The 57,312-nt window shown below is 66.5% G+C and carries 48 protein-coding genes and 1 other RNA gene (2 of these 49 only partly in view); 19 read left to right on the top strand and 30 right to left on the bottom strand.

Features of this window, described 5'->3' with window-relative positions; all coding sequences use genetic code 11:
* Window positions 1–426 carry the final stretch of an MFS transporter gene (locus tag E5673_RS19255; RefSeq protein ID WP_247599483.1) on the top strand. It extends 816 nt beyond the left edge of the window, so 426 of the gene's 1,242 nt are visible here — the last part of the coding sequence; its start codon lies beyond the left edge, outside the window; the stop codon is at window positions 424–426.
* Window positions 423–2,039: a glycoside hydrolase family 43 protein gene (locus E5673_RS19250; protein WP_136191232.1), complete on the top strand. Its 1,617-nt coding sequence runs from the start codon at window positions 423–425 to the stop codon at window positions 2,037–2,039. The genes E5673_RS19255 and E5673_RS19250 overlap by 4 nt, the downstream gene beginning before the upstream one ends.
* Before the next feature lie 53 nt (window positions 2,040–2,092).
* Here the strand turns inward: E5673_RS19250 and E5673_RS19245 are convergent, their stop codons facing one another.
* Window positions 2,093–3,091, bottom strand: coding sequence for an LLM class flavin-dependent oxidoreductase (locus tag E5673_RS19245; RefSeq protein WP_136191231.1), 999 nt, complete (start codon window positions 3,089–3,091; stop codon window positions 2,093–2,095).
* Between the two features lie 184 nt (window positions 3,092–3,275).
* Complete coding sequence (locus E5673_RS19240) at window positions 3,276–5,603, bottom strand: S8 family peptidase (protein WP_136191230.1); 2,328 nt, start codon at window positions 5,601–5,603, stop codon at window positions 3,276–3,278.
* A gap of 136 nt (window positions 5,604–5,739) precedes the next feature.
* Here E5673_RS19240 and E5673_RS19235 point away from each other — a divergent pair, with 136 nt between their 5' ends.
* The 5 genes from E5673_RS19235 (at window position 5,740) to E5673_RS19215 (ending at window position 11,164) form a co-directional block, all read left to right on the top strand.
* On the top strand, window positions 5,740–6,417 hold the full coding sequence (locus E5673_RS19235) for a pyrimidine 5'-nucleotidase (protein ID WP_136191229.1): 678 nt from the start codon (window positions 5,740–5,742) through the stop codon (window positions 6,415–6,417).
* On the top strand, window positions 6,414–7,232 hold the full coding sequence (gene dapD, locus E5673_RS19230) for a 2,3,4,5-tetrahydropyridine-2,6-dicarboxylate N-succinyltransferase (protein ID WP_136191228.1): 819 nt from the start codon (window positions 6,414–6,416) through the stop codon (window positions 7,230–7,232). Before E5673_RS19235 ends, dapD begins: the two co-directional genes overlap by 4 nt.
* A 61-nt stretch (window positions 7,233–7,293) precedes the next feature.
* Entirely contained in the window at window positions 7,294–8,265 is a 972-nt protein-coding gene (gene glpX, locus E5673_RS19225) for a class II fructose-bisphosphatase (protein WP_136191227.1), read from the top strand.
* A gap of 263 nt (window positions 8,266–8,528) precedes the next feature.
* Complete coding sequence (locus E5673_RS19220) at window positions 8,529–9,260, top strand: CPBP family intramembrane glutamic endopeptidase (RefSeq protein WP_136191226.1); 732 nt, start codon at window positions 8,529–8,531, stop codon at window positions 9,258–9,260.
* Between the two features lie 53 nt (window positions 9,261–9,313).
* A complete protein-coding gene (locus E5673_RS19215) occupies window positions 9,314–11,164 on the top strand; it encodes a CocE/NonD family hydrolase (protein WP_136191225.1) in 1,851 nt (616 codons plus the stop codon).
* Window positions 11,165–11,304: 140 nt separating this feature from the next.
* Here the strand turns inward: E5673_RS19215 and E5673_RS19210 are convergent, their stop codons facing one another.
* The 5 genes from E5673_RS19210 to E5673_RS19190 all read right to left on the bottom strand — a co-directional run bounded on the left by E5673_RS19210 (window position 11,305) and on the right by E5673_RS19190 (window position 18,777).
* Entirely contained in the window at window positions 11,305–12,066 is a 762-nt protein-coding gene (locus tag E5673_RS19210) for an ABC transporter permease (RefSeq protein WP_060526780.1), read from the bottom strand.
* Entirely contained in the window at window positions 12,063–12,992 is a 930-nt protein-coding gene (locus tag E5673_RS19205; protein ID WP_136191224.1) for an ABC transporter ATP-binding protein, read from the bottom strand. Before E5673_RS19205 ends, E5673_RS19210 begins: the two co-directional genes overlap by 4 nt.
* A gap of 137 nt (window positions 12,993–13,129) precedes the next feature.
* Window positions 13,130–13,840, bottom strand: a complete 711-nt coding sequence (locus E5673_RS19200) for a DsbA family protein (RefSeq protein ID WP_136191223.1) — start codon at window positions 13,838–13,840, stop codon at window positions 13,130–13,132.
* Complete coding sequence (locus E5673_RS19195) at window positions 13,837–15,192, bottom strand: M48 family metalloprotease (RefSeq protein WP_136191222.1); 1,356 nt, start codon at window positions 15,190–15,192, stop codon at window positions 13,837–13,839. The genes E5673_RS19200 and E5673_RS19195 overlap by 4 nt, the downstream gene beginning before the upstream one ends.
* A gap of 615 nt (window positions 15,193–15,807) precedes the next feature.
* Window positions 15,808–18,777, bottom strand: a complete 2,970-nt coding sequence (locus E5673_RS19190) for a ribonuclease E/G (protein ID WP_136191640.1) — start codon at window positions 18,775–18,777, stop codon at window positions 15,808–15,810.
* A gap of 552 nt (window positions 18,778–19,329) precedes the next feature.
* On the opposite strand from E5673_RS19190, the gene E5673_RS19185 reads away from it, so the two are divergent.
* Window positions 19,330–20,571 (top strand): N-acetylmuramoyl-L-alanine amidase, encoded by a 1,242-nt coding sequence (locus E5673_RS19185; protein ID WP_136191221.1) that lies wholly within the window; start codon window positions 19,330–19,332, stop codon window positions 20,569–20,571.
* A gap of 161 nt (window positions 20,572–20,732) precedes the next feature.
* Window positions 20,733–22,706 carry an oligopeptide transporter, OPT family gene (locus E5673_RS19180; RefSeq protein WP_247599482.1) on the top strand — a complete coding sequence of 658 codons (1,974 nt, stop codon included), beginning with the start codon at window positions 20,733–20,735 and terminating at the stop codon, window positions 22,704–22,706.
* A gap of 308 nt (window positions 22,707–23,014) precedes the next feature.
* Here E5673_RS19180 and E5673_RS19175 read toward each other — a convergent pair whose 3' ends face one another.
* The 3 genes from E5673_RS19175 to queF all read right to left on the bottom strand — a co-directional run bounded on the left by E5673_RS19175 (window position 23,015) and on the right by queF (window position 27,238).
* Complete coding sequence (locus E5673_RS19175) at window positions 23,015–24,298, bottom strand: glycoside hydrolase family 130 protein (protein WP_136191220.1); 1,284 nt, start codon at window positions 24,296–24,298, stop codon at window positions 23,015–23,017.
* 64 nt (window positions 24,299–24,362) lie between these two features.
* On the bottom strand, window positions 24,363–26,633 hold the full coding sequence (locus E5673_RS19170; RefSeq protein WP_136191219.1) for a glycosyltransferase family 4 protein: 2,271 nt from the start codon (window positions 26,631–26,633) through the stop codon (window positions 24,363–24,365).
* A 146-nt stretch (window positions 26,634–26,779) separates the two neighbouring features.
* Window positions 26,780–27,238: a preQ(1) synthase gene (gene queF, locus E5673_RS19165; protein WP_136191218.1), complete on the bottom strand. Its 459-nt coding sequence runs from the start codon at window positions 27,236–27,238 to the stop codon at window positions 26,780–26,782.
* Window positions 27,239–27,258: 20 nt separating this feature from the next.
* Here queF and E5673_RS19160 point away from each other — a divergent pair, with 20 nt between their 5' ends.
* From E5673_RS19160 to E5673_RS19140, 5 genes are all read left to right on the top strand, one after another.
* Entirely contained in the window at window positions 27,259–28,815 is a 1,557-nt protein-coding gene (locus E5673_RS19160) for a cryptochrome/photolyase family protein (protein WP_136191217.1), read from the top strand.
* Between the two features lie 24 nt (window positions 28,816–28,839).
* Window positions 28,840–29,682, top strand: a complete 843-nt coding sequence (locus E5673_RS19155) for a sulfurtransferase (protein ID WP_136191216.1) — start codon at window positions 28,840–28,842, stop codon at window positions 29,680–29,682.
* Entirely contained in the window at window positions 29,679–30,875 is a 1,197-nt protein-coding gene (metC, locus tag E5673_RS19150) for a cystathionine beta-lyase (RefSeq protein WP_136191215.1), read from the top strand. Before E5673_RS19155 ends, metC begins: the two co-directional genes overlap by 4 nt.
* A gap of 3 nt (window positions 30,876–30,878) precedes the next feature.
* Complete coding sequence (gene bluB / locus E5673_RS19145; RefSeq protein WP_136191214.1) at window positions 30,879–31,544, top strand: 5,6-dimethylbenzimidazole synthase; 666 nt, start codon at window positions 30,879–30,881, stop codon at window positions 31,542–31,544.
* Between the two features lie 220 nt (window positions 31,545–31,764).
* Complete coding sequence (locus E5673_RS19140; protein ID WP_136191213.1) at window positions 31,765–32,622, top strand: TorF family putative porin; 858 nt, start codon at window positions 31,765–31,767, stop codon at window positions 32,620–32,622.
* 201 nt (window positions 32,623–32,823) lie between these two features.
* Here the strand turns inward: E5673_RS19140 and E5673_RS19135 are convergent, their stop codons facing one another.
* From E5673_RS19135 to E5673_RS19105, 7 genes are all read right to left on the bottom strand, one after another.
* On the bottom strand, window positions 32,824–33,237 hold the full coding sequence (locus tag E5673_RS19135) for a DUF3035 domain-containing protein (protein ID WP_136191212.1): 414 nt from the start codon (window positions 33,235–33,237) through the stop codon (window positions 32,824–32,826).
* Complete coding sequence (gene lspA / locus E5673_RS19130) at window positions 33,230–33,733, bottom strand: signal peptidase II (RefSeq protein ID WP_056489618.1); 504 nt, start codon at window positions 33,731–33,733, stop codon at window positions 33,230–33,232. Before lspA ends, E5673_RS19135 begins: the two co-directional genes overlap by 8 nt.
* Window positions 33,726–36,668: an isoleucine--tRNA ligase gene (gene ileS / locus E5673_RS19125; RefSeq protein ID WP_136191211.1), complete on the bottom strand. Its 2,943-nt coding sequence runs from the start codon at window positions 36,666–36,668 to the stop codon at window positions 33,726–33,728. The genes lspA and ileS overlap by 8 nt, the downstream gene beginning before the upstream one ends.
* A 196-nt stretch (window positions 36,669–36,864) precedes the next feature.
* Window positions 36,865–37,800 carry a bifunctional riboflavin kinase/FAD synthetase gene (locus E5673_RS19120; RefSeq protein WP_136191210.1) on the bottom strand — a complete coding sequence of 312 codons (936 nt, stop codon included), beginning with the start codon at window positions 37,798–37,800 and terminating at the stop codon, window positions 36,865–36,867.
* Between the two features lie 120 nt (window positions 37,801–37,920).
* A complete protein-coding gene (locus tag E5673_RS19115; protein WP_136191209.1) occupies window positions 37,921–38,385 on the bottom strand; it encodes a dihydrofolate reductase in 465 nt (154 codons plus the stop codon).
* A 194-nt stretch (window positions 38,386–38,579) separates the two neighbouring features.
* Window positions 38,580–39,098: a hemerythrin domain-containing protein gene (locus tag E5673_RS19110; protein WP_136191208.1), complete on the bottom strand. Its 519-nt coding sequence runs from the start codon at window positions 39,096–39,098 to the stop codon at window positions 38,580–38,582.
* A 79-nt stretch (window positions 39,099–39,177) separates the two neighbouring features.
* Window positions 39,178–39,972, bottom strand: coding sequence for a thymidylate synthase (locus E5673_RS19105; protein ID WP_136191207.1), 795 nt, complete (start codon window positions 39,970–39,972; stop codon window positions 39,178–39,180).
* 85 nt (window positions 39,973–40,057) lie between these two features.
* Here E5673_RS19105 and E5673_RS19100 point away from each other — a divergent pair, with 85 nt between their 5' ends.
* Window positions 40,058–40,450, top strand: a complete 393-nt coding sequence (locus E5673_RS19100) for a JAB domain-containing protein (protein WP_136191206.1) — start codon at window positions 40,058–40,060, stop codon at window positions 40,448–40,450.
* Window positions 40,451–40,611: 161 nt separating this feature from the next.
* Here E5673_RS19100 and E5673_RS19095 read toward each other — a convergent pair whose 3' ends face one another.
* The 3 genes from E5673_RS19095 to E5673_RS19085 all read right to left on the bottom strand — a co-directional run bounded on the left by E5673_RS19095 (window position 40,612) and on the right by E5673_RS19085 (window position 45,111).
* Entirely contained in the window at window positions 40,612–41,307 is a 696-nt protein-coding gene (locus E5673_RS19095; protein WP_136191205.1) for a class I SAM-dependent methyltransferase, read from the bottom strand.
* 23 nt (window positions 41,308–41,330) lie between these two features.
* Window positions 41,331–42,458, bottom strand: a complete 1,128-nt coding sequence (gene prfB, locus E5673_RS19090) for a peptide chain release factor 2 (RefSeq protein ID WP_056051599.1) — start codon at window positions 42,456–42,458, stop codon at window positions 41,331–41,333.
* 133 nt (window positions 42,459–42,591) lie between these two features.
* Window positions 42,592–45,111: a transglycosylase domain-containing protein gene (locus tag E5673_RS19085; protein ID WP_136191204.1), complete on the bottom strand. Its 2,520-nt coding sequence runs from the start codon at window positions 45,109–45,111 to the stop codon at window positions 42,592–42,594.
* Window positions 45,112–45,618: 507 nt separating this feature from the next.
* Between E5673_RS19085 and hrpB the strand changes: the two genes are divergently transcribed.
* Both hrpB and E5673_RS19075 read left to right on the top strand, forming a co-directional pair.
* Window positions 45,619–48,141: an ATP-dependent helicase HrpB gene (gene hrpB, locus E5673_RS19080; protein ID WP_136191203.1), complete on the top strand. Its 2,523-nt coding sequence runs from the start codon at window positions 45,619–45,621 to the stop codon at window positions 48,139–48,141.
* 8 nt (window positions 48,142–48,149) lie between these two features.
* Complete coding sequence (locus E5673_RS19075) at window positions 48,150–48,431, top strand: ETC complex I subunit (protein ID WP_056051595.1); 282 nt, start codon at window positions 48,150–48,152, stop codon at window positions 48,429–48,431.
* Window positions 48,432–48,530: 99 nt separating this feature from the next.
* Here E5673_RS19075 and E5673_RS19070 read toward each other — a convergent pair whose 3' ends face one another.
* The 4 genes from E5673_RS19070 to E5673_RS19055 are packed head-to-tail and all read right to left on the bottom strand — an operon-like array spanning window position 48,531 to window position 51,165.
* Entirely contained in the window at window positions 48,531–49,037 is a 507-nt protein-coding gene (locus E5673_RS19070) for an NUDIX hydrolase (protein WP_136191638.1), read from the bottom strand.
* Complete coding sequence (locus E5673_RS19065; RefSeq protein ID WP_136191202.1) at window positions 49,031–49,696, bottom strand: hypothetical protein; 666 nt, start codon at window positions 49,694–49,696, stop codon at window positions 49,031–49,033. The genes E5673_RS19070 and E5673_RS19065 overlap by 7 nt, the downstream gene beginning before the upstream one ends.
* Before the next feature lies 1 nt (window position 49,697).
* Complete coding sequence (locus E5673_RS19060; protein ID WP_136191201.1) at window positions 49,698–50,555, bottom strand: TPM domain-containing protein; 858 nt, start codon at window positions 50,553–50,555, stop codon at window positions 49,698–49,700.
* Window positions 50,556–50,565: 10 nt separating this feature from the next.
* Entirely contained in the window at window positions 50,566–51,165 is a 600-nt protein-coding gene (locus E5673_RS19055; protein WP_136191200.1) for a LemA family protein, read from the bottom strand.
* Window positions 51,166–51,267: 102 nt separating this feature from the next.
* Between E5673_RS19055 and mscL the strand changes: the two genes are divergently transcribed.
* On the top strand, window positions 51,268–51,738 hold the full coding sequence (gene mscL, locus E5673_RS19050; protein ID WP_136191199.1) for a large conductance mechanosensitive channel protein MscL: 471 nt from the start codon (window positions 51,268–51,270) through the stop codon (window positions 51,736–51,738).
* Window positions 51,739–51,885: 147 nt separating this feature from the next.
* On the opposite strand, the gene E5673_RS19045 is transcribed toward mscL, so the two are convergent.
* Window positions 51,886–52,317: an Rrf2 family transcriptional regulator gene (locus E5673_RS19045; RefSeq protein WP_056065892.1), complete on the bottom strand. Its 432-nt coding sequence runs from the start codon at window positions 52,315–52,317 to the stop codon at window positions 51,886–51,888.
* A 121-nt stretch (window positions 52,318–52,438) separates the two neighbouring features.
* Between E5673_RS19045 and ssrA the strand changes: the two genes are divergently transcribed.
* Window positions 52,439–52,794: a transfer-messenger RNA gene (gene ssrA / locus E5673_RS19040) on the top strand.
* Window positions 52,795–52,865: 71 nt separating this feature from the next.
* Here the strand turns inward: ssrA and E5673_RS19035 are convergent.
* The 5 genes from E5673_RS19035 to truB form a co-directional block, all read right to left on the bottom strand.
* A complete protein-coding gene (locus E5673_RS19035) occupies window positions 52,866–53,597 on the bottom strand; it encodes a hypothetical protein (RefSeq protein ID WP_136191198.1) in 732 nt (243 codons plus the stop codon).
* A gap of 137 nt (window positions 53,598–53,734) precedes the next feature.
* Window positions 53,735–54,115, bottom strand: coding sequence for a response regulator (locus E5673_RS19030; protein WP_210731778.1), 381 nt, complete (start codon window positions 54,113–54,115; stop codon window positions 53,735–53,737).
* Window positions 54,116–54,234: 119 nt separating this feature from the next.
* Window positions 54,235–56,652, bottom strand: a complete 2,418-nt coding sequence (pnp, locus tag E5673_RS19025; RefSeq protein WP_136191197.1) for a polyribonucleotide nucleotidyltransferase — start codon at window positions 56,650–56,652, stop codon at window positions 54,235–54,237.
* 192 nt (window positions 56,653–56,844) lie between these two features.
* Window positions 56,845–57,114 (bottom strand): 30S ribosomal protein S15, encoded by a 270-nt coding sequence (rpsO, locus tag E5673_RS19020; protein ID WP_055881152.1) that lies wholly within the window; start codon window positions 57,112–57,114, stop codon window positions 56,845–56,847.
* A gap of 18 nt (window positions 57,115–57,132) precedes the next feature.
* Window positions 57,133–57,312, bottom strand: partial view of a tRNA pseudouridine(55) synthase TruB gene (gene truB, locus E5673_RS19015; protein ID WP_136191196.1) — the 3' end only. It continues 846 nt past the right edge of the window; only the last 180 of its 1,026 coding nucleotides appear in the window; its start codon lies off the right edge, out of view — the gene reads right to left on this strand; it ends in the stop codon at window positions 57,133–57,135.

Here is a 57,312-nt window from a genome sequence, read left to right as displayed (position 1 = left end):
GCGGCGGACCTCGGATGCCTGTTCGGGCCGATCGTGGTGGCGTGGCTGCAACGGCGCGGCGTCGACCTGATCGATGCGCGGCGTGGCGCCTTCACGGTGGGTGCGGTGCTGATGACGGGGATGATGTTCGTCGGCACGGTGACCAGCCCGATCGCGGCGATCGCACTGCTGTGCCTCGGCGGTTTCGCGCACCAGACGCTGTCGGTGACGGTCATCACGCTGTCGTCGGATTTGTTCCCGCAGGACCAGGTCGCGACCGCGACGGGGATGTCGGGCACCGCCGCCAATCTCGGCGTGCTGATCTTCACGCTGGTGCTCGGCTCGATGGTCGCGGAGGTCGGCTACCAGCCGTTCTTCATCCTGCTCGGACTGCTCGACCTGGTCGGCGCCGCACTCCTCTGGGTCCTGATACGAAAGCCCACATGACTATTCGAAATCCGATCCTTCCCGGCTTCAATCCGGACCCGTCGATCGTCCGCGTCGGCGACGATTACTACGTCGCGACCTCGACCTTCGAATGGTACCCGGGCGTCCAGATCCACCAATCGCGCGACCTCGCGAACTGGCGGCTGGCAGCGCGGCCGCTCAACCGCGCGAGCCAGCTGGACATGCGCGGGAACCCGGACTCGTGCGGAGTATGGGCGCCGGACCTGAGCCATGCGAACGGCCGGTTCCACCTGATCTACACCGACGTGAAGCGCTACGGTCAGACCACGATCGACGGTGCGCGGGGCGCGTCGCTGCGCGATTTCCATAATTACTGGGTCACGGCGGAGCATGTCGACGGGCCGTGGTCCGATCCCGTCCACCTCAACAGCAGCGGGTTCGATCCGGCGCTGTTCCACGAAGATGACGGGCGGAGCTGGCTGCTCAACATGCTGTGGGACCATCGGCCGGGCGGGCGGCGCTTTGCCGGGATCGTCGTGCAGGAAATCGACCTCGCGACGGGCGACATGCTCGGCGACCGTCGCATGATCTTCGAGGGCACGTCGCTCGGCTTCACCGAGGGCCCGCACCTCTACAAGCGCGACGGCTGGTATCACCTGCTGGTCGCGGAAGGCGGCACCGAGCGCAACCATGCCGTCGTGATGGCGCGGTCACGGTCGCTGTTCGGTCCGTACGAGGTGCATCCGGATGGCCCGGTACTGACCGCGGCGGGCAAGCACGGCGTGCAGTTGCAGCGAACCGGGCACGGCGACCTGGTCGAGACACCGACCGGCGAAACCTGGATGGTGTATCTGTGCGGGCGGCCGCTGCCCGTCAGTGATCGGTGCGTGCTGGGCCGCGAGACCGCGATCCAGCCGATGCGATGGGGCGAGGATGGCTGGCTGCGGACGATGGATGGCGATGCGAGTCCGGCGCTGATCGTGGAGGATGGCACGGCGTCGGCCGCGCCCGAACCGCGGCGCGAGCGTAGTGTGTTCGATACCGCGACGCTGCCCGAGGCTTTCCAGTGGCTGCGTACCCCGGACGCCGGCCGGTTGTTCAGCCTGACCGCGCGTCCCGGTTATCTGCGCCTCTACGGCCGCGAGACGATCGGCAGCCACTTCACGCAATCGCTGGTCGCGCGCCGGCAGCAGGCGTTCGCCTACGTCGCCGAGACGCTCGTCACGTTCGAACCGCGTCACCTCCAGCAGGCGGCGGGGCTGGTCTGCTACTATAATTCGACCAAGTTCCATTATCTGCACGTCACCGCCGACGACGATGGCCGGCGCGTGCTGCAGGTGCTGTCGGCCATACCGACCCCGCTCGGCAGCAGCATGATCACCCAGCCGATCGCGATCGACGCGGGACCGATCGGACTGCGGGTCGAGGTGGATCACGAAAGCCTTCGCTTCGGCTACCGGTGTGCGGGGTCGAGCGCGTGGACATGGCTCGCGGACCGGTTCGACGCGAGCGTGCTGTCCGACGAGGCGACGCTGCCGGGCCTGCCGAACTTCACCGGCGCCTTTGTCGGGATGGCGTGCCAGGATATGTCGGGAGCAGGCGAACCGGCCGATTTCAGCTATTTCGAGTATGTCGAAGCCGGCGGCGGCTGAGCGGACTGAACGCGGCGTCGATCCGCGTTCAGTCCGTGATCACAGGCCCAGCCTTATGCGGCGATCTTCAAGTCCTGCATGACGTCGGCGGTGATCGAGAGGCTCCGCTTGCGGGCTTCGTGGTCGTAGATCGCGCTGGTCACCATGACCTCGTCGACGCCGGTCCGCTCGACGAACGCCGCGATGCCGCGGGCGACCTTGGCCGGGCTGCCGACCGCCGAGCATTGCAGGACGTGGTCGAGAATCTGGTTGCCCTGCGCGCCGAGCGACTCGCGGTACCCGGCGAGGGGCGGCTTCATCTTGCCAGGGTTGCCGGTGCGGAGCGCGACGAACGACTGTTGCTGCGAGGTGGCGAGCAGTTCTGCCTCCGCGTCGGTCTCGGCTGCGAACACGTTGAAGCCGGCCATGACGTGTGGCTTCGACAGGCGCGCCGACGGGCGGAAATCGCGGCGGTAGATTGCCAGTGCGGCATCGAGCGCATCGGGCGCGAAATGCGAGGCGAACGCGTAGGGCAGGCCGAGTGCTGCCGCCAACTGCGCGCCGAACGTGCTGGAGCCGAGGATCCACATCTCAACGTCCGCGCCGGCGCCCGGCGTCGCGACGATGCCGGTCTGACCGTCGTTGGCAAAGTAGCTTTGCAACTCCATCACATCCTGCGGGAAGGCGTTGGCGTCGGTCTCGAGCGTGCGGCGCATTGCGCGGGCGACGCGCTGGTCGGAACCGGGTGCGCGGCCGAGGCCAAGATCGATGCGGCCGGGGAACAGCGCGTCGAGCGTGCCGAACTGCTCGGCGATCGTCAGCGGTGCGTGGTTGGGGAGCATGATGCCGCCCGAGCCCACGCGGATCGTCTTCGTGGCGGCGGCGATGTGCGCGATCACGACCGCAGTCGCGGCCGACGCGATGCCGGTCATGCCGTGATGCTCGGCGACCCAATAGCGCTGGAACCCGATGCTCTCGGCGTGCCGCGCGAGGTCGGCCGCGTTGGCGAGCGATTGGGAGACGGTGCCGCCTTCGATGACGGGGACCAGATCGAGCAGGGAATAGCGTGTCATGCGGCAGAGATAGGTACCGACCGGTAGCTTATCCAGTGTTTGGGTCGAATGGTTTGTTCGGCTTCGGCTCCCCTCCCTGGAAGGGAGGGGTTGGGGGTGGGTTGGGTTCCGCATGTTCGCAGGGTTGTGGCTCGATCGGGCCGACCCACCCCCAGCCCCTCCCTTTCAGGGAGGGGGGAAGGGATCAGAAGCCCAGGCTGTACCGCATCGCCATGCCGTACTCGTTCGGGAGCGCCGCGAAGTTGCCGGGGTCGCGGCGGAAGAACAGGTTGGTGTCCAGGCCGCCGCCAAATGCGGGCACGCCGTAGCGCATCTCGACATCGAGTTCGCGGCCTTGGGGGGCGAGGTTTAGGCGTTGGGTGGTCCAGTCGGTGACGGTACCGGACGTGTAGTCGAAATAGGTTGGCAGCCCCAGGTCGATGCCACCGCGGGCTACGCGCAGCGGTTGCGCGATGCGGAGGCCGATGCTGTCGTGGGCGAATACACCGTCCTTGCCGATGTCGGCCGCGAACGCGTTGGTGCGGACGAGGCCGTCGCCGCTTAGCCCTCCGCGGACGGCTGCGCGGGTCCAGCCCTGGCGCATCGATCCGCCGATGCTCCAGCCGCTCCCCGCATCGAACCGCGCCTTGGTGTCCACGAACCACGTTGCCGCGCGGGTCGCGCCGAGCGCCGCGTCGAAGCGCGCGCCGAGGACGGTGTCGCGCTCGTCCATCCGCGTCGCGGCGACCATCGTCGACAGCGCGCCGAAGCGTCGATCGACTGCCAGCGAGACCCGGTTGTAGCCGGAGCGCTGCCATCGGTCGCGCAGGCGGAGGTCGCTGTCGCGTTGCGTCAGGACGTCGCCATTCTCGATTCCGACGGTGAAGCCGAAGCCACCGAAGCTCTGCCGCATCGCGCTCGACGCTCGCGTGTTGCTGTCGAAGCCCATGCCGCCGGTGTTGGCGATCAGGAAGGCGGGTTCGGACTGGCCCGAGAGCTGTGCGCTGAGCGCGCCCGAACCTTGTGCGAAGCCGAAGCCGAACGACAAAGTGCTGCCGAGCTTCTGCGTCACCATTCCAGCGATCGCGCGCGCGCTGGTCGCGTCGGCGGTGGAGAGCGCGGTGCGGTCGAGCGCGACGTCGCCGTTGGCGCGCGGCGCTAGCGTCATCGATACGGTCCTGCCGCCCTGCGCCAGCGCGACCGTGCGAAACCGGGACTGGAGCGCGCCGCCGAGCAAGCGTTCCGGGCTGCGGCGGGCGATCGTCTTGGCGAGGTCGATCGCGAACGCGCGGCTGTAGCCGTCGAGGATTACCGCGCCGAGTTCGCCTTGGGCGGCGTCGCCCATCGGCGCGGACAGGCTGGCATTGCCGGTCGTAGAGACGACCGCTTTCGATCCCGCGATCGAGGTCGTGCCGAGCGGCTGGAACGCGCGCGTCAGGTCGAGCACGCCATTGCCGTAGACCGCGTCGACTCCGGGCGCGCCGACATCGCGTGCGCTTCGAAACAGGATGTCGACGATCTGCGCGCCGGTCAGGTTGGGGAAGGCCTGCGCGAGCAACGCCACCGCGCCGGAAATCTGTGGCGCGGCGAACGACGTGCCCGACCAGAGATAGGCGGTGTCGGTCGCGTCGGGCGCACGGACGCTTTCGCCGACCGCGGTGAGGAAGTGCGCGGCGCCGGTGCCCGCGCGGTCGCTGAAGGTGGAGATCCCGTCGCTCGCGCCGACCGAACCGGCGATGATCACTTGGTTGCGGCCCTGCGCTTCGCCTGCAACGTTGGTGAACGGATCGGGATTGACCGAACCGTCATTGCCCGCCGCGATCACGACGACCAGCCCGGCGGCAGTCGCGCGGCCGATCGCGTCCTTCAGGCTTTGCGGCATCTCGGAGCCGCCGAGCGAGATGTTGACGACCTTCGCGCCTGCCGTGCGTGCCGCATCGAGCCCGCGGGTGATCGCGTCGGTGCCGAACTTGCAGCCTGAATCCTCGTCGTCCTTGCTCGCGGTGGCGCAAGTACCGGGACGGTCGGCGCGCAGGACGATCAGCGTCGCGTCGAATGCCACGCCGTGCGAGCCTGCGCCATTACTCCGGCCCGCCAGCGTGAAGGCGACCGCGGTGCCGTGGCCGCCCTCGTCGTCGATCGAGCTATTGCCGGCGACGTCCTGCGAGGAGGACGAGACGCGGCTGCCGAACTCCTGGCTTTGCAGGTCGATACCGCTGTCGATCACGCCGACGCCGATCCCCCTGCCGGTCGCGCCGACATTGTACGCGGCCAGCGCGTTCATCGAGACCGCGCCAACGGTCGCGCGATATTCGCCGGTGTCGTTGCTGGACGGTGTCGGTGTCGGGGTCGGGGTCGGCGCGGGAGTCGGGGCAGGGGTGGGCGCTGGTGTCGGAAGCGGTGTCGGCGTGGAAACCGTGGGAGGGGCGGGCGTGCTGTTGACGCCACCACCGCCGCCGCCTCCACAGGCGGCGAGCAGCAGGCCGCTTGCCACCGCCGCCGTTCTCAGCAGCCCCGCCTTCGTGCCGCGCATCCAGTCCGCCCTTTTGTAATTTTCCGTAACATACTGGAATGCAAAGCCTTACGCGATCGTAAACATCGGCCCTGAAGGTCGGCAGTGTCGCACCCCGCTTGTCGCCGCGCGCGGCGGTCCGTAGAGGTTCCGGCCGATGCTTGCCCGCCTTGACCCCCGCCTCGACCATGTCCGCAACTGGATCTTCGATCTCGACAACACGCTGTACCCGGCGAGCGCGGACCTGTTCGCGCAGGTCGATGCGCGGATGACCGGGTTTATCCAGGACCTGCTCGGGTTGGAGCATGACGAGGCGCGGCGCGTGCAAAAGGGGTATTTCCACAATCACGGCACGACGCTGTCGGGGCTGATGGCCGAGCATCAGGTCGATCCGCATGCGTTCCTGGCGCATGTCCACGACATCGAGATGGACGTGATCGAGCATGACGCACCGCTGGTCGCCGCGATCGCCAAGCTGCCGGGGCGCAAGCTCGTCTTCACCAATGGCGACAAGCCCTATGCGCTCAAGATCCTCGACCGGCTCGGGCTCGGCGAGAGCTTCGAGGCGATCCACGACATCCACGCGATGAACCTGATGCCGAAGCCGCATGCATCCGCCTATGCAGGGTTCTGCGCGGCGTTCGACATCGATCCGCGGGAGTCGTTGTTCGCCGACGACATGGCGCGCAACCTGACGCCGGCCAAGGCGATCGGGATGACGACCGTCTGGATCGACAACGGCTCCGAGCAGTCGCCCGACGCGGCGCGCGATCACATCGATTTTACCGTGCCGGTGCTTGCGCCATGGCTCGAAACCATCCTGGAGACATCATGACCTTGCAGACCATCATCGACGCCGCCTGGGACGACCGCGCGAACCTTGGCCTGGATACCAAGGGCGAGGTTCGCGACGCTGTCGAGTCCGCGCTGGCGATGCTGGATGCCGGCACCGCGCGTGTTGCCGAGCCGATCGCTGATGGCTGGCAGGTCAACCAGTGGCTGAAGAAGGCAGTTCTGCTCTCGTTCCGGCTCAACGACAACGTCGTGATCGACGGCGGTTCGGCGGGGTCCCCGGGGTTCGACAAGGTGCCGTCGAAGTTCTCGAGCTGGGGTGAAGCCGAGTTCCGCTCGGCGGGTATCCGCGTCGTTCCTGGCGCGGTCGCTCGCCGCGGCAGCTTCATCGCCAAGGGCGCGATCCTGATGCCGAGTTTCGTTAACATCGGCGCGTATGTCGGTGAGGGGACGATGGTCGACGCGTGGGCGACGGTCGGGTCGTGCGCGCAGATCGGCAAGAACGTACACCTGTCGGGCGGCGCCGGCATCGGTGGCGTGCTCGAGCCGTTGCAGGCGGACCCCGTCATCATCGGCGACGGCGCGTTCATCGGCGCGCGCGCGGAAGTGGCGGAGGGCGTCCGCGTCGGCGAGGGCGCGGTGCTGTCGATGGGCGTGTATCTGGGCGCCTCGACCAAGATCATCGACCGCGCGACCGGCGAAGTGTTCAAGGGCGAAGTGCCGCCCTATTCCGTCGTCGTGCCGGGCTCGATCGGTGGCGGGGACGGCAAGCCGGCCTTGTACTGCGCGGTGATCGTCAAGCGTGTCGATGCGCAAACTCGTTCCAAAACCTCGATCAACGACCTGCTGAGGGACTGATCGGGTCGACAACCCGGCGGGGGCTGCCTATCCGGGTCGAAACATACCGAGGAGATAGACTTTGACCGCTGCCGCCAGCCAGGTTCTCGACCGCGTACTCGTCCTCGAAATGGTCCGCGTGACCGAAGCGGCGGCGATCGCCGCCTCCACGCTCGTCGGGCGCGGCGACGAGAAGGCAGCGGATGCAGCGGCGGTCGAGGCGATGCGCGAGGCGCTCAACTCGCTGTACATGGACGGCACGGTCGTAATCGGCGAGGGCGAGCGCGACGAGGCGCCGATGCTGTTCATCGGCGAGAAGGTCGGCTCGGCGATCGGCAACGGCCCGAAGATCGACATCGCGCTCGATCCGCTCGAAGGCACGACGATCTGCGCGACCGCGGGGCCGAACAGCCTCGCCGTGCTGGCGATCGCCGAAGAGGGCGGGCTGCTCAACGCGCCCGACGTCTACATGGACAAGATCGCGGTCGGCCCGGGCTATCCCGGGGGCATCATCGATCTCGACAAGACGCCGACCGAGAACATCAACGCCGTCGCCGCCGCGAAGGGCGTGCCGGCGCGCGACCTGATCGTGTGCGTGCTCGACCGGCCGCGTCACGAGGCGCTGATCGCCGAGCTGCGCCAGGTCGGTTGCGGGATCATGCTGATCGGTGACGGCGACGTCGCCGGCGTGATCGCGACGTCCGATCCCGAGACGACCGTCGACGTGTACATGGGTTCGGGTGGTGCTCCCGAGGGCGTGCTGGCGTGTGCGGCGCTGCGCTGCGTCGGTGGGCAGTTCAAGGGACGGTTGTTGTTCCGCAACGACGACGAGCGCGGGCGTGCGGCGAAGTGGGGGATCACTGATCTCGACAAGCAGTATGACCTTTCCGAGCTGGCGAAGGGCGACTGCATCTTTGCGGCGACTGGGGTTACCGATGGGTCGCTGCTGGCTGGCGTGAAGCGGAAGAAGGGCAAGATGACTACCGAGAGCGTGGTGATGCGCGCGTCTTCGGGGACGGTGCGTTGGGTCAAGGGTGAGCATCGGACTGACTGATCTGGTGACCATCCCAGTTGCAAAGTAAGCTCCACCCCGGCGACGGCCGGGGCCCATTGGGAAACGCCGCTAACGTAGCGCCGCGCTTAGTTACGCCGGACGTTCCAATTGGGCCCCGGCCTTCGCCGGGGTGGAGCGCTGGGTGAGGGTGGTGAACCAACCACCATGTGTTCCCGCGAAGGCGGGGACCCAGACTGGGCTCCCGCCTTCGCGGGAGAACATAAAGGCCGAGCGGTGGAACGCATGAGGGGCGAAGTGTCGGCATGATCCTTCCCAACGTCCTTCTGCTCGTCACGAGCATGAGCCTCGTCTGGTTCCTCAAGGGCGACCTGCTCGGCTACCGCCGGATCAAGCGCCTCTCCGACACAGCCTCGCGCCAGCAGACCTACCGCCTGTGGATCGCCAAGGCGGCGATCGCCTTCGTCCTGCCGGCGGTGATCGGACTAGCCTTGCTCGGACGCCTCGATGCGCTCGTCACCGTGCCGCCCGAGTTCGACGCCCTCCGCATGCTCCTCCCCAGCTTTGAAGGCTACAGCCGCGCGGAACTGCTCGGCATGATCGGCGGCAGCGCGCTCGGTGGCCTGATCATCGGCGCGGTGCTCGCGACGCGGCGCAATTGGCGTATCCTCAAGACTGTCGGCAATGTCGGCTCGCTGCTCCCGCGCAACCGGCCGGAGATCGCGCATGCCGCGGCCATGTCGATCGTGGCGGGCATCTCCGAGGAGCTCGCCTTCCGCCTGCTCCTGCCGCTGCTGGTCGCGCTCGTCTCCGGCAGCCCGTTCGTCGCGTTCGGTGTCGCGGTCGCGGCGTTCGGCGCGATGCATCTGTATCAGGGGCGGGCGGGCGTGATCGCGACCACGCTGGTCGGCGCGCTGATGGCGGCGGTGTATCTGATGACCGGCGAACTGTGGCTGGCGATGCTGCTGCACGCGCTGATCGATCTCAACTCGCTGGTATTGCGCCCGATACTGAGCGGAGCATGGCGCGCGGCTTGACTTCGCAGGCGCGGGTTCGTCCAATCGTGGCACGGTCCACGAAGGGAAATTCCATGTCGCGTCACGCCTTCCTGCTCGCGCTTGCAGTCGCCGCAGCCGTCCCGGTCGCCACGGTCGCGCAGACCGCGCCGCAAAGTGCGACCCAATCCCCCTTTACCTTCGAAGAGGTGATGGTGCCGATGCGCGATGGTGCGAAGTTGCAGACGGTCATCATGCGGCCGCGCGGCATGACCGGGCCGCTGCCGATCCTGCTCCAGCGGACTCCCTACGGCGTGCCCGATGCGCCATTCGCCACCGCCGATCGCTTCGGACCGTTGATGAAGGACGGCTATGTCTTCGTGTTCCAGTCGATGCGCGGGCGGTTCAAGTCGGACGGTGTCTTCACGCTGTCGACCGCAGTCCATCCGAACGATCCGAAGGCGGTCGACGAGGCGACGGATGCGTACGATACCGTCGGCTGGCTGGTGAAGAACGTCCCGGCCAACAACGGCAAGGTCGGCATGTGGGGCGTGTCCTACCCCGGTTTCGCCGCCGCCGTTGCGCTGGCACACCCACATCCGGCGCTGAAGGCGGTGTCTCCGCAGGCAGCGTGGATCGATTACTGGCAGTCGGACGACCTGCACCGCAACGGCGCGCTACGGCTGAGCTATGCGACCGACTGGGTGTCGTCGCTGCAACTCGACAAGACGAAGAATTCCGACTTCGCGTATCCGAGCGATACCTACGACTATTTCCTGAAGGCGGGGTCGGCCGAGGCGATCGACCGGACCGTGTTGAAGGGCCGCGTGCCGATGTTCACGTCGCTGCTCGATCACCCCAATCACGACGCGTTCTATACGGCGCAACGCTGGACCGATTCGCTGGGCAAGACGACCGTGCCGACGCTGAACGTCGCGGGGTTCTGGGATCAGGAGGATCCGTGGGGCTCGTGGCAGATCTACGCGCGCCAGAAGCGGAACGACCCGAACCATCTGGCGCAGATGGTGGCGGGGCCGTGGCGGCATGGTGGGTGGCAGGGCGTGGCGGATCATCTCGGGCCGATCCCGCTTGGCACGGCGAGTGGCACGCAGTTCCAGGAACAGATCCAGGCGCCGTTCTTCGCATACTGGCTGCACGGTAAAGGACCGCGGCCGGACTTTGCGGCGAAGATGTTCCAGTCGGGGTTTAACGTCTGGAAGACCTATGCTGCCTGGCCTCCGACGGGCGCGAAGGCGACCGAGCTGTATCTGCATGCGGACGGCAGCCTGTCGTTCACCGCGCCGGCCGCTGGCGAGGGATGTCGCGACTACGTGTCCGATCCGGCGAACCCGGTGCCATTCCGTCGGCGACCGATGTCGGCGACGTATGCCAGCCCGGATTGGGCGTGGTGGGAGGCGGACGACCAGCGCTTCGTCGATCACCGGCCCGATGTGCTGGGGTATGTGTCGGAGCCACTGGCCGCGGACTTGACCGTGACGGGCGCGCTGTCGGCGACGTTGCAGGCGTCGACGAGCGGGACGGACAGCGATTTCGTGGTGAAGCTTATCGATGTGCTGCCCGACGATACCGAGGCGTTCGACAAGTCTCAGGCCCGGCCGGGCGATTACGCGAAGACGTTGAACGGGTATCAGCTGCCGATCGCGATGGAGGTGCGGCGCGGGCGCTTCCTGGCGAGCGATACGGCGCCGCAGCCGCTGGTGCCGGGGAAGGTAGTCGCGTGGGACGTGCCACTGCGCGACCATGACCATGTGTTCAAGGCGGGGCACCGGATCATGGTGCAGATCCAGTCGAGCTGGTTCCCGATGATCGACCGCAACCCGCAGTCGTTCGTGCCGAATATCGTGCGGGCGAAGGCGGCGGATTACGTGAAGGCGACGCAAAGGGTTTGCGCGGGCTCGCGGATCACGTTGCCGGTTATGCGCTAGGGTCTGCGGACAGTTGCCCACCCCGGCGGAGGCCGGGGCCCAGTTGGGAAGGTCGAGGTAACGGAGTGCGGTCCTTCGTTATTACCGTCCTCCCAACTGGGCCCCGGCCTCCGCCGGGGTGGTGGTCTCTGACGTTCAACTCAGTTCTTCATCCGCCAGCCGGTCTTGAAGATCCAGGCGATCGCGATCAGGCATGCCGCGAGGAAGCCGGCCGTCACCGCGAGGCTGACCCCGACCGCGACGTCGCCGACCCCGAAGAAGCTCCAGCGGAAGCCGCTGACCAGGTAGACGACCGGGTTGAACAGGCTGAACGTCCGCCAGGGCTGGGGCAGCATGTCGATCGAGTAGAACGCGCCGCCGAGGAACGTCAGCGGCGTGATCAGCAGCGCGGGGACGAAGTTCAGCTGCTCGAAGCCGTTGGCCCAGACGCCGATGATGAACCCGAACAGGCTGAACGCGACCGCGGTGAGGATCAGGAACGCGATCATCGCGAACGGGTGTTCGATGCGGAGCGGCACGAAGAACGACGCCGTCGCGAGGATGATCAGCCCGAGGATCACCGACTTGGTGGTCGCCGCGCCGACATAGCCGATCACCATCTCCATCGCCGAGACGGGCGCCGACAACAGCTCGTAGATCGTGCCCGTGAATTTGGGGAAGTAGATGCCGATAGACGCGTTCGAGATGCTCTGCGTGAGCAGCGACAGCATGATCAGGCCGGGGACGATGAAGCTACCGTAGCCGACGCCGCCGACCTGCTGCATGCGGCTGCCGATCGCGCCACCGAAGACGATGAAATACAGCGAGGTGGTCAGAACGGGCGTGACGAGGCTCTGCCACAAGGTGCGCAGCGCTCGTGCCATCTCGAAGCGGTAGATCGCCCAGATACCGTGAGTGTTCATGCGCGTTCTCCGACGAGATCGACGAAGATGTCTTCGAGGCTCGATTTGCTGGTTTCGAGGTCCTTGAAGCCGATGCCGAGTTCGCTGAGTTTGCGCAGCAGCGACGGGATGCCGGTGTGGTCGGCCTGCGCATCGAACACGTAGCGCAGGCGCTTGCCGTCGTCTTCCAGTGACACATCCCAGTCGGCAAGGTCTGCGGGGATCGTCGTCATCGGGTCCTGGAGCGCGATGTCGAGTTCGCGCTTGCCGAGCTTCTTCATCAGCGACGCCTTGTCGTCGACGAGCAGCAGCTTGCCCTTGTTGATGACGCCGACGCGGTCGGCCATTTCCTCGGCTTCCTCGATGTAATGCGTCGTCAGGATGATCGTCGTGCCGCCTTCGCGCAGGCGGTGGACGAGCTTCCACATGTCGCGGCGCAACGCCACGTCGACGCCCGCGGTGGGCTCGTCGAGGAACAGGATTTCGGGTTCGTGTGCGAGCGCCTTCGCGATCAGCACGCGGCGCTTCATCCCGCCCGAAAGTTCGCGGATCTTCGCGTCGCGCTTGTCCCAGAGCGAGAGGTCGCGGAGCACCTGTTCGATGTACGCGCTGTGGCCCGAGCGGCCGAACAGGCGGCGGCTGAAGGTGACGGTGGCGAGCACCGTCTCGAACATGTCGACGTTGAGTTCCTGCGGCACGAGGCCGATGCGGCTGCGGGCCTGCTTATAGTCGCGGATCGCGTCGTAGCCCGCGACCTTGATCGTGCCGGCGGACGGCGTGACGATGCCGCAGATGATGCTGATCAGCGTCGTCTTGCCCGCGCCGTTGGGGCCGAGGAGGGCGAAGATCTCGCCCTTCTGGATGTCGAGGTCGACGGGGTGGAGGGCGGTGGTGCCGCTCTTGTAGGTCTTGGTGACGCCCGCGATGGACAGGATCGGTTCGGTCATTGGCACCCCTTTTTCGTGGGTGTCAGATGGGGGTGGTGGCACGTGAATGATAGGCCTTCCCGCGCCTTCTTGTTCTCCCGCGAAGGCGGGAGCCCAGACTGGGTCCCCGCCTTCGCGGGGAAACAAGGAGAGGAGCGTCAACCGGCCCGAGCGGCTGCTACGGCTTTCTGGAGGTCTTCGAGCGGCAGCGCGCCCGACAACACGCGGTCGCCGACCACCCAGCTGGGGGTGCCGGTCATGCCGAGTTTGGCGGCGGTTTCCATGTTTTTGGCGATCTCGGCGTCGGCCGTCTTGGTGAAACTCGCCTGCGTCGTGTCGACTCCGGCCTTGCTCGCAGCCGCGGCGATCGAGGCGTCGCTGACCGGGCCGCCGGCGTAGAGCGCGTCGTGGAAGGTGGCGAACTTGCCCTGTTGCGCGGCGGCGAGGCTGGCGCGGGCGGCGATGCGGCTTTCGGCGCTGAGGATCGGGAGTTCGCGGAAGACGACGCGGACCTTGGGGTCGGCCGCAATCAGCTTGGCGATCATCGGCAGGCTCGCGCGGCAATACCCGCAATTGTAATCGAAATACTCGACGAGCGTGACGTCACCGTTGGGGTTGCCGGCCCAGGCGCTGCCGAACGGCGTGACGATCGCGTCGCGGTTGGCGGTGACGGTCTTGCCCGACTCGCGGTCGCGCAGTTTCTCCATCGCCTCGGGGAGGATCTCGGGATGTGCGAGCACATAGTCGTGGACGATCGATTCGACCTGTGCGCGCTCGACGCCGCCGCCCTGGCGGTCATAGCCCCAGACCGCGAGGCCTCCGATGACGGCGCCCGCGACTGCGATCGCGGGGAATGTAAATTTGCTCATTTGCGGCGCTTATACTGCTTGGGATTGTCGTCCATCTCGTTCTGCGCGGCCATCGCGATATCCTGTGCGCGGATCCAGTCGGTGGTGTTCGCCGGGATGTTCGCGAGGGCATATTGCGCGCTCGCCGACGCGGTCCGCATGTCGCCGCCCATGCTGGCGCGCTCGGCGGTGGCGAGCGCGGCGCGCGCGGTATCGCCGGTCAGTTCGTAGACGGTGCCGAGCTGCATCCAGGCGAACGGGTTCTGGTCGTCGCGACCTACCGCGGTGCGCAGGACCCTGGTCGCCTCGGGGTAGTTCGCCTTGTTCTCGGTCGCGATCAGCGCGTGTCCGAAGGTCGTGGCGATCAGCGGATTGTTGCGCGACCCTTCGGTTGCTTCGCGTAACGGGGCGAGCGATTCGACGGGCTTGCCGGCTTCGAGCAGGATCTGTCCCTTGATCTCTAGGAAATACGGGTCGGTCGGCTCGGCCTTTACCAGTGCGTTGGCTTCGGCGTCGGCCTTCTCGGGGTAGCCGGCTTTGTGATAGGCGTAGGCGCGGGCGTAGTGCGCGTAGATCGACTGGTTGCTGGGCGGGTAGGCTTGCAGCGTCTGGTCGGCGGGCATGACGTAGCCGGCGAGCTTGGCCTTCACGCGGCGGAAGCGTTCCTCCAGCGCGGCGTCGGGCTTGTTGGCCCAGGCGGGCGAGGCTTGGAGGTCGGCAGTCAGCGTCGCGACGCGCTCGCCGGAGAGCGGATGCGACTGCATGAACGGATCGATGTTCGCAGTGCCGAAGCGGTATTCCTGCTGCTGCAATTTCTTGAAGAAGCTGAGCATGCCGCGGCCCGAGACGTTCGCCTCGCGGAGGAATTTCGCGCCGGTCGCGTCTGCGGTCGATTCCTGGACGCGGCTGAACGAGAGGTAGCTGCCCATCGCCGCCTGCTGCCCCGCCGCCATGATGCCGGCGCCTGCCTCGCCGGAACCGGCCGCCATCGCGGCTAGGCCGAGCACCATCGAGAGCAGGTACATGCCCATTGCGGGCTTGGTGCCGCGATCGGCGAGGACGACATGGCCGTCGGCGATGTGGCCGAGTTCGTGTGCGATGACGCCCTGGACTTCGTTGGCGTTGTCGGCCGCCTGGATGAGCCCTGAGTGGACGTAGACGGTCTGGCCGCCGGCGACGAACGCGTTGATCGAGTCGTCGTTGATCAGGACGACCTTCACGTCGCGCGTCGAGAGCCCGGCCGCCCTGATCAGCGGGTTGGACATCTCCGCGAACATGGTTTCGGTTTCGGCGTCGCGGAGGATCGACTGGGCCTGGAGGGGCGTCGTCCAGAGGAGGAGGGCGGTGGCTGCGGCGGCTACTAGACGCTTCATATTACGGGGTATCGTCGATTGGGGGCGGGGGGGCAATGGTCGTGCGGTCGGGCGTGCGGTGGAGTGAAGTATAGGAAGTGCAGACGCTGGGAGCTGTTTTGCGGTTGGTGGGAGTGCGGGTGGCATTGGGGGAGGGGAGCAGGGTTTGGTGTGTAGGACAGGGGTTTGAGGGGGGGGGCTTAAGAGGTTGCTGCGCCGGCTGTCGGCCATTTACCCGGCTATTGGTTTCCTCCCTGGCTATCAGACCACCGCCCCGGCGGAGGCCGGGGTCCAATTGGGGGACCGGGCTAACTGAGGGCAGCGCGTCGTTATTGCCACCTTTCCAATTGGGCCCCGGCCTTCGCCGGGGTGGTGGTGGGTGGAGTTCGGCATGCGTCACTACGGCGCTGGAACCCAAACCTCGCGTCGCTCTCGTGTCTTGTTCACCCGCGAAGGCGGGTGCCCAGTCTGGGTCCCCGCCTTCGCGGGGATACAAGCTTTTTGCCGTTCGCCGTTACCACGGGAAGCTTTGGATGGTGACGGATAGCGTGCGGTCTCACGCCCCTCCCGCCCCCTACAAACGAAAACGGGCGCGGCCTTCCGGTCGCGCCCGTTCTTTGGTCGCAGCGTCCGGGGTTAGCCGAAGGTGCGCTGCCACCAGCCGCGACGGGGGGCGCCGTCGGGGTCGTCGTTGGCGCCGTCATCGGTACGGGGGGTCGCGACGTCCTGGGGCTGGACTTCGGCCTTGGGCGGGGTGGTTGCGATCGGCTCGGCGAGGGGCTCGCTGGTCGGCGCAGCGTCGCCGGCTTCGACGATCGGCGTCTTCCGTGGGCGACCGCGGGGCTTGGCGACCTTGACGGGGGCTTCCTCGACGACCGCCTCTTCAACCGCTGGGGCTTCGACCACCGCGTCCGACGCCTTGCGACGTGCACGCTTGGGCTTGGGCGCCGACGCCTCGATGGTCTCGGCGGGCGTTGCGCTCACCTCGTCCATCGTCGCCTCTGCGACCGCTTCGCGGCGGCGACGACCGGGCTTCGGTGCAGCCGGCTCGGCCGCGACGGGCTCCGGAACGATCGGCTCCGGAACCACTGGCTCCGGCGCAACCGTCTCGGCGTCCGCTTCGACCGCGCGTGGCTTGCGACCACGGCGTGCCTTGGGGGCTGCATCGGCGACCGCCTCGGCAATGTTCGCCGCTGCGGCTGCCGCACGGGCACGCGGACGACGGCGCATCTTCGGGCCCTCGGCGACTTCCACCACCGGGGCTTCCTCGACGACCGGCTCGAACGCCGGTTCGTACGGCGGCTCGGCATAGGTCGACTCGACCGGCTCATACGCTTCCGGCTCGGGAGCCTCGGCGATCAGCTGGGCATCGTCGATGCTGCTGACGGAGACCGACTGGCCGTTCTCCGAACCCTGCTCGTTGCGGCGACCGCCACGACGTCCCCGACGACCGCGACGACGGCGGCCTTCGCCCTCTGCGCCGTTAGCCTGCTCGGATGGCGCACCAGCCGAGACCATTTCGCCACCGCCGACTTCGACGATGTCGCCCTCGACCTCGTCGATCTCCTCGACGTTGGTGTCGGCATCCTCGAACGTACCGTCCTCGTTGACGCCCTCTGCTGCACCTTCCTCACCCGGACGTGCACGACCGCGACGACCGCGACGACGACGACGCTTCTTGCCGCCTTCACCGTCCGCATCGCGACCGTTCTCACGCGGCGCACGCTGCTCGCCATTGCCTTCGCGGGGCTCACGACCCCCCTCACGACGACGCGGCTGCTCGGCCTCGGTCTCCTCGACCTCTTCCTCCTCGATCTCGTCCTCGATCTCCTCGGGGAGGTCGTCTTCGTCTTCCTCGATGATCTGGACGAACTTCGGGGCGTGCGCGGGCGGCGGGCCGCTGGCCTCGACCGTCATGTGCGCGCCTTCCTCGTCCTGGCCGGGGATGATCTCGACGATCACGCCGTAGCGATCCTCGATCTCGGCGATGTCGGCGCGCTTGCGGTTGAGGATGTACACGGCCGCTTCCTGGCTCGCGCGCAGGGTGAGCAGCGAGCCGCGACCACGGGCGGCCTCGTCCTCGATGAGGCGAAGCGCGGAGATGCCCGACGACGACGCGGTGCGAACGAGGCCAGTGCCCTCGCAATGCGGGCAGGCACGCGTGGATGCTTCGAGCACGCCGGTGCGCAGGCGCTGGCGGCTCATTTCCATGAGGCCGAACGACGAGATGCGGCCGATCTGGATGCGCGCGCGATCGTTCTTGAGCGCCTCCTTCATCGCCTTCTCGACCTTACGGACGTTGGAATTGTTATCCATGTCGATGAAGTCGATGACGACGAGCCCGGCCATGTCGCGCAGGCGGAGCTGGCGGCCGATTTCCTGAGCCGCCTCGAGGTTGGTCGCGGTCGCGGTCTGTTCGATGCTGTGCTCGCGCGTCGACCGGCCGGAGTTGATGTCGATCGAGACGAGCGCCTCGGTCGGGTTGATGACGAGGTAGCCGCCCGACTTCAGCTGGACGACGGGGTGGTACATCGCGGCAAGCTGATCCTCGACGCCGGCGCGCTGGAACAGCGGCACGGGATCGGCGTAATGCTTGATGCGCCGCGCGTGCGTCGGCATCAGCAGGCGCATGAACTCGCGCGCCTGGCGATAGCCGTCCTCGCCCTCGACGATGACCTCTTCGATTTCCTTGTTGTAGATGTCGCGGATCGCACGCTTGATCAGGTCGCTGTCGCCGTAGACGAGCGCGGGGGCCGACGCTTTCAGCGTGGCTTCGCGGATGCCGTCCCAGAGGCGGGCGAGATAATCGAAGTCGCGCTTGATCTCGACCTTCGAGCGCTGGAGGCCCGCGGTGCGGACGATGCAGCCCATCGAGGGTGGCAACTGCATGTCGGCCATGATCGTCTTGAGGCGCTTGCGATCGCCCGCGTTCGAGATCTTCCGTGAAATGCCGCCGCCGTGCGACGTGTTCGGCATCAGCACGCAGTAGCGACCGGCGAGGCTCAGGTACGTGGTCAGCGCCGCGCCCTTGTTGCCGCGCTCCTCCTTGACGACCTGGACGAGCAGCACCTGGCGGCGATGGATCACGTCCTGGATCTTGTAGCGACGGCGGAGGTTCATGCGACGCTCGCGCAGGTCCTCGACCGCGGCATCGTCGGCGCTCGGCTTGCGCTTGCGACGGGGGGCTTCGCCGGATTCGCCGCCCTCGAGTTCTTCGGCGACGTCGGGATCTACCCCGCCATCGTCCTCGAAGCGCTCGATGTCGTCCTCGTCGTCACCCTCGTCGTCGTCCGAGTCGTAGTCGGCGCGAAGGGCTGCTTCCTCGGCGGCGTGCTCGGCTTCTTCACGGAGCAGCGCGTCGCGATCTTCCTTGGGGATCTGGTAGTAATCGGGGTGGATCTCGCTGAATGCGAGGAAGCCGTGGCGATTGCCGCCGTAATCGATGAACGCCGCCTGGAGCGACGGCTCGACCCGCGTGACCTTGGCGAGGTAGATATTGCCCTTGAGCTGCTTGCGTTCGGCACTCTCGAAATCGAATTCCTCGATCCGGTTACCCTTGACGACTGCGATCCGGGTCTCTTCCCGGTGGCGTGCGTCGATCAGCATGCGCGTTGTCATTATAGATTCTCCGCGCGCGCGCCGGGCCTGTCGGCAGCCGTCGCGCGCTTGATGGTGGTGCGGTCGGGCACGGACGCCCGGACTCGCGGATGGTATGCGAAACTGCCTCTGCGCGAAGTGCATGCCGCGGGAACTCTCCCTGCGGCGCCCGCACGACCGCGAGTCCGTCGGCGAAGGCCGGTCGGAGTGCGGGGCGGGGGGAATGCGTCATTCGAGCGTCAACCTGAATTGCCGCGCCGGCGAGAATCCGCTGGCGGGCGTCGAGACCGGCGCGTCGCTGGTAAAATCCAGGCGACACACGGCTGTACGACAGGACTAGCACTGCATACCCGATCTCGCAACTGGCCCCGGAACCGACGCTTTCGCGGGCGTTTCGGCTCGAATTAGGGGCAGCGAGGCGCAGACTTGCCGGGGCGGCAGAGCCTTGCCGGCCAATACGTGGCAAACGGCAAATTAACCGCACTGCGCAACCGCGTCTTGTGATGCGAGGCGCTATCGCTCGCTCACAGAGATCGGATGTATCGATCAAAGGGGTGTAGCATGGGTTTTCGCTGGACCGGCGGCAGGGCCGCACGGCAAGGACGCGGGGTGTTGACGGTCATCGCCCTCATCGCCGGCTGGCTGGCGAGCGTCCCCGCCTGGGCGGCAACCGTGCAGAGCGTCGCGATCAGGGACGGGCGGATCGTCATCCGCTTTGACGAGGCAGTCGGCGATGCCGCCAGCCGCGTGCTGACCGGCCCGCGCCAGATCGCGGTCGACGTGTCGGGCGCTACGCCGGGTCGGGAGGTGTTGGGGCGCGGTCTGGTGACTGGTGTCACGCAGATGCGCAGCGGGCGATCGGGGATGCGGATGGTGTTCGATCTGGCCGAGCCGGCGATCGTCACCGACGGCGGGTTCGATTCCGACGGGCGCGAGCTGACGCTGGCGTTGCGCACGGTCGATTACGACCAGTTCGCGGAAGCCGGGATCGCCGGGCCGCTGAACTTCTTCCCATTCAATTTCGGCGCGGCGTCGCGGCCGAAGTACAAGGTGTCGGTACCGGTGCCGCCCAAGGCGCGGGGCATGAAACTGCCACGCGTGCAGGGCGACGATACGCGACCGCTCGTGGTGATCGACGCGGGGCATGGCGGTGTCGATCCGGGCGCGATCGGGCCGAATGGGCTGCGCGAGAAGGACGTGACGCTGAAGGTCGCCAAGGCGATCCGCGACGAGTTGCTCGCGTCTGGGCGCGTCCGCGTGGCGCTGACGCGGAACGACGACCGCTATCTGATTTTGCGCGAGCGGTATGGCGTCGCGCGGCGGCTGAAGGGCGATCTGTTCATCTCGATCCATTGCGACAGCACGGGTTCCGAGAACGCTACCGGGGCGACGGCGTACACGTTGTCTGAGGTTGCGTCGGACAAGGAAGCGGCAAGGCTGGCGGCGCGCGAGAACAAGGCGGACGTGATCTCGGGGGTGAACCTCGGCGAGGCGCCCGCGGACGTGTCGTCGATCCTGATCGACCTGACGCAGCGCGAGACGATGAACGCGTCGGCGACATTCGCGCGGCTGCTGGGGCGTGAGGCGAAACCGTTGATGCCGTTGAAGGCGAACTTCCACCGGATGGCGTCGTTGATGGTCTTGAAGGCGCCGGACATGCCGTCGATCCTGTTCGAGACTGGGTATATCTCGAACCCGCAGGACGCGGCGTTCCTGGACAGTGAAGAGGGGCGGCACCGGATCGCGGAGAGCGTCACGCGGGCGGTCGAGGTGCATTTCGCGCGGCGGATGGCGGCGCGGTAGATTTGGGGAGGGGGCGCTCCCTCCTCCTTGTTCTCCCGCGAAGGCGGGAGTCCAGTCTAGACTCCCGCCTTCGCGGGAGAACAAGCTAGTGACGGTCGATACTGTTTCCTCTGATCGCACATCATGCCACAAGTCGCCCAAATTGTTTTGAGGCTGACGACATGACCGACGCGACGCGGGGCGTAACCGACACGGGCCCCGAGACCAGCATGCGCGAACTGACGTTTCGCGGGATCGTGCTCGGCGGGATCATCACGCTGCTGTTCACCGCGGCCAACGTGTATCTCGGGCTCAAGATCGGGCTGACATTCGCGACGTCGATCCCGGCCGCGGTGATCTCGATGGCGGTGCTGCGGCTGTTCAAGGATTCGACGATCCTCGAGAACAACATCGTCCAGACGATCGCGTCCGCCGCAGGCACGCTCGCGGCGATCATCTTCGTGCTGCCGGGCCTTGTGATGATTGGCTGGTGGCAGGGCTTTCCGTTCTTCACCACCGCGGCAATCACGATGTTCGGCGGCGTGCTCGGCGTGCTGTTCTCGGTGCCGCTGCGCCGTGCGCTCGTCGTCGACACGGTGCTGCCGTATCCGGAAGGCCGCGCGGCCGCCGAGGTGCTGAAGGTCGGCGCGGGCAGTCGCGAGGGCGGCGAGGAGAGCGCGCGCGGGCTCGGCATCATCGTCGCCAATGCGGTCGTCTCGGCCGGGTTCGCGATCCTGACGCAGACCAAGCTCGCCGCTGCCGAAGCCGCGACGTGGTTCCGCGTCGGCGCGGGCGCGACCGGGATCTCGGGCGGGCTGTCGTTCGCGTTGCTCGGCGCGGGGCATCTAGTCGGGATTTCGGTCGGCATGGCGATGTTCGCGGGCGTGGTGATCGGCTGGTGGATATTGCTGCCGATCCTGACCTCGGGCGGCAGCGTCACCGGGACCGCGGAAGTGATCGCCAACACCGTGTTCCGCTCGGACGTGCGCTTCTTCGGCGCAGGCGTGATCGGCGTCGCGGCGATCTGGACATTGTTGAAGATCGCCGGGCCGGTGGTCGGCGGCGTCCGCTCGGCGCTGGCGGCGTCGGCGGCCAAGCGCGGCGGGGAAGTGCTGGCGCTGGAGGAGCGCGACATTCCGATCGGGATCGTCGGGATCGGTTCGCTGGCGATGCTGGTGCCGATCGGCATCCTGCTCTGGACCGTATTGCAGGGCGGGCCGCTGGAGGCGTCGGCGATCGGGTTGATCGCGGGCAGCCTGGTGTTCATCCTCGTCATCGGTCTCGTGATCGCGGCGGTGTGCGGGTACATGGCGGGGCTGATCGGCGCGTCGAATTCGCCGGTGTCGGGAATCGGCATCCTCGCCATCCTGGCTGCGTCGATCCTGCTGGTGTCTTGGTTCGGCCGTGCGGTCGAGCCGGGAACGACGCAGGCGCTGGTCGCGTACGGGCTGATCGTGACGGGCATCGTGTTCGGGATCGCGACGATCTCGAACGACAATCTTCAGGATCTGAAGACGGGCCAACTGGTCGGCGCGACGCCGTGGAAGCAGCAGGTCGCGTTGCTGATCGGCGTGGTGTTCGGCTCGATCGTCGTGCCGCCTGTGCTGAACTTGCTCGGGAGTACGCTCGGGTTTGCGGGGGCGCCGGGGGCAGGGCCGAATGCGCTGGCGGCGCCTCAGGCGGCGTTGATCTCGGCGCTGGCGAAGGGTGTGCTGGGGGGCAATCTCAACTGGGCGATGATCGGATATGGGGCGCTTACCGGCGTTTTGGTGATCGCGGTCGATGAGTTGCTCGGCAAGGCGGGGAAGCTGCGGTTGCCGCCTCTGGGGGTCGGGCTCGGTGTGTATTTGCCGATGTCGGTGACGTTGCCGGTCACGATCGGGGCGGTCGTGGGGTTTGCTTACGATCGTTGGGCGGATCGGGCTCGGGATCCCGAACTGGCGAAGCGGATGGGTGTGCTGACCGCGACCGGGATGATCGTCGGGGAGTCGCTGTGGGGCGTCGGCTTTGCGGGGATCGTGTATCTGACCAACAAGGAGACGCCGTTGGCGCTCGTTGGGGACGGGTTTGCGAGCGTGGCGCTGCTTGGCGGGACGCTGCTGTTCGCGGTGCTGACGTGGGTGATGTACCGGCGGACTATTGCGGCTTCGCGCTAGGCGCGTGCCCTCACCTTTCCCACCCGGCAAGAGCCGGGCGGGCCCCTTCCCTCTCCCCCGAGGGGAGAGGGGGGTAGGTGAGCGTGTTTCCCCGCGGAGGCGGGGATCCAGACTGGGCTCCCGCCTTCGCGGGAGAACAAGAAGTTAGAGGGCATTTGGTCGTTTGCACCACCCCGGCGAAGGCCGGGGCCCAATTGGAAAGGTGGGAGTAACGGAGCGCTATCCGCCGTTATCTGCGTCCCTCAATTGGGCCCCGGCCTTCGCCGGGGTGGTGCTTTGGTGTGGGCAAGGGGGCTAACCCACTAGCCTCACATCATCGCAGCAAGCATGTCCTTGATCGGCACGAACGCGAAGCCCACCGAGCTGTCCGCGATCCCGTACGGCATGAAGATCGTATCGCCATGCTTCAGCGCACCGCAGCTATAGACGACGTTGGGCACATACCCCTCGCGGTCCTGGTCCTTCGCGGCGAGGATCGGCTGGCTCGTCCGGCCGATCACCTTCGACGGGTCGTCCTTGTCGAGCAGCACCGCGCCGATCGAATACTTCCGCATCGCGCCGACGCCGTGCGTCAGCAGCAGCCAGCCCTCGTCGAGTTCGATCGGCGGACCGCAATTGCCGATCTGCACCAGCTCCCACGGATATTCGGGCGTCAGGATCTTCTCGCCGTCGTCCCAGTCGGTCAGCGTGTCCGACTTGAGCAGGAACAAATTCTCGCCGTCCTGCCGGCCGATCATCATGTACTGGCCGTTCACCTTCCGCGGAAACAGCGCCATGCCTTTGTTGCGCGCGGCGGGGCCGGTCATCGGCACGAGGTCGAACGCGCGGAAATCGCGCGTGCGCATCAGCTCGGACTGGATCACCGAGCCGTTGTAGGCGGTGTAGGTGCCGATCCACTCGTAGTCGCCGTCCTCGTGCTGGAAGCGGACGATGCGGAGATCCTCGAGGCCCTTCGACTGCGCCTGCGTGATCGGGAAGATCACCGTGCCGCTCAGCGTGCTGTCGCGGTGGCGATAGACGGTGACGGGGCCGATCGGCATCTCGTCCTCGCCGCTGCCGACCGCATCGGTCGCGGTCGCGAACGGGGGTTCGGGCGCGAGCTTCATCTGGTTTTCGCAGGTGATGATGCCCTCGCGGAACGCTACGGAGGAGATGTGACCCTCGCCGACCGCGCGCAGGCTCATCAGAATCCGCATCGAGCCCGGCGGCATGCCCGACTGGTCGAAATGCGGCACCGCGCTGGGGTTCATCAGCGCGGCGGCGGCATAGCTGTATTCGTGGCAGAAATACGCGCCGATCAACTGGCGCTTCTCGTCACCGATCTCTGCGCCGTTCAGCCCGAGCATATCCTCGATCTGGTCGTAGCGCGTCATGAACACGCGCCGCGTCTGCCAGTGGCGTGCCTCGAAATCCTTCAGCACGACCTCGAGCTGCGCGCGCGCCTGTGCTGGCGACATTTCCAGCACTTCGCCGACGAGCCGTTCGGTGCGGCTCGGTGCGCCGCCATGACCGCCCCAGGCGATATGGAACGGCCGCACGACGACACGCGAAGGGTCCGCGTGCAGCCGCAGCTGGTGGTTGAACAGATCCATCGTAGCAGTGCCCCGCGTCGTTCCACTCAGCGCACCGTCGCCTGTCAGGCTGTCTCTAGCGTGGCTAGGCGACGACGCGCGCCGCTCCTGCCACGCTTTGCGCTGCCTTTGATACCCCTGAAATGGCACAACTTGCGAGTTGGAGCGCCAAAATCGACTCGGCGCCTTGGTTTCGGTTAAGCCCGGTCGGCATCAAACCGTCATAGCAACCGCCATCCGCGACACTGGCCAACGGCAGGTCGAGGTCGTTAACGCCGAGGAACCAGCCGTACGCGCGTAACGCCTCGTCACGCCAGCGCACATCGCCGGTCGCGTCGTACGCTGCGGCGCATGCGTCGACCGTGGCTTGCGCCTCCAGCGGCTGCTGGTCGAACTGCAACGGTTCCGCATAAGGCCGGTTGAAGCTCTCCGACCCGACCGCGCGGAAACGACCCTCCGGCGAGGTTTGCTTGGCGACGATCCAGTCGAGCGTGGCGAGGCCACAATCGATCAGGTCCTGACGCCCCAGCGCCTGGCCTGCGCGGATCAGCGCCTGCGGGAGGCGCGTATTGTCGTAGGCGAGGACGATCTCGAACCACTGCCATTCCGGACGGCGCGCTTTCGCAAGCAGGTCGAGATGGACCTTGGGGAAGGCTTCGAGGATCGACAGCGACAGCTGGTGACCGGGCTTGGCCTCCAGCATTGCCGCCGCGCCGAGCATCGCGAACGCCTGCGCACGCAAGGAGCCGAGTTCGAGCGCCATCGATGCGGTCGAATCGAACATCGCCGTCGCCCAGTCGCGGTGCTTGGCGGCCTGCGCATCGCGTGCGGTAACGCCGAGCGACCAGAGCGTGCGGCCGTTCGAATCTTCCGACCCCGAATCCTCGCACCAGGTGCGGTCGAAGTTCATGAAGTTGCGGAAGCGGCGCGTGTCCGGGTTCCAGGCATACTGCACGAACGACGCGTAGATCGTCATCCACTTGTCGCGCGTCACGTCGTCGAGACCCGGCATCGCGCTCATCAGCATCAGCGCGCGGCAATTGTCGTCGATGCAGTAGCCGTGGCGACGATCAGGGATCGAGTAGATCGAATGCTGGAGCATCCCGGTCGAATCGCTCATCCGCTCGACCGCGGCGAAATCAGGCGTCAGCTGCTTCAGCGGGGCTGGCACCTTGGCGAGGCGAAAAGGGCGCGCCGCCACGATCGCACGGATCTCCGTCATCATCGCCTCGGCAAGCTTCGGCCAGATCATCGTGCGGCCGCGCGCATAGGCACGCTCGGCCAGACGATTGCGATCGCGGTCGTTCGACATCAGCGCGTCGATCTCGCGCGCGAACGCATCGACGTCGCCGAACGGGACGAGCACGCCGTGGCCATCCGCGAGGATCTCGGTCGCGTGCACGTACGGCGTCGAGATGACGGGCTTGCCGACCCCGATCGCGTAGCTGAGCGTGCCCGACGTGATCTGCGCGGGGTTGGTATAGGGCGTCACATAGACGTCCGACGCCTGCAGATAATCGAGCAGTTCGCCATGCTCGAGGAAGGCATCGACGAACGAGACGTTGTCGGCAACGCCCTTCTCGGCGGCGAGCGCCTTCAGCTTGTCGCGGTACTTCTCGCCCTCGTACGCGACGAGGTTCGGGTGGGTCGCGCCGAGCACGACGTACAGCAGGTCGGGATGCTTCGCGATCACCGCGGGGAGCGCGTTGATGACCGTCTCGATCCCCTTGTTGGGAGCGAGCAGGCCGAACGTCAGCATGACTTTCCGCCCTTCCCAGCCGAACTTGTCCTTCAGCACGGCGGGATCGAGCAGGTCGCGATCGGGCACGCCGTGCGGGATCATGACGATCTGGCGCGAGTTGGCACCGTAGACGCGCTGGAGGATGTCGCGGCCACGCTCGGCCATGACAACCACGCGGGCAGCACGACGCAGCAGCCCTTCGAGCACGCGGCGCTCGTCGCCATTGGGCTTTTCAAGGATCGTGTGCAGCGTGACGATGACCGGCAGCGTCGTGCGATCGAGCAGTGCGAGGATGTGCTCGCCGGCGGGGCCGCCGAAGATGCCGTATTCGTGCTGGAGCCAGATCGCCTGCGCGCCGCTCGCCTCGATCTTCCGCGCGGTGTCGATATAGGCCGACAGATCGGGCTCGGGGATCGTGCCGGTGACTTCGGCCGGGTAGTCGTATTTGCCGGGGTGATCGTCCATCGCATAGACGTCGACGGCGATCTCGGGGAAGCGCGCGCGCATGGCCGTGAAAACGTCGGTCGTGAAGGTGGCGATGCCACACTGTCTCGGCAGGAAATTACCGATCAGCGCCAGTCGCGCGATATTCTCACCGTCCGCCGGTTTCACCATACCCTGTCCCTCGTTTGAGCGCGCACTTCTGGGAGAACCCGGTCGCGCATCCATTTGAACGGTTCAGGTAGCATAAAGTTTCATCACATGATGCAGTGCAGCACGGGAATACTAACAACCCAGATCAAACCGGTTTTACGCGTGCCTCATCCGCGACCGCGATAGGAGGCGACTCCCTGGTCCGGCAGCCACAGATCTTGCGGCGGTGCACTCGATTGCCAGAACACGTCGATCGGGATTCCGCCGCGCGGATACCAGTAGCCGCCGATGCGCAGCCACACCGGTTTCATCTCCTCGAACAGGCGCTCGCCGATGCCGACGGTGCAATCCTCGTGGAACCCGGCATGGTTGCGGAAGCTGCTCAGGAAGAGTTTCAGCGACTTGGATTCAACGATCGCCTCGCCGGGGACGTAGTCGATCACGATGTGCGCGAAGTCGGGCTGGCCGGTGACGGGGCACAGCGACGTGAACTCGGGCGCCGCGAACCGCACGAGATACGTGCGACCCGGTCGCGGGTTCGGAACATAATCGAGCACGGCCTCTTCTGGAGAGGCGGGGAGGGCGCTGTTCTGGCCGAGATGCAATGGGTTCTGGGGAGCGGTCATGTGCCGCCATGTAGGATGCGATGACGCGCAAGAAAACCACACTCGTACCGATCCTCGGCGACCAGCTCACGATCGACCTCGCCTCGCTGCGCGACTGCGACCCGGCGGCGACGATCGTGCTGATGATGGAGGTCGACGAGGAGACGACCTACGTCCGCCACCACAAGCGCAAGATCGCGTATATCCTGTCGGCGATGCGGCATCATGCCGAGGCGCTGCGCGAGGCGGGGTGGACTGTCGAATACACTAGGCTCGACGACCCCGACAATGCGGGCAGCTTCACCGGCGAGATCGCGCGCGCGGTCGAGCGGCATGATCCGGAGCGGATCATCGTCACCGAGGGTGGCGAATGGCGCGTGATGGCGATGCTCGAAAGCTGGGAGACGCTGTTCGGCATCCCCGTCGAGATCCGCAGCGACGACCGCTTTATCGCCAGCCATGCCGATTTCGAGAATTGGGCGGCCGAGCGGAAGACGCTCACGATGGAGTGGTTCTATCGCCAGATGCGGACGCGCACCGGACTGTTGATGACCGCCGGCAAGCCCGAGGGCGATCGCTGGAATTTCGACAAGGAGAACCGCAAGCCCGCCAAGAACGACCTGCTGATGCCGCGCCCGCTAGTGTTCGCGCCGGATGCGATCACGCGCGACGTGCTGGCGCTGGTGGCGGAAAGGTTCGCGGATCATCCGGGGAGTCTCGACGGGTTCGAATACGCCGTGACCGCAAAGGATGCGGAGCGGCAGGCGGCGAATTTCTTCAAGCACGCGCTAGCGCAGTTCGGCGACTACGAGGATGCGATGCTCACCGGCGAGCGGCATCTGTGGCACTCGATCCTGTCGCCCTATATCAATTCGGGGCTGCTCGATCCGCTCGATTTGTGCCGTCGCGCGGAGGCGGAATATCGCGCCGGTCGTGCGCCGCTGAACGCGGTCGAGGGGTATATCCGCCAGATCATCGGCTGGCGCGAATATATGCGCGGGATCTACTGGCGCGAGGGACCGGAGTACGTCGAGCGCAACTTCCTCGATCATCACCGCGAACTCCCCGGCTGGTACTGGACCGGCGAGACCGACATGCACTGCCTGCGCGAGGCGATCGGCCAGACGCTGGAGACTGCGCACGCGCACCATATCCAGCGGCTGATGGTGACGGGCAATTTCGCGCTGCTGATCGGCGCGGACCCGGCCAAGGTGCACCTCTGGTATCTGGAGGTGTATGTCGACGCGTATGAATGGGTCGAGCTGCCCAACACGCTGGGGATGAGCCAGTTCGGGGATGGCGGCTTGTTGGGGTCTAAGCCGTATATCTCGTCGGGCGCGTATATCGACCGGATGTCCGATTATTGCGGGACATGCCGGTACAACGTGAAGCAGCGGATCGGGCCCGATGCGTGTCCGTTCAACGCGCTGTACTGGGATTTTCTCGCGCGGCACGAGGACAAGCTGGGGCGCAACAACCGGCTGGCGATGCCATATCGCAACTGGGCGAAACAGTCCGAGGCGGACCGTGAGGCGACGCGTGCGCAGGCGGCGGGGTTCCTCGCCTCCCTCGACGCGAGCGGCCCGGCTGGCTACTGACCGATCGAGCACAAGGAGCCGCATATGGACGCGTTGGTAAGCACCGAATGGCTGGCGAACGAACTGGGCGCGGCATCAGGCTTGGGCGATCTGCGGATCGTCGACGCGACCTACGCGGAAGGGCGCGATGCGGCGGTGGAGTATGAGGCGGCGCACATCCCCGGCGCGGTGTTCATGAACCTCAGCGAGTTGCGCGATACCGACAGCGACCTGCCCAACACGCTGCCCTCGGCGGAGAAGTTCGCGAGCCGGATGCAGACGCTGGGGCTCGGCGATGGCAGCCGGATCGTGCTGTACGACAGCTCGCCCTGGCACACGGCCGCGCGGGCGTGGTGGATGCTGCGGCTGTTCGGCGCGCACAACGTTGCGATCCTCGATGGTGGGCTCGCCAAATGGCAGGCCGAGGGGCGCGAGACCGCGACGGGGAAAGAAACGCCGCGGCATCGCCACTTCACGACCTGGGCGGACCTCCAGGGCGTGCGCGATCTCGACCAGATGAAGGCGAACGTCGAAAGCGGTGCGGAGCAGGTGCTCGACGCGCGGTCCGCGGCGCGCTTCACCGGCGCGGAGGAAGACCCGCGGCCGGGCACGGCACCGGGGCATATTCCGGGTTCGAAGAACCTGCCACAGGGCGCGGTGTTCAACGGCGACGGGACGTGGAAGACCGGCGATGCGCTGAAGGCCGAGTTCGACAAGGCCGGCGTCGACCTCTCGAAACCGCTCGTGATGACCTGCGGCTCGGGCATCACTGCATCGGTGCTCGCATTCGGCGCGCATCTGCTCGGTAGCGAGGCTGCGCTTTACGATGGCAGCTGGTCCGAATGGGGTGGCGATCCCTCGACACCCAAGGCGACAGGCACGGCATGAGCGACACGAACAAGCCGGTCGGCGACGCGACCAAGATCGTCCTCGCCGGTCGCCGCCCGGAATGGACTCAAGGCATCGTCAGCCCGCCGGTCTGGCGTGCCTCGACGATTCTGTACGACTCGGTCGGTCATCTCCGCGAGAGCGCCACGCGCGATACGCATCACCGGCTGTTCTACGGGCGCAAGGGCACGCCGACGCAGTGGAGCCTCGCCGATGCGCTGACCTCGCTCGAGCCCGGCGCGGAGGGGACGTTCCTCTATTGCTCGGGTGTCGCGGCGATCGCAGCGGCTCTGCTGTCGGTGCTGTCGCCCGGCGACGAACTGCTGCTGGTCGACAGCGCCTATGATCCGACGCGCGGCATGGCCGGCGGCCTGCTCAAGCGGTTCGGCATCACCACCCGCTATTACGACCCGATGATCGGTGCGGGCATCGCCGACCTGATCGGCGACAACACGCGGGCGATCTTCATGGAGAGCCCTGGTTCGCTGAGCTTCGAGGTGCAGGACGTTCCCGCCATCGTTGCCGCTGCGAAGGCGCGCGGCGTGACGACGTTGCTCGACAACACCTGGGCGACCCCATTGTTCTTCCCCGCGATCGAGCGCGGCGTCGACCTGACGATCCTCGCCGGCACGAAATACGTCGTCGGCCATTCGGACGTCATGCTCGGCTCGGTCACCGCCGCGCCCGGCCATTTCAAGAAACTGCGCGAGACGAGTTTCCAGCTCGGCCAGGTCGCCAGCCCCGACGATTGCTGGCTCGGCAGCCGTGGCCTGCGCACGATGGCGATCCGCCTCGCGCAGCATCAGTCGAGCGCGCTGACCATCGCGAGGTGGCTCCAAAGCCGCCCCGAAGTCGCGCAGGTCCTCCATCCCGCACTCCCCGACTGCCCCGGCCACGACCTGTTCGTCCGCGACTTCAAGGGCTCCAGCGGGCTCTTCTCGTTCGTCCTGAACGGCGGTGACGAAGCGTCCCGCGCCGCCCTGATCGACACGCTGCAACTGTTCGGCATCGGCTATAGCTGGGGCGGCTTCGAAAGCCTCGCCATCCCCGCCGACCCGCATCGCCACCGCAGCGTCACCAAGCGCGACGCCGCAGGCCCGATGGTCCGCCTCCAGATCGGCCTCGAAGACCCCGCCGACCTGATCGCCGATCTCGAAGCCGGGCTCGCGGCCTTCACCGCAGCGCGGACCTAGGCGATTTCCGACCAAGTCGCGCACGCGGGGGAGGCCACCGAAGCACCGATCTTCGCACCCGCGTTCCAAGCCGAACTCGAAACGCTGTTCCGCTGGCGCCGCGATGTCCGGCATTTTCGGCGCGACCCGCTGCCGACCGGGTTGCTCGACCGGTTGCTGGAGGTCGCCAACGCCTCGCCGTCGGTCGGACTCAGCCAACCCTGGCGGTTCGTCACGATCGATGACCCCGCCCGCCGCGCCGCAGTCCGCGCGGACTTCGAGGCGTGTAACGCGGCGGAGTTGACGACGCAGGAGGGGGAGAGGGCCGCTACCTACGCAGGGCTAAAGCTTGCCGGGCTCGAACGGGCGCCGTGCCACGTCGCGGTGTTCGTCGAACCCGATCCGGAGCAGGGCCACGGCCTCGGCCGCCGGACCATGCCCGAAGCCGTCGCGTATTCCGCCGTCATCGCGGTCCACACGCTGTGGCTCGCCGCTCGCGCACAGGGGATCGGCCTCGGCTGGGTCTCGATCCTCGACCCGTCGCGGATCCGTGCGATCCTCGACGTGCCGGAGATCTGGCAGCTCGTCGCATATCTCTGCATCGGCTATGCCGAGACCGACGCCGTCATCCCTGAACTCGAGCGCGAGGGTTGGGAAAACCGAAGCCCGATCAACGTCATAGCGCGCTGAACGCGCGTTGGATGCGACGGCTGCCTTTTAAATGAGTGTGGCGGTTGCGCAACATGCGCGCTGTCAAAGCCCGATTGTACGCAAGATTCGCTTGTGCGGCGCACCATGGGCTGTCATCGCGGTGTCACCGTTGGAAAGACCGCACTGGGGTTCGGCCCCGAAAGATGCGGCGTCCACGGATGCAGGGCGGACATCGACTTCCGGTATCGAAAGGGAAACGATGCGCTTCACCACACTTCTTCTCGGCGGCATTGCTTTGGCTGCCGCAACGCCAGCGTTCGCGCAGGATGCGGCCACGGCGCCCCCCAAGGAGGTCACCGTCTCGGGTTCGGTCGGGCTGACCAACGACTATCGCTTTCGCGGCGTGTCACAGTCGGACGAGAACCTCGCCGTCCAGGGCGGCATCACGATCGCGCACAAGAGCGGCATCTATATCGGCACCTGGGGTTCAAACCTCGCGGGCTGGGGTACGTTCGGCGGTTCCAACATGGAGCTCGATCTGATCGCCGGCTACAAGACGCCGATCGGTGGCGGCGGCGCGATCGACGTCGGCGCGACCTGGTACATGTATCCGGGCGGCTTCGACAACACCGACTTCATCGAGCCCTATGCCAAGCTGTCGGGCACCGTCGGCCCGGTCGCGTTGCTCGCGGGCGTCGCCTATGCGCCCAAGCAGCAGGCGCTCGGGCCTTGGTATGTCAACGGTACGTCGGCGGCGAACGGGGTGTACGACCGCGTCAACGCCAAGGACGACAATCTGTACCTCTGGGGCGATATCAGCAGCGGGATCCCCAACACTGGGCTGACCGTGAAGGCGCATGTCGGCCATTCGAACGGCAACAAGGGCCTCGGGCCGTTCGCGACCAGCGTGTCGCCGACCGGCGAGTATTGGGACTGGCTGTTCGGTGCGGACTACGTGATCCCGACGACCCCGCTGACGCTGGGCGTGGCGTATGTCGACACCGACATCTCGAAGCGCGAGTCGGCGTATCTCCAGCCGAGCTTCAGCCGTGGCCAGGACGGCACCGGTTCGATCGCCGGCGGCAAGGTGTTGGTGTCGCTGACCGCCGCGTTCTGATCGCTCTAAGGAGAGAGCGCCCCTGAACCTTGTTTCCCCGCGAAGGCGGGGACCCAGACTGGGCTCCCGCCTTCGCGGGAGAACAAGGAAGGGAAGCTAAGGCTTCCACTGGCATCTCCTGCTCTTCGAACCACATCGTCAGACACGAAAAAGGGCGGCCCCGCGAGGAGCCGCCCTTTTTCGTCAGCCGCTAGGACCAGATCAGTTCGCGGTAGTCTTCGCGTCCTGGCCGTCGCCCTCCGGCGCCGCGACGATGTCGCGCGTCGTCGAACCCTTGTCGACGACCGTCGTGCCGGGATCGCCTGCGCTGGAGCGGATGCCGGGATCGTCATTGTCGGCGCCCGCATCAGCGACGACGCCCGACTCGGCCGGGCTGCGCGTAGCGGCCCCACCGAACAGTGCGTCGAGCGTCTGCGCGTTGGCGGCGGTATCCTGCGGGCGGGCTGCGCCGGGCTGCGGCGGGACCAGCGCGAAATCGGGCGGAATCACCAGCGGCGCTTGGCGCGCGACCGCAAACTCGTCCGGGCGTGCGCGATCGAGGCTTCGGCCTGCCCCGCAACCACTGAGCAGCGCGACGCATGTGAGGCCGGCGGCCAGGGGTACGAACTTACGCATGGGAATTCTCCACAGGGGGCTTCTCGCGCACGAGGAGCGCCCGAACAAGCAGGACGAGCACGCCGACAGTAATCGCTGCATCGGCGACATTGAAGACCAAAAACGGACGCCACTCGCCGATATGCAGGTCGCAGAAATCGACGACGTAGCCGAGCCGGATCCGGTCGAGGATATTGCCGATCGCGCCGCCGAGTACGAAGCCCAGCGCGACCTGATCTGCGGGGTTCTTCTCGCGCGTCATCCACACCGCGACGCCGACCGCGATCGCGCCGGTCAGCAGCACCAGCGCCCATCGGGTCAGGTGTCCGTCGGCGGGGAGCAGCCCGAGCGAGATGCCGATGTTCGGCACGAAGCGCAGGTCGAAGAATGACGTGATCGTCTGCGACTCGCCGAGCGAATCGATCCCGAGCGGCTTGGTCACCGCCCATTTGCTGAGCTGGTCGGCCAGGAAGAGCGCGATCGCCGCGCCGAACCCGGCTTTTGGCAGGTTACGCATCGGCCACTACCTCGTCGCATCGGTTGCAGAGCTCGCCGTCGACCGTCACCTCGGGGAGGTGGCGCCAGCAGCGGCCGCATTTGTGGAAGTCAGTCCGCGTCACGGTGACCGCATCGCCCGGCGTGACCTTGGCGACGATGAACGCTTCGGCCAGTTCCGCAGCTTCAGTCGGCGCGAGAGGCGACATCGATTTGATCGTAACCTCTGCCTCCAAACTCGAACGCACGGTCTTTTCGCGACGCATGGGTTCGATGGCTTCGGTAACCGTTTCGCGAAGGGCACGGATTTGCGTCCACTTCTTCCCGACTTCGACGCCATCCTCCACCTCGGGCAGCGACGGCCATTCGAGGTAATGCACCGAGCTGTCATCGTTGGGAAAGCGTGACTGCCACACTTCTTCTGCGGTGAAGCAGAGGACGGGCGCGGCGTAGCGGACGAGCGCGTGGAACAGCACGTCGAGGACAGTGCGGTACGACCGGCGCTTGATGTCGCTCGGCGCATCGCAATAGAGCGAGTCCTTGCGGATATCGAAGAAGAACGCGGACAGGTCCTCGTTCGCGAAGTCGGTCAGCAGGCGCGTGTAGCGGTTGAACTCGTAGGCTTCGGCCGCCTGGCGCAGTTCGGTGTCGATCATGCCGAGGCGGTGGAGCACGTAGCGTTCCAGCTCGGGCATGTCGGACACGGCTACGCGCTCCGATTCGTCGAAGTCTTCGAGCGCGCCGAGCATGTAGCGGAACGTGTTGCGCAGCTTCCGGTATGCGTCGGAGGCGGTGGCGAGCACTTCCTTGCCGATCTTCACGTCGTCGAAATAGTCGGTTGAGGCGACCCACATGCGCAGGATGTCGGCGCCGGACTCGCCGATGATCTTGAGCGGATCGACGACGTTGCCGAGCGACTTCGACATCTTCCGGCCCTGGCCGTCGAGCGCGAAGCCGTGCGTCAGGACCGCGTCATACGGTGCGCGACCGCGCGTGCCGCAGCTTTCGAGCAGCGACGACTGGAACCAGCCGCGATGCTGGTCGGAGCCTTCGAGATATAAGTTCGCGCGCGTGCCTTCGCCGTAGCGTGCTTCGACCGTGAAGACGTGCGTGCAGCCGGAGTCGAACCAGACGTCGAGGATGTCCTTCACGACCTCATAGTCGGCGAGGTCGTAGTCGGGGCCGAGCAGCGCCTGGTGCCCGTCGGCATACCACGCGTCCGCGCCGTTCTCGCGGAAGGCTTCGACGATCCGCGCGTTGACGTTCGCGTCGTTGAGGTACTGGCCGGTGGCGCGGTCGACGAACAACGCGATCGGCACGCCCCAGGCGCGCTGGCGCGAGATGACCCAGTCGGGGCGGCCCTGCACCATCGACGTGATCCGGTTTTCCGCACGCGCGGGGATCCAGGTGGTGGCCGCGATCGCGTCGAGCGCGATCTCGCGGAGGGTAGCGCCGTTGCCACTTTCTGCTCCCCTCCCGCTTGCGGGAGGGGTCGGGGGAGGGGAGGCGTCGAGCGCAGCGTTTGCGACACTGCCCTCCCCTAACCCCTCCCGCAGGCGGGAGGGGGACTCTGTGTCGCTCCGGTCCATCGGGATGAACCATTGCGGGGTCGCGCGGAAGATCACTTTCGCCTTCGAGCGCCACGAATGCGGGTAGCTGTGCTTGAAGTTGTCGCTCGCCGCGAGCAACGCGCCGACCTCGCGTAGGTCGGTGCAGATCGGGCCGTCGGCGCTCACGAACTTCTTGTTGATGACGCTGCCCTGGCCGCCGAGCCACGCCCAGTCGGCGCGGTACATGCCGGCGCCGTCGATCGCGAAGACCGGGTCGATGCCGTATTGCTTGCAGAGTTCGAAATCGTCCTCGCCGTGGTCCGGCGCCATGTGGACGAGCCCGGTGCCTGCATCGGTCGTGACGAACTCGCCGGGGAGGAACGGGCGCGGCTTTGCGAAGAACCCGCCGAGTGCGTGCATCGGGTGGCGCGCGGTGGCATCGGCGAGGTCGGAGCCCTTGCCCCGCCAGATCACATTGCTGCTTGTGAAGCCCATGCGCTTCGCAACCAGCGGGAGGAGCCCCTCCGCGATCACCAACTTCTTGTTGATGACATTGCCGCCATTCTCGAACGACGCATCCGTTAGCTCGCGATCCCAGCTCGCTTCAACGGCAACATACTCGATCTCAGGCCCATAGCTCAGCGCCTGGTTCACCGGGATCGTCCAGGGCGTCGTCGTCCAGATCACCGCATAGGCGCCGACCAGTTCCGGCGCATTCGGCGCAGAGTCGATCTCGAACGCCACGTCGATCTGCGTGGAGACGATGTCCTCATACTCGACCTCGGCCTCGGCGAGCGCAGTCTTCTCGACCGGCGACCACATCACCGGCTTGGCGCCGCGGTACAGCTGGCCGCTCTCGGCGAACTTGAGCAACTCGCCGACGATTGCGGCTTCGGCCTCGTACTTCATCGTCAGATACGGATCGGCCCAGTCGCCCATCACGCCGAGCCGCTCGAACTCGGCCTTCTGGACGGCGACCCATTTCTCGGCATAGGCGCGGCATTCGGCGCGGAACTGGTCGACGGGGACGTCGTCCTTGTTGAGCTTCTTCGCGCGGTACGCTTCCTCGACCTTCCACTCGATCGGCAGGCCGTGGCAGTCCCAGCCGGGGACGTAGGGCGCGTCCTTGCCCATCAGCGACTGCGAGCGGACGATGATGTCCTTCAGGACCTTGTTCATCGCGTGGCCCATGTGGATGTCGCCGTTCGCGTAGGGCGGGCCGTCGTGCAGGATGAACCGCTCGCGCCCGAGCCGCTGTTCGCGCAACCGGTCGTAGATGCCGAGCTTGGCCCAGCGCTCGAGGATCGCCGGCTCCTTCGCGGCGAGGCCCGCCTTCATCGGGAAGTCGGTCTTCGGCAGGAAGACGGTATCGCGGTAATCGCGGGCGGGCGCAGGAGTATCGGTCATAAGTACGGCGCACTTAGCCGACAGGGCCGCACGTTGCCATCCCTCTCCCTCCGCGAGGAGGATGCGGATCAGACTGGGGCGTAGTTGCTGTGGTGGCTTCTGCTCCCCTCCCTGAAAGGGAGGGGCCGGGGGTGGGTTGGCTTGAGGCGGGAATTGACATCAGCCAACCGGCCGACCCACCCCCAACCCCTCCCTTTCAGGGAGGGGAGGACCCGAGAATCAGTCTGGCTCGCGCGCAGTCGGCATCCATCTGCGTCGTCAGCGCGTCGAGACTGTCGAACTTCGCTTCCGGCCGGAGATACTCGACCAGCGATACCTCGACGCGACGGCCATACAGATCCTCCGAGAAGTCGAAGAAATACGGCTCCAGCAATTCCTTCGGCGGATCGAAGCTCGGGCGGATGCCGAGGTTCGCCGCGCCTTTGAGCACGCGGCCGTCCTCCAGCCGTCCGGTCGCCGCATAGATCCCGTACGCCGGGCGGAGGTAATTGCCCATGTCGAGATTGGCGGTCGGATAGCCGATCGTCCGGCCGAGCTTGTCGCCGTGCTGCACCACGCCCTCGATCGCGAACGGCCGCGTGAGCAGCCGCGTCGCGGTCGCCATGTCGCCGCTGCGCAACGCGTCGCGGATGCGCGTGGACGAGACGGTCTCGCCGTTCAGCGCGACCGCGCCGACGGTCTCCGCGCGGAACCCGTGGACCGGGCCGCGCGAGGCCAGCGTGTGGACGGTGCCGGCCTTGCCCTTGCCGAAGGTGAAATCCTCGCCGGTAACGACGCCGCCGATGCGGAGATTGTCCTCGAGCCGCTGGGCGATGAATTCCTCGGCGGTCAGCGCGGCGAGATCGCCGTCGAAATGGAACACCACCATCGCGTCGGCGCCGGCCTCCGCGAACAGCCGCTCGCGCTGGTCGAGCGTGGTGAGGCGGAAGGGGGCGGTGTCAGGGCGAAAATGCCGCACCGGGTGCGGATCGAACGTCGCCACCAGCGCGGGCCGGCCTTCAGCTTTGGCCCAAGCGATCGCGCGCGCGACCACTGCCTGGTGACCAAGGTGGAATCCATCGAAATTGCCCAGCGCGACGATTCCGTTCGCAAGATGCGAAGGAATGGGCGCGCCGCCGTCGAGCCGCTGCATGGAGGCGGGCTATAGGGAGGGTGGAAGAGCGGCGCCACACCTCTTGTCACCTCGCGCAACTCGTTCTCCCGCGAAGGCGGGAGTCCAGTCTGGGCTCCCGCCTTCGCGGGAGAACACGTCTCAGGGGCGGGTGAGGGTGACGAAGCTATAAGCGGGCCGTTGCTTTTCGCCTAAGTGGTCCTCGCGGGCGATCTCGCGCCAGCCCTCAAACGCGGGGACGACGGCGTCGCCTTCGGGTTCGTCATGGACTTCGGTCAGTTCGATCCGGTCCGCATGGGGGAGCAACTCCGCATAGATCTGTGCGCCGCCGATGACCGCGACGTCGTCGCCGGCCATCTTCAGTGCTTGCTCGACCGAATGCGCGACCTCGGCGCCTGGAGCCGTCCAGCCCCCCCGCGTCAGGACGATATGCCGGCGGCCGGGAAGGGGGCTCGGGAAGCTCTCGAACGTCTTGCGCCCCATCACCATCGGCTTGCCCATCGTCAGCGCCTTGAAGCGCTTGAGGTCGGCGGGGATGCGCCAGGGGAGCTGCCCGTCGCGGCCGATGACGCCGTTGCTGGCGCGGGCGAGGTAGAAGGTCATCATGTTTCGGTCATGCCGGAATGAGGGGAGGGGGGCTACACTTCCGTTTAAGTCGGCATACTCCGCCTAACGAGCAACCACCCCGGCGGAGGCCGGGGCCCAATTGGGAAACGCTGCTGATGGGCGCCGCGCCCCGTTACTCCGACCTTTCCAATTGGGCCCCGGCCTTCGCCGGGGTGGTAGATAAACGGTGTGGTTTAACCCGGCGCGTGCTCCTTCACATACGCCTCGGGATCCTTCTCGACGACCTTCACCCCGTTCAGGTGATTTGCCTCGAACGCCGCAAACCGCACGCCCAGTTCATGCCGCTCCTCCAGCGTCGCATGCTTGCGGAAATCGGTGAGCCCCTGCCGTTCTTCCTCGGCCAGGTGATCGCTGTTCGCCTTGTTGCATTCGCCCACCGCTTCGAACCACGCGTCCGAGCCGACCGGATGCTTGTCGACCGCTTCGCCGGTCTCGCGGATATCGTTGTGATCCTCGATCGCGTCCTCGGTCTCCTCGGCGGCCGAGTCGGCGTCGTTGCCGCCGGTGCCGATCTTCATCAGCCGCGGGTAGAAGAAGCGTTCCTCCGCCTCGGCATGCGCGTCGAGCAGGTTCTTGAGGCGGGTCCAGAGCGCCGACAGCGCCTCGGTGTCCTTGGCGTCGATCGAATCGATCTGCGCGAACAGTGCGCGCTGCTGGGCGTGTTCGTCGAGAATGAGCTGTGTGATATCCATGCGCATCTGAACCGCACAGCGCACGGGCGGTTCCTATTGCGATTCGGTCGCGCGGCGCTGCCGCGGAGTCGCTCTCTGTTCAGACCGCGACGGGGGCCTTGATATGCGCCTGCGCGACGTAGTCGTGGAGGACGAAATCCTCATACTCGTAGGCGTCGATCGAGTCCGGCTTTCGGACGATCTCAAGGCGCGGGAGAGGCCCCGGCGAGCGCGTCAGTTGCAGTTGCGCCTGTTCCAGATGGTTCGAATAGAGGTGGCAATCGCCACCGGTCCAGATGAACTCGCCGACCTCCAGCCCGCATTGCTGCGCGAGGATGTGCGTCAGCAGTGCATAGCTGGCGATGTTGAACGGCACGCCGAGGAAGATGTCGCCCGAGCGCTGGTAGAGTTGCAGCGACAGCTTGCCGCCCGCGACATGCGTCTGGAACAGGCAGTGGCACGGCGCGAGTGCCATCGCGTGGAGGTCGCCGGGGTTCCATGCGCTGACGATCTGGCGGCGCGAGGCGGGGTTGGTCTTGATCTGATCGATCAGCTCGGCGATCTGGTCGATATGGCGGCCATCCGCGGCGACCCAGTCGCGCCACTGCTTGCCGTAAACCGGGCCGAGATCGCCATTCTCGTCTGCCCATTCATCCCAGATCGCCACTTTCCGGTCCTGTAGCCAGCGCACGTTGGTGTCGCCGCGCAGGAACCACAGCAACTCGACGATGATCGAGCGGAGGTGGAGCTTCTTGGTGGTGAGCACGGGGAAGCCCTGCGCGAGATCGAAGCGCATCTGCGCGCCGAACACGCTGAGCGTGCCGGTGCCGGTGCGATCCATCGTCTCGACGCCGGTCGAGAGCACGCGGTCCATGAGGTCTAGATATTGGCGCATCGGGTTTGCGTAGCGATGCGGGGGCGGGGGCTCAAGCGGATGTAGTTGTGCGTGCGGCCGCCGGTGTCGCGGGGCAGGCGGGTATGTGCCGCCATCGCCCGTGCCTTCGCGTCGTATCGCTGACCTCGCTGCGGCGCGGGCGCTGTTCGCTGGGCTGCGTAATGCCACGGTCGAGACGGTCGCGGTGGCGTATCTTGATCCGGATCGGAGGCTTCTCGGGATGCGGCATGTCGTCGGGGGGCGGGATCGGGTGGCGATCTCGATCCGGACAATCGCGGTGGATGCGCTGGCGTTCGGCGCTCACGGGGTGCTCCTCGCGCACAACCACCCGAGCGGGGATGCCACGCCGAGCGCGCGGGACGTGGCGTTCACGCGGGCGCTGGCTGCGGGGTTGCGGACGTTGGAGGTGGTCATGCTGGATCATCTGGTGATCGCGGTTGACGAGGTGACGAGCCTGCGCGCGATGGGATTGGTGTAAGAAGGCTTACTCCCCTAATTGCACCACCCCGGCGGAGGCCGGGGCCCAATTGGGGGAAGTAGCTAACTACGCGCAGCTCGCCGTTACTGCGACCTTTCCAATTGGGCCCCGGCCTTCGCCGGGGTGGTGCTTTTGGGTCAGTTAAGCTTCGGAACCCAACCTCACCCCAGCCGACACGCCCGTATTTCCTCCGGCGCCGGCCGCGGCCCGGTCGCGCGGAACGTCGCGATGTAGCCCCCGGCCGACGGCATGTCGTCGGTATCCACCTGCGTATACCCGACCGCCGCGAACTCGCACTTCAGCAGCGCCGGCGGCGTGCCGTGGTTCTGCGTCGGGCGGTTCGCATCGACCACCACGACCAGCCCGTCAGGCTTCAGTGATGGCCGCAACCGCCACAGGAACTCGTAGGGCTGCTCGATCTCGTGATACATGTGCACCATCAGCACCCGGTCGAAGCTCGCCTCGGGCAGCTTCGGATCGTTCGCCTCGCCCAGCTTCACGCTGACGTTCGCCAGATCCTCGCGCGCGACACGTTCCGCCAGCTGGTCGCGCACCGCCGGGATGATGTCCTCCGCGAGCACGCGGCCGTCCTTGCCGACGCGCGCCGCGAGGCGGATCGTATAGTATCCCTCGCCCGCGCCGATATCCGCGACCGTCATGCCCTTGCGGATCTCGCCCTTGTTCATGACCTCGCCGGCTTCGTTGAGCCGGTCGCGCGCTTCCTCGTTCGACCAGCGCGTCGAGACGATCGACGCGACCGGACGGTCGGCGGCGGGGAACACCGGCTCCTTGGGCTCGCGCTTGATCAGCGGCTTGCTGCCATCGCAGGCGCTCAGCACGAGCATCGGCAGGACCATCAGGGCAAGGATACCCCGCAAGCTCAATCGACGTCCTCCACCTCGACGGCCTCGCCGGTGACGCGCTGCGACAGTGCCGCCGCCATGAACATCTCGAGGTCGCCGTCGAGCACGTCCGACGGGCTGGTCGACACCACGCCGGTGCGCAGGTCCTTCACCATCTGGTACGGCTGAAGCACGTACGAGCGGATCTGGTGACCCCAGCCGATATCGGTCTTGCCGGCATTCTCGGCGTTCGCCGCTGTCTCGCGGATCGCCAGTTCGCGCTCGTACAGACGCGCGCGGAGCTGGTTGTACGCCTCGGCCTTGTTCTTGTGCTGCGAGCGCTGGTTCTGACACTGCACGACGATGCCGGTCGGGATGTGCGTGATGCGCACCGCCGAGTCGGTCGTGTTGATATGCTGGCCGCCGGCGCCCGACGCGCGGTAGGTGTCGATGCGGAGGTCACTCTCGTTGTATTCGACCTCGATATTGTCGTCGACGACCGGGTACACCCAGACGCTGGCAAACGAGGTGTGCCGCCGCGCCGCCGAATCGTACGGGCTGATCCGGACGAGCCGGTGCACGCCGCTCTCGGTCTTGGCGTAACCGTACGCGTTCTCGCCCTTCAGCAGCAGCGTCGCGGACTTGATCCCCGCCTGCTCGCCCGAATGCTGGTCGACCAGTTCGACCTTCAGACCGTGGCGCTCGCCCCAGCGCGAATACATCCGACTGAGCATGCCTGCCCAGTCCTGGCTCTCGGTCCCGCCGGCGCCGGCATTGACCTCGATATAGGTGTCGTTCGCGTCGGCCTCGCCGGCCAGCAGCGCCTTGATCTTGTCCTTGTCGGCACGCGCGGCGAGTTCGGCGAGCGACGCAACGCCGTCCGCCTCCATCTCAGTATCGCCCTCGGCCTCGGCCATCTCGATCAGCTCGGCGGTGTCCGACAGTTCGCTCTGGATCGCGCGCGTCGCGCTGATCGCCTCGTCGAGACGACGACGCTCGCGCATCACCTCCTGCGCGGCCTTGGGATCGGACCAGAGCGCCTGATCCTCGACGCGCGCGTTCAGCTCGTCGAGACGACGCAGCGCGCGGTCCCAGTCGAGGAAGCGGCGCAGCAGCGCCAGCGCGTCGTTGATGGTGTCTACGTGAGCCTGCGCTTCGGCGCGCATGATATTCTCCAAAAATTCCGCCGCCCCGGCGGAGGCCGGGGAATTTCGTCGTCCCAGCGGAGGCCGGGATCGCCGTCCCAAGCGAGCGGGGCGGGTCTCCGGCGGGCGCCGGGGTGACATCTATATAAGCGCGCTAGTAGATTCCGCCTTGTCTTTGCAAGAAATCGCTGTCGCGCGGGGCTTCGGCCTTCTTGACCGCGGTCGTCGTCGTGGCAGCCGTGGGGGCGACATCCGAGCGTCGCGCGGCCCGCCGCGGTTCGCTCTCGGGCTTGAACGCTTCCCAGATCACCGCGGGTTTGGGATCGCTGGTGTCGGGCCATGTGCCATAGACCGGCCGCCCGCTACCGCGATCGATCCGGACCATGCGAATCCCGGCGGGCGCTCGGAACGGCAGCTTGGGCAGGTCCTCATACGCCTTCACCGCGAACTGCTTGAAGATCGGCGCGGCAAGCGTGCCGCCCTGGGCCGCGCCACCGAGGTTCTTGGGCGTGTCGAACCCGATATACAGTCCGCCGACGAACTGCGGCGTGCCCCCGACGAACCACACGTCGGTCGGGCCGTTGTTGGTGCCGGTCTTGCCGAACATCGGTCGGTCGAGATCGCGCAACGTCACCGCGGTGCCGCGCTGGACGACGCCTTCGGTGATATGGACCATCTGATACGCCGTCATCGCATCGAGCACCTGGCGCTGGCGCGTGATCGGCCGCGGCATCGGCTTGCCGTCCCAGTCGGGCGCGTTGCAGCGATCGCACGGCCGCCAGTTCTCGGGCCAGATCACCTTGCCGTGACGATCCTGGACGAAGTCGATCAGCGACGGCGGGCCGCCCTTGCCGTTGTTGGCGAGGATCGAATACGCGTTGACCATCCGCCCGACGGTCGTCTCGCCGGCCCCTAGCGCGTAGGAGAGATAGGGCGCGTAATCGCCGACGCCCATCTTCTTGATCGTCGCGACGACCTTCGGCATGCCGGTCTGTGCGGCGGCGCGCACGGTCATCAGGTTGCGCGACTGCTCGATACCCCAGCGCATCGTATGCGGACCGGACCCGCGCGAATTGCCGAAGTTGCGGAAGCATTTCTGGCCCAGCCGCGCGCCCTGATAGACGCAGAACGGCCCGTCGACGATGATCGACGCAGGCGTCATGCCGTTGTCGAGCGCGGCGGAATAGACGATCGGCTTGATCGTCGAGCCCGGCTGCCGCATTGCCTGCGTCGCGCGGTTGAACGCCTGCAATCGGTCGTCGAACCCACCCTGCATCGCCAGCACGCGGCCCGAAGAGGGTTCCTCGACGACGAACGCGCCCGAGACCTTGGGGATCGCCCGCAGCGAAAATTCGCCACCGTCCGGCGCCACCGCAATGATGTCGCCGACCTCGATCGCGCCGAATGCGTTGCCGCCCTTGCCGCGTACCGGCATCTGCGCAGCATAGCGCGGCAGCGTGCCGGTCTTGCCGGTGCGGAAGCCGAGGCTCCAGGCGTTGCCGTCCTTGCCCGTCACGATCGCCGCGACCCAGTCCCGGTAATCGAGCGCGATATTGCTGTTGAGCAACGGCTGGAGCCAGTTGTCGTCCTCGATCTCGACATGGCGAATGGGCCCGTTCCAGCCGCGCCCGCTGTCGAACCGGACGAGACCGTCGCGCAACGCCTGCTGCGCCAGATCCTGCAACTTCGCGTCGAACGACGTCCGCACCCACAGTCCGCCCGAATAGACGCTGTACGGACCATCCTTCGCGTTCTCGCCGAACTTCGCCATCAACTGGCGGCGGACTTCCTCGACGAAATAGCCGCCGACGCTCTCGAACTTGGGCGTCCGCCGCATCACCGCGCCGAGCGGCTCGGCATTCGCCTGGTCATGCTGCGCGCGCGTGATGAAGCCGTTGTCGAGCATCCGGTTGAGCACGTAATTGCGCCGCGTCATCGCCTTCTCGGTGTTGCGCACCGGATCGTAGTTCGACGGACCCTTGGGCAGAATGGCAAGATACGCCATCTGCGCGAGATCGAGCTGGTCGAGTTCCTTGTCGAAATACGCATGGCTCGCCGCCTCGACGCCGAACGCGTTCCGGCCGAGCGCGATCTGGTTGAGGTACAGCTCGAGGATCTGCTCCTTGGTCAGCGTATCCTCGATCTTGTACGCCAGCACCGCCTCGCGCAGTTTGCGCGACGGCGAATAGGCGTTGCCGATCAACAGGTTCTTCGCGACCTGCTGCGTGATCGTCGAGCCGCCCTTGGCGCGCTTGCCGGTGCCGAGCTTGGTCGCATAATCGTACACCGCGCCAGCGAGGCCGGGATAATCGACGCCGTGATGCTCGAAGAACGACTTGTCCTCGGCGGCGAGGAACGCCTTCACGAGCAGCGGCGGATATTCGGCATAGCTCAGTTCGACGCGGCGCTCGCGTGCGTAGGAATGGATCGGCGCGCCATCGATCCCGCGGACGTTGGTCGGCAGCGGTGGCTCGTAGGTGCGCAACGTGTCCACGGAAGGCAGGTCACGCATAACCGCGAACCAGAACGCGAAGATCGCGACGAAGCCAAGCACGACCAGCACCAGCGCCGCCCTGGTCCAGCGACTCGCCCAGGCGCGCGCAACCCTGCCGCGCAGCCGGTCGGAGGTGCGGCCTGTCGCCGTCGTCGAGGTGGGGGAGGGATCGGACGCCATGATTACTGGCGGAGCGTCTAGCAGGTTCGCGGGCGCTTGCCAGCCTTCGGTGGGATAGGGGCGGGGCGGGCTGTCGCAACGCGTTCGGCAGAGGTTTGCTATTCCAAGCTCGCCCGGTGCTGCGTCCGTCCGCCTATGTCCACCACCCCGGCGAAGGCCGGGGCTCAATTGGAGAGGTGGCAGTAACGGAGCGCAACGGCTGTCACCGCCGTTTCCCAATTGGACCCCGGCCTTCGCCGGGGCGGTGTGGTCGGCGGTTGGGTAAGCCATCGACTTCCACCGAGCCCAGCGATCCTCCCCGCCAGGGGGAGGTGGCGCGAAGCGACGGAGGGGGAGGACACGAAACATCGGTTTCCCTTACCTCCCCCTCCGTCAGGCAAGTGCCTGCCACCTCCCCCTGGCGGGGGAGGATCGAAGGCGCGCGATCGTCGGTTTGAACCCGCACCTTCCAAGGGGCCGCCCAAGCAAAACCTGTCGCCGACCCCGCTACTGTGGCAGCAGGCACGCATGACCCCGCCGCCGCTCCCGATCCTAGCCGTACTCCCCGACCTGCTCGCCACCCTCCGCGACCGCACCTCCGCGGTCCTCGTCGCTCCCCCAGGCGCCGGCAAAACTACGGCAGTCGCGCCGGCTCTGCTCACCGAACCCTGGTGCACCGGCGAGATTCTCCTCCTTTCGCCCCGCCGCCTCGCCGCCCGCGCGGCCGCCGAACGCATGGCCTCCACCGCCGGCGAGCCGGTCGGCCAGACCTTCGGTTACGCCACCCGCATGGACAGCAAGCGCTCCGCCGCGACCCGCGTGACGGTCATCACGGAGGGCATTTTCGTGGCGCGCATTCAGGCCGATCCCGAACTCGCCGGCGTGTCCGCAGTCCTGTTCGACGAAGTCCACGAACGCAGCCTCGACGGCGATTTCGGCCTCGCGCTGGCGCTAGACGTGCAAGCCGGTTTCCGCCCCGACCTCCGTATCGTTGCGATGTCCGCAACGCTCGACGGTGCGCGGTTCGCGGCATTGATGGACGGCGCCCCCGTCATCGAAAGCGAAGGCCGCAGCTACCCACTCACCCTCCGCTACATCGGCCGCCAAGCCGAACTCCGCATCGAGGACTCGGTCGCCGCCGCGATCCGCCGCGCACTCGGCGAAGCGGAGGGCGGTGTGCTCGCCTTCCTCCCAGGTGTCGCGGAGATCGAGCGCACCGCCGACCGCCTCGCCAACCTGCCCGAGGACATCGTCCTCCACGAACTCCACGGCAGCCTCGATCCCGCAGCCCAGCGCGCCGCGATCCTTCCCGAACCGGACGGCCGGCGGAAGGTCGTGCTCGCGACCAGCATCGCGGAGACCAGCCTGACGCTCGATGGCATCCGCATCGTCGTCGACTCCGGGCTGGCGAGACGCCCGCGCTACGACCGCGCCGTCGGCATGACGCGCCTGGTCACCGAGCGCGCGAGCCAGGCCGCGGTCACCCAGCGCGCGGGCCGCGCCGCGCGCCTCGGGGCGGGCATCGCGTATCGCTTGTGGGAAGAAGCTGCGACCGCCGGCCTGCCGCGCTACGACCCGCCCGAAATCCTGGAGGCGGACCTGTCCGCGCTGGTCCTAGCCTGCGCACTATGGGGTGTCGGCGATCCGCGAGACCTCCGATGGATCGACCCGCCCCCCGCCGCCGCTATCGACGAGGCGACGGCGCGGCTGACGACGCTGGAGGCGATCGAAGACGGCCGCCCGACGTCGCATGGCCGCGCGATCGCGAAGCTGCCAATGCCGCCGAGACTCGCGCATATGCTGCTGAGGGCGGGGGAACGCGGCTTGGCGAACGTAGCGGCGCAAATCGCGGTTCTGCTCGGCGAGCGCGGCATCGGTGGACAGGACGTCGACCTCGAAACCCGCCTCCGCCGCTGGAAAACCGAACGTGGTGCGAAGGCGCAGGCGGCAAGAGCGATGGCGGACAAGTGGGCACGCCTTGCTCCCCTCCCGCTTGCGGGAGGGGTCGGGGGAGGGCGCGACATATCCCAAGCGCGCGGCACTGCTGGGTCAGCCCCTCCCCCGACCCCTCCCGCAAGCGGGAGGGGAGCAGAAGTGTGTGTAGCGCTCGGCTTTCCTGATCGCGTCGCGCGACGGCGAGACCCATCCGGCGAAACCTGGGCCTCGGTCGGCGGCCGCGGGTTCAAGCTCGACCCGACCTCGCCACTCGCCCGCTCGGAATGGCTCGCCGTCGCCGACACCCAAGGCTCGGCCGCCGGCGCGCGCATTCTCTCCGCCGTGGCGATCGACCAAGCCACCGTCGAAACCCTCTTCGCCGACCGCATCGGATCCCGCCGCACCGTGACGTTCGACCCCACAACCGGCGGCATCCAGGCGCTCCGCGAACGCCGCCTCGGCGCGATCCGCCTGTCGAGCGGCCCCGACAGTGGCGCGGACCCCGACGCGATTCTCGCCGCGCTCATCGACGGCGTCCGCGAGCACGGCTTCGCACTGCTACCGTGGAGCGACGGCGCCCAAACCCTGCGCGACCGCGCCGCCTATGCCGGCGTCCCGCTCGATGACGCGACTTTGCTCGACCGCGTCGACGAATGGCTCGCACCGCTTCTAACCGGTAAGCGCCGACTCGACACGATAGCCCCCGGCGCGCTTGCCGAAGCGCTGCGCAACCTGCTCGGCTGGGACGCGATGCAGACGATCAACTGCCTTGCCCCGCCCGATTTCACTAGCCCCGCCGGCAGCACGCACGCAATCGACTACGCCGCGGAAGGAGGCCCCCGGGTGGAACTCCGCGTGCAAGCCCTGTTCGGCCTCGCGATCCACCCGGTGATCGGCGAGGCCTGCGTACCGCTGGTGCTGAGCCTCACATCCCCCGCCGGCCGGCCGATCCAAACGACGCGAGATCTTCCCGGTTTCTGGGCCGGCAGCTGGACCGCGGTGGCGAAGGAAATGCGCGGCCGCTATCCCAAGCATCCCTGGCCCGACGACCCCGCCGCGGCGTCCGCCACGCTGCGCACAAAAAAGGCGGATGCAAGGGCCGCCGGTTCGCGATAAGGGGGCTCATGCCAACCGCCCGTATCTTCCAGCGCCCCAAGAACGCCATGCAGTCCGGCAAGCACCGGACCGACGCCTGGCAGCTCGAATTCGAACCCTCGGAGCCCAAGCGCCCCGACCCGCTCACCGGCTGGGCCGGCAGTGGCGACACGCGCGACCAGTTGCGCCTGCTGTTCCCGACCGCCGAAGCGGCGATCGCGCACTGCGAGCGCGAGGGGTTCGGCTACACGGTGGTGCCGGCGCCGCAGAAGACGCTGAAGCTCCAGAGCTACGCGGATAACTTCAAGTAATCTGGGGGAGCGGCGCTAGGCCCTCCCGTACGTCCTTGTTTTCCCGCAAAGGCGGGAGCCCAGTCTGGGTCCCCGCCTTCGCGGGGAAACAAGTCTCGGTTAAAGAATCGACCCCGCCAGGATCAGCAGCATCTTGGTATCGATCGCCACGCCAGCCTTGCGCTTCTCCGTCACGAACGCCGGCACATCCGCCAGCGGTACCCGATGCACGGTGATGTTCTCGTCACCATCCCCGCCGCCATCGCTTACCTTCGTCAGCCCGGTGGCACGGACCAGCGTAAAGCATTCCGACGTCATCCCGGGCGACGAATAGAATATCCCCAGGTCCTCGATCGCGTCCGCGCGGTAGCCGGTCTCTTCCTCCAGCTCGCGGCCGGCTGCGACTGCGACGCTCTCGCCCGCGGTCTCGTCACCGACCAAGCCTGCCGGTAGCTCCAGGCACGCGCGCCCGAGCGGCACGCGGAACTGCTCCACCAGAATCACGTCGCCCTCGTCGATCGCGACGATCACCGCCGCCGCGATCTCGCCCTGACGCGCGGCGAATTCCCATGTGCCCTCGGTCTGCACGGTCAGGAATTTCCCGGCCCACACGGTCTTGCTCATAATTCGATCAGCCTGTCCGGAAGTTCGTTCACCGGCGCACCGGTCCGCGGGAAATGCTCGGCCAACACTGCGCCGATCTGCGCGACCGCATCCGCCATGCCGTCGGCGGGACGATCGTCGCGCACACCGGCCAGCACCGCCGCCATAGCCGCCCCCCAGGTCTCGTTCGGCACGCGCGAGTGGATGGCATCGTCGGCGATGATCTCCGCGCGGTGCTCGGCCAGCGACAGGTACAACAGCACCCCGGTCGAACCCTTGGTGCGCTTCTCTGCCCCCGCACGGAACAGGAGCAGAGCCCGCCGTCGCACGCGTCGCGCCTTGGTCGCGCCCGGCGTCAGCGCGAGCCGCGCCGGTGTCCACGCCAGCACCAGCCGCACGGCCAGGAACACCAAAGTCACCAGCACCAGCGCCACCACGTACAGCGCACCCTGCGGTGCCGCCTGCCATGGATCGACCCGCGCGTAGATATGGTCCGCGGCGACCGGGTGGAACGCGAGCAGCGCCAGCGTCAGCAGCATCGCCAGCACGCCCCAATGCATCGACACGTCGTGATAGGGATCGGACTGGCGCGCGACGATCGGGACGATCTCGCCGGTCGTCGCGGTCTCGGCCTGCGTGACCGCCGAGGTGACGCGGTCGTGGTCGGTGTCGCTCAACCGCATGTCACCATCCTCCCGATGCGCCGCCGCCGCCGCCGGATCCACCGCCGCCGCCGCCGAAACCACCGCCGCCCCAGCCGCCGCCGCCGCTGTCGCCACCGCCGCCCCAGCTTCCGCCGCCGCCACTACCGCCGCCACGGGTCATCGCGTCGGCGATGCTCCACAACACGATCGGCAAGGCGCCGCTGCCACCGCCGCGGCTGCCGCCATCGACGTAATGCTTGCCGCCCGCGCGCCGCGAGATCATCGGAATGACGATCGCCGCCAGCACGATGCCGAAGAAGATGAGCCCGATCGGCACGCCGCCGCCGCCTGAGTTCGAACGACGATGCGTCTTGTCATACTCCGCCGCTGCCGCCGTCACCTTCGCGCGCGCCTCCGCATCGGGCAGCGCGAGCTGGTCCGCCACGGCGTTCGTGCCCGCGACGATACCGCCGGGGATGTCGCCCGCCTTGAAGCGCGGCAGGATCTGCTGGTTGATGACGATGCTGGAGAGCGCGTCGGTCAGCACCGGCTCCAGGCCATAGCCGACCTCGATCCGCACCTTCCGGTCGTTTGGCGCGACCAGCAGGATCGCGCCGTTGTTCGCGTCCTTCAGCCCGACGCCCCAGCTTCGAATCAGGCGATTGCCGTAATCCTCGATCGGATAGCCTTCGAGATCGGGCACCGTCGCGACGACCAGCTGGTTGCCGGTCGTCTTTTGCAGGTCGTCGAGCCGCTTGGTCAGCGCCGCTTCCTGATCGGGCGGGATGACGTTGGCCGCATCGACGACGAAGCCGGTGAACTTCGGAAGCGTCTGCGCGGTCGCAGCATTGCTTCCCAGCAGCACCGCGAACGCCAGCGTCAGGAGATGGCGGAGCATAATGCTCGGATCAGCTCGCGTTGCCGAAGTTCACCGTCGGCGCGGTCTCGGCGCCCGGCGTGGTCGCCGCGAACGGCACCATCGGCTTGGCGCCATAGAAGATCTTCGCGCCGACCGCGTCGGGGAAGGTACGGATCTTGGTGTTATACGCCTGCACCGCGCCGTTGTAATCGCGCCGTGCGATCGTGATGCGGTTCTCGGTGCCCTCGAGCTGGCTCATCAGCGTGGTGTAGTTGGCCTGGCTCTTCAGCTCAGGATACGCCTCCTGCAACCGCTGGAGCGACAGCCCGACGGCACCCTGGACGCGCGAGAACTGCGCGATCTTGGCGGGATCGGTCAGGTCGTCGCCCGACACCTGCACGGTGTTCGCGGCGGCGCGCGCCTGCGTCACTTCGACCAGGATGCTCTTTTCCTGCGCGCCGGCAGCCTTCACCGTCGCGACGAGGTTGGGGATCAGGTCGGCGCGGCGCTGATAGTCGTTCTGGACGTCTGCCCAGCGTGCCTTCACGTTTTCCTCGGCGGTCGGAATGCTGTTGATCCCGCAGCCGGCGAGGCTCGCGGCGAGTGCAACGGCAGCGGTTCCGCGAAGAATGGTGGCACGTGACGACATGGGGCTCTCCTGAATACCTGTGTCACCCCCATAGGACAGTCGGCAGGGTTGGCGAAACCGAAATCGGTGGCTAGCCTGTTGGCTACAGTAGAAGGGGGCGACATGCTCAAGGAATTCAAGGCGTTCATCATGCGCGGCAACGTGCTGGATCTCGCCATCGCGGTGATCATCGGGGCGGCGTTCGGCAAGATCGTCACGTCGCTGACCGACGACGTGCTGATGCCGGTGATCGGCAAGATCTTCGGCGGGCTCGATTTCTCGAGCTATTTCTGGCGGATGGGGCCGGTGCCGGCGAACTACGTCGGCTCGCTCAGCGACTACGCGGCGTTGAAGAAGGCTGGCGTGCCACTGCTCGGCTATGGCGCGTTCGCGACGCAGCTGGTCAATTTCGTGATCGTCGCGGGTATCATCTTCATGATCCTGCGCGTGGTGAATCGGACGGCGGCGCTGATCGAGCGCGAGACGGCGCGGTTGAAGCGTGAGGAAGAGGCGGTGGCCGTCGCGCCTGCGCCCGAGCCGGTCGAAATCGCGCTGCTCCGCGAAATCCGCGACGAGTTGAAGGCGCGGGGGTGATCGCTTGGTCCTTCTCCCCGTCGGGGAGAGGGAGGGAGGAGCCGTAGGCGACGGAAGGGTGAGGGGCTTGAGGCTCGGGAGCGCATCCCAACTCCCCCTCATCCGACGCTGCCGCGCCACCTTCTCCCCTAGGGGAGAAGGAAAAGCCTACGCCGCTACCAGTTCCTCGGCGTTCGCATCCGCCAAGCTGGTCCCATCCAGAATCCGCGCAGTCTCGTCCCGCACCCGCATCATTGCGAACCGGATCGCGCAGTCGGCCTCGCTCTTGCAATCGAGGCATGGCCGGTACGCAGTCCGGCTCACGCACGGCACCAGCGCCAGCGGGCCCTCGATGATCCGGATGATCTCGCCAAGCGAAATCAGGTGGCTCGGCCGCGACAGGCGGTAGCCGCCCATCTTGCCGCGATGGCTGTGGAGCAGACCGGACTCGCGCAGGTCGGCGAGGATCAGCTCGAGGAATTTGCGTGGCACGTTCGCCTCGGCGGCGATCCGCGTCATCGGGATGGGAGGGCCACCGACGGGGGCACCGCCAAGGAAGATCATCGCGCGGAGCGCGTAGCGGGAGCGCTGCGTCAACATAATGCAGGTTGCTATGCACGCGCTTTGTGGCGAGCGAAAGGCGGTTTGGCACGCTGTGTGCTAACCCATCGGAGATTTATCCGGGGGAGCGCAGCCACCCCGCCAGTCTTTTCATTTGGCCGGGCTTTTCAGATCGATGCGGCCCCCCTATATTGGTCTTGCCGTCGGGGGAATCTTCTCTTGGCGGCTATGGCGATAAACCGTGGCGTGTCATAGACACAGCGGACCCGGGGGCAGTACCCGGCGACTCCACCACCGCCCTCTTCGCAAGAGGGGGACGATGACGGGGTCGAACTAGGATCGACGTGTGTTCAACGACGCTATGTTTCGCTCGGAATGGGACCACCGCAACGGCCCATACACAAGTGCCAACGATAACGAAGCACTCGCAATTGCCGCATAACTGACGGTCTAACGACCTAAGTTATACGGACGAAAGCGCGGTTCGGGCCACACCGGGCAACAGAAGTGGACACCGGCGGTACGGGGGGCACCGAGCAACAGAAGCTCCCCACTAACCCGATATTAGCGCCGACTACGCAGCCCGATCACGCGGCAAGGCGCTCGACCAGCTGCAGCACTGGCGGGCTGAAGCCGAGCGGACCGACCAGCACGTTGGTAACGACCAACACGGCGCCACCCCAATAATAGGCCGGATGTATCTTCCCGCGCAGGCGCAGGTCGAAGATCATTCCCGCGATGACGTACGCCGCCATCGACGCGAACACCGCAAGCGGCGCGAACTGACCCAGCAGCGGCATTGGCAGGATTCGCCCCAGCGCCGGCGACATGACCAGGATCGTGCCACACAGCATCAGACGCTTGTGCCACGCAGCCTGCTTCCGCAGCGCGATCGCCCAGGCGGTCAGGATACCAAAGCCGAGCACGCCCAGCACGTCGAGCACGAGGAAGATCCCAGGCGGGAAGAACGGCGGTACGCGGTGCTGCTGGATCGCTGCGACTGTGGTGACGATGCCCAGTACGACCATCGACGCTGCAATAACGGCGCCGAGTACGCCGAGTTGTCGATGCCAAGTGATCGATCCCCGAACGACCAGCCAGTTCTGCACGACGTAGAGAATGATCCACGCCAGGAAGGCGGCGGCATGCAGATGAACTTGCAAAGGCAGTTCGAGAAACGTCCAATTCATCCGCGCGGCATTCAGCGTGAACCCGAAGATCACCGTGACGGCGATCGCTATCGCCATGCCGAGGAAGAAGCGACGCTCGCTCGCGACGACATTCCGTTGCGCAGGCCGTACACTATTTAACGATGCCATTGGACCGCCCCCGCGAGTCGATGCTCGAGCGACGGACGATGGCCCTAATACTGATAACGGGCAATACTCATGACGAATGAAGACTGCCTAGCCTAGTAGATGTAAGATCCTGAATACTCTTCCAGTCCGTTAACCGCTCAGAGTTGTAAAAGCTTGCTGAGTTGTGCGCCGGTATAAGGCTTTTGTACGAACCGCGCGGCCTTGGGCAGCGCGGCAGTCGTGCCGTTGTCGGCACCCGACGTGACCAGGATCGCGATATCAGGGCGTTGCGCGTGCACAGCATTGGCGAGGTCGATGCCGTTTAGAGCTCCCGGCATGCGAACATCGGTAAACAGCGCGGCGATATCTGGCCGCTCTTCGAGCTTCGCCAGGGCATCGGCCGCGTTGCTGGCTTCGACGACTTCATAGCCGGCATCCTCCAGCGCGAGGTTGGAATGGACCCGGACAAGGGCATCGTCATCGACGACGAGGATAACGGACTTCGCAATGGCATTCATATCGGTTCGAACATCCGGCATGCCGCTCCGTTCCAATATAAGTCATGTTCTCAAGGCATAACGGGGCAGAGCGAGCCTGACATGAGAAAGGGGCCCGGTTTCCCGAGCCCCTTCATCATTCGCCATTAGGCCGCGAAGGCTTAGTCGCGATCGCCCGTCAGGAATGCCGGAGCGAACTCGGGAGCCTTGTCGCCGTCGGTGCGTGCAGCGCGCTCGCCGCCGCCGTTACCACCGCCGTCACGACGCGGACCACGGCCACCGCCGTTGCCGCCAGCGTCACGGCCACCATCGCCATCACGACGCGGACCGCGCGGACCACGGTCACCGCCGCCGCCTTCGCCGCGCGGGCCACGACCGCCACCGTTGCCGCCAGCATCACGACCGCCATCGCCATCACGACGCGGGCCGCGCGGACCACGGTCACCGCCTTCGCGCGGTTCACGAGCAGGACGCGTGTCCTCAAGCTCTTCGCCGGTCGTCTGGTCGACGACACGCATCGACAGGCGAACCTTGCCGCGCGGATCGATCTCGAGAACCTTGACCTTGACCTCCTGGCCTTCGGTCAGAGCGTCAGACACCTTCTCGACGCGCTCGTTCTTGATTTCGGACACGTGGACGAGACCGTCCTTGCCACCCATGAAGTTCACGAACGCCCCGAAATCGACCAGGTTGACGACCTTGCCGTCATAGACCTTGCCGACTTCGGCTTCCTCGACGAGGCCCTTGATCCAATTGATCGCGGCTTCGATCTGCGCGGGGTCGGACGACGACACCTTGATCACGCCCTCGTCGTCGATGTCGACCTTGGCGCCGGTCTGCGCGACGATCTCGCGGATCACCTTGCCGCCGGTGCCGATGACTTCACGGATCTTCGACTTGTCGATCTGGAAGCTCTCGATGCGCGGTGCGTGCGCCGACAGCTCCTCACGGGTGTGGTCGAGTGCCTTGGCCATCTCGCCCAGGATGTGCGCGCGGCCTTCCTTGGCCTGCGCCAGCGCCTTGCCCATGATCTCTTCGGTGATGCCGGCGATCTTGATGTCCATCTGCATCGTGGTGATGCCCTCGGACGTGCCAGCGACCTTGAAGTCCATGTCGCCGAGGTGATCCTCGTCGCCGAGGATGTCCGACAGAACCGCGAAGTTCTTGCCTTCGAGGATCAGGCCCATCGCGATGCCCGACACCGGACGCTTCAGCGGAACGCCCGCATCCATCATGCTCAGCGAACCGCCGCAGACCGTCGCCATCGACGACGAACCGTTGCTCTCCGTGATGTCCGACAGGACGCGGATCGTGTACGGGAACTCTTCCTTGGTCGGCAGCACCGGGTGCAGCGCGCGCCATGCGAGCTTGCCGTGACCGACTTCGCGACGACCCGGCGCACCGAAGCGACCGACTTCACCAACCGAATAGGGAGGGAAGTTGTAGTGCAGCATGAAGTTTTCATACGACAGACCATTCAGGCCGTCGATCATCTGCTCTGCGTCACGCGTGCCGAGCGTGGTGGTGCAGATCGACTGCGTCTCGCCGCGCGTGAACAGGGCAGACCCGTGCGTACGCGGGAGGAAATGCACCATAGCCTCGATCGGACGGATCTGCGTGGTGGTGCGACCGTCGATGCGGGTGCCGTCCTTGAGGATGGCGCCGCGGACGATCTCCGCCTCCAGCTTCTTCATCAGCTTGCCGGCTGCCATCTGGTCCTGCGGCGACGCGTCCGCAAATGCGGTCTTGCCCTTCGCGCGGGCCGCATTCAGCAGGTCCGAACGCTTGGACTTGTCGGTCACCTTGTAGGCGGCTGCGATGTCCTTGCCGATCAGCTTCTTCAGCTTGTCCTTGGCGGTCGAGAGATCAGCCTGCTCGGCCATTTCCCAAGGATCCTTGGCAGCCATTTCGGCCAGATCGATGATCAGGTTGGCGGCTTCGCGGCAGGCCTTGTGGGCGAACTGCACGGCGCCGAGCATGATCTCTTCCGAAAGCTCCTTGGCTTCCGATTCGACCATCATCACGGCCTGGCCGGTGGCGGCGACGACGAGGTCGAGATCGCCAGCCTTGGCTTCTTCCAGCGTCGGGTTGAGGATGTACGCGCCATCGACGTAACCGACGCGGGCTGCGCCGATCGGGCCCATGAACGGCACGCCCGAAATCGTCAGGGCTGCCGATGCAGCGACCATCGCCAGGACGTCCGGCTCGTTCTCGCCGTCATACGACAGAACCTGGCAGATCACGTTGATCTCGTTGTAGAAACCCTCTGGGAAGAGGGGGCGGATCGGGCGATCGATGAGACGGCTGGTCAGCGTCTCCTTCTCGGTCGCACCGCGCTCACGCTTGAAGAAGCCGCCGGGGATGCGGCCGCTCGCGGAGAACTTCTCCTGGTAATGGACGGTGAGCGGGAAGAAATCCTGCCCTTCCTTGACGGTCCGTGCAGCCGTCACGGCGCACAGAACGACGGTCTCGCCAAGGGTGGCGAGGACTGCGCCGTTGGCCTGGCGCGCAACGCGGCCGGTCTCGAGCGTCAGCGTCTTGCCGCCCCACTGGGCGCTTACGGTCTTGGTATCGAACATTCTTTTTCCTTCACTCCGGTCGCCAGATGCGAACGGGGCCTATGTGCGGGCTTAGCCGGCCCGCGGCGGTGTGGAGCGAGTTGTCGCTCCTTGCCAGTGCACCGAATTGTGTCCTGGCGTTTGCCTCCGCGCGAAATGCGCGGAATCAAAACCCTATATACGAAAACGGCCCCCCGAAGGGAGCCGTTCGTGTTACTTGCGAAGACCGAGCTTCGCGATCAGATCCAGGTAGCGCTGGCCGTCCTTGTGACGGAGATAGTCCAGCAGCGTCCGGCGCTTGTTGACCATCATGAGAAGACCACGACGCGAGTGGTTGTCCTTCTTGTGGCCCTTGAAATGCTCGGTCAGGTTCTTGATGCGCTCGGTCAGGATCGCGACCTGGACTTCCGGCGAACCGGTGTCACCCTCGGCGCGCGAATGCTCCTTGACGAGCTCGGTCTTGCGTTCAGCGGTAATCGTCATGAATTCATGTCCTCGACATCACAGATTGAAACCGCGAACGACCCGGACGTCTCCGTCCTCGACCTCGACCAGCGCGACCGGGACAGCGTCCAGTTCGGCAAAGTATTGGCCATCGTCTGCGGCGATCCCGGCCAAGATACGCCCCTGTCGGAGCGCCCCTGCCTGGTCGGGGGTGAGGGAGAGAGCCGGGATGTCGTC

The sequence above is a fragment of the Sphingomonas sp. PAMC26645 genome, assembly GCF_004795835.1.
Classification (GTDB): Bacteria; Pseudomonadota; Alphaproteobacteria; order Sphingomonadales; family Sphingomonadaceae; genus Sphingomonas.
Note: the sequence above shows the minus strand (reverse complement) of the source record. Positions and strands in the feature narration are given on the sequence as shown.

Excerpts from the sequence above, each read along its gene's own strand:
- E5673_RS19235 (WP_136191229.1), top strand. The coding sequence starts at position 5,740 with ATGCTTGCCCGCCTTGACCCCCGCCTCGACCATGTCCGCAACTGGATC.
- E5673_RS19060 (WP_136191201.1), bottom strand. The coding sequence starts at position 50,555 with ATGCTCCGCCATCTCCTGACGCTGGCGTTCGCGGTGCTGCTGGGAAGC.
- E5673_RS19200 (WP_136191223.1), bottom strand. The coding sequence starts at position 13,840 with ATGAGCAAATTTACATTCCCCGCGATCGCAGTCGCGGGCGCCGTCATC.
- E5673_RS19195 (WP_136191222.1), bottom strand. The coding sequence starts at position 15,192 with ATGAAGCGTCTAGTAGCCGCCGCAGCCACCGCCCTCCTCCTCTGGACG.
- E5673_RS19095 (WP_136191205.1), bottom strand. The coding sequence starts at position 41,307 with ATGGTCCTGCCGATGCTCGTGCTGAGCGCCTGCGATGGCAGCAAGCCG.
- E5673_RS19155 (WP_136191216.1), top strand. The coding sequence starts at position 28,840 with ATGGACGCGTTGGTAAGCACCGAATGGCTGGCGAACGAACTGGGCGCG.
- rpsO (WP_055881152.1), bottom strand. The coding sequence starts at position 57,114 with ATGACGATTACCGCTGAACGCAAGACCGAGCTCGTCAAGGAGCATTCG.
- hrpB (WP_136191203.1), top strand. The coding sequence starts at position 45,619 with ATGACCCCGCCGCCGCTCCCGATCCTAGCCGTACTCCCCGACCTGCTC.
- prfB (WP_056051599.1), bottom strand. The coding sequence starts at position 42,458 with ATGCGCGCCGAAGCGCAGGCTCACGTAGACACCATCAACGACGCGCTG.
- E5673_RS19245 (WP_136191231.1), bottom strand. The coding sequence starts at position 3,091 with ATGACACGCTATTCCCTGCTCGATCTGGTCCCCGTCATCGAAGGCGGC.
- E5673_RS19205 (WP_136191224.1), bottom strand. The coding sequence starts at position 12,992 with ATGACCGAACCGATCCTGTCCATCGCGGGCGTCACCAAGACCTACAAG.
- E5673_RS19075 (WP_056051595.1), top strand. The coding sequence starts at position 48,150 with ATGCCAACCGCCCGTATCTTCCAGCGCCCCAAGAACGCCATGCAGTCC.
- queF (WP_136191218.1), bottom strand. The coding sequence starts at position 27,238 with ATGACCGCTCCCCAGAACCCATTGCATCTCGGCCAGAACAGCGCCCTC.
- E5673_RS19105 (WP_136191207.1), bottom strand. The coding sequence starts at position 39,972 with ATGCGCCAATATCTAGACCTCATGGACCGCGTGCTCTCGACCGGCGTC.
- E5673_RS19180 (WP_247599482.1), top strand. The coding sequence starts at position 20,733 with ATGACCGACGCGACGCGGGGCGTAACCGACACGGGCCCCGAGACCAGC.
- E5673_RS19220 (WP_136191226.1), top strand. The coding sequence starts at position 8,529 with ATGATCCTTCCCAACGTCCTTCTGCTCGTCACGAGCATGAGCCTCGTC.
- E5673_RS19115 (WP_136191209.1), bottom strand. The coding sequence starts at position 38,385 with ATGATGACCTTCTACCTCGCCCGCGCCAGCAACGGCGTCATCGGCCGC.
- E5673_RS19135 (WP_136191212.1), bottom strand. The coding sequence starts at position 33,237 with ATGCGTAAGTTCGTACCCCTGGCCGCCGGCCTCACATGCGTCGCGCTG.
- E5673_RS19190 (WP_136191640.1), bottom strand. The coding sequence starts at position 18,777 with ATGCTGATCGACGCACGCCACCGGGAAGAGACCCGGATCGCAGTCGTC.
- E5673_RS19045 (WP_056065892.1), bottom strand. The coding sequence starts at position 52,317 with ATGTTGACGCAGCGCTCCCGCTACGCGCTCCGCGCGATGATCTTCCTT.
- E5673_RS19065 (WP_136191202.1), bottom strand. The coding sequence starts at position 49,696 with ATGCGGTTGAGCGACACCGACCACGACCGCGTCACCTCGGCGGTCACG.
- E5673_RS19035 (WP_136191198.1), bottom strand. The coding sequence starts at position 53,597 with ATGGCATCGTTAAATAGTGTACGGCCTGCGCAACGGAATGTCGTCGCG.
- E5673_RS19215 (WP_136191225.1), top strand. The coding sequence starts at position 9,314 with ATGTCGCGTCACGCCTTCCTGCTCGCGCTTGCAGTCGCCGCAGCCGTC.
- E5673_RS19170 (WP_136191219.1), bottom strand. The coding sequence starts at position 26,633 with ATGGTGAAACCGGCGGACGGTGAGAATATCGCGCGACTGGCGCTGATC.
- lspA (WP_056489618.1), bottom strand. The coding sequence starts at position 33,733 with ATGCGTAACCTGCCAAAAGCCGGGTTCGGCGCGGCGATCGCGCTCTTC.
- ileS (WP_136191211.1), bottom strand. The coding sequence starts at position 36,668 with ATGACCGATACTCCTGCGCCCGCCCGCGATTACCGCGATACCGTCTTC.
- E5673_RS19085 (WP_136191204.1), bottom strand. The coding sequence starts at position 45,111 with ATGGCGTCCGATCCCTCCCCCACCTCGACGACGGCGACAGGCCGCACC.
- E5673_RS19030 (WP_210731778.1), bottom strand. The coding sequence starts at position 54,115 with ATGCCGGATGTTCGAACCGATATGAATGCCATTGCGAAGTCCGTTATC.
- metC (WP_136191215.1), top strand. The coding sequence starts at position 29,679 with ATGAGCGACACGAACAAGCCGGTCGGCGACGCGACCAAGATCGTCCTC.
- E5673_RS19160 (WP_136191217.1), top strand. The coding sequence starts at position 27,259 with ATGACGCGCAAGAAAACCACACTCGTACCGATCCTCGGCGACCAGCTC.
- dapD (WP_136191228.1), top strand. The coding sequence starts at position 6,414 with ATGACCTTGCAGACCATCATCGACGCCGCCTGGGACGACCGCGCGAAC.
- E5673_RS19210 (WP_060526780.1), bottom strand. The coding sequence starts at position 12,066 with ATGAACACTCACGGTATCTGGGCGATCTACCGCTTCGAGATGGCACGA.
- E5673_RS19185 (WP_136191221.1), top strand. The coding sequence starts at position 19,330 with ATGGGTTTTCGCTGGACCGGCGGCAGGGCCGCACGGCAAGGACGCGGG.
- mscL (WP_136191199.1), top strand. The coding sequence starts at position 51,268 with ATGCTCAAGGAATTCAAGGCGTTCATCATGCGCGGCAACGTGCTGGAT.
- E5673_RS19055 (WP_136191200.1), bottom strand. The coding sequence starts at position 51,165 with ATGTCGTCACGTGCCACCATTCTTCGCGGAACCGCTGCCGTTGCACTC.
- E5673_RS19175 (WP_136191220.1), bottom strand. The coding sequence starts at position 24,298 with ATGGATCTGTTCAACCACCAGCTGCGGCTGCACGCGGACCCTTCGCGT.
- E5673_RS19250 (WP_136191232.1), top strand. The coding sequence starts at position 423 with ATGACTATTCGAAATCCGATCCTTCCCGGCTTCAATCCGGACCCGTCG.
- E5673_RS19110 (WP_136191208.1), bottom strand. The coding sequence starts at position 39,098 with ATGGATATCACACAGCTCATTCTCGACGAACACGCCCAGCAGCGCGCA.
- E5673_RS19240 (WP_136191230.1), bottom strand. The coding sequence starts at position 5,603 with ATGCGCGGCACGAAGGCGGGGCTGCTGAGAACGGCGGCGGTGGCAAGC.
- pnp (WP_136191197.1), bottom strand. The coding sequence starts at position 56,652 with ATGTTCGATACCAAGACCGTAAGCGCCCAGTGGGGCGGCAAGACGCTG.
- E5673_RS19140 (WP_136191213.1), top strand. The coding sequence starts at position 31,765 with ATGCGCTTCACCACACTTCTTCTCGGCGGCATTGCTTTGGCTGCCGCA.
- E5673_RS19120 (WP_136191210.1), bottom strand. The coding sequence starts at position 37,800 with ATGCAGCGGCTCGACGGCGGCGCGCCCATTCCTTCGCATCTTGCGAAC.